This is a genomic window from Rodentibacter trehalosifermentans (genome assembly GCF_002000545.1).
In the GTDB taxonomy this organism is placed as follows: Bacteria; Pseudomonadota; Gammaproteobacteria; order Enterobacterales; family Pasteurellaceae; genus Rodentibacter; species Rodentibacter trehalosifermentans.
Genome location: NZ_MLHL01000002.1, coordinates 1 through 46,088, shown reverse-complemented (window position 1 = coordinate 46,088; position 46,088 = coordinate 1). Strand labels below are relative to the sequence as shown.

General features: G+C 41.6%; 46 protein-coding genes and 2 tRNA genes. 23 read left to right on the top strand and 25 right to left on the bottom strand.

The window, feature by feature from the left end; genetic code table 11:
* Positions 1–146 precede the first annotated feature (146 nt).
* The 9 genes from BKK52_RS00245 to ltnD all read right to left on the bottom strand — a co-directional run bounded on the left by BKK52_RS00245 (position 147) and on the right by ltnD (position 10,251).
* Positions 147–1,949, bottom strand: coding sequence for an alpha/beta hydrolase (locus tag BKK52_RS00245; protein WP_077477445.1), 1,803 nt, complete (start codon positions 1,947–1,949; stop codon positions 147–149).
* Positions 1,949–2,626: a cyclase family protein gene (locus BKK52_RS00240; RefSeq protein ID WP_244160198.1), complete on the bottom strand. Its 678-nt coding sequence runs from the start codon at positions 2,624–2,626 to the stop codon at positions 1,949–1,951. The genes BKK52_RS00245 and BKK52_RS00240 overlap by 1 nt, the downstream gene beginning before the upstream one ends.
* Before the next feature lie 12 nt (positions 2,627–2,638).
* A complete protein-coding gene (locus BKK52_RS00235; RefSeq protein WP_077477443.1) occupies positions 2,639–4,003 on the bottom strand; it encodes an alpha/beta hydrolase-fold protein in 1,365 nt (454 codons plus the stop codon).
* A 147-nt stretch (positions 4,004–4,150) separates the two neighbouring features.
* On the bottom strand, positions 4,151–5,617 hold the full coding sequence (locus BKK52_RS00230) for a GntT/GntP/DsdX family permease (protein WP_077420082.1): 1,467 nt from the start codon (positions 5,615–5,617) through the stop codon (positions 4,151–4,153).
* A gap of 23 nt (positions 5,618–5,640) precedes the next feature.
* Entirely contained in the window at positions 5,641–6,588 is a 948-nt protein-coding gene (denD, locus tag BKK52_RS00225; RefSeq protein WP_077420081.1) for a D-erythronate dehydrogenase, read from the bottom strand.
* A gap of 102 nt (positions 6,589–6,690) precedes the next feature.
* Positions 6,691–7,467 carry a 2-oxo-tetronate isomerase gene (gene otnI, locus BKK52_RS00220; RefSeq protein ID WP_077477442.1) on the bottom strand — a complete coding sequence of 259 codons (777 nt, stop codon included), beginning with the start codon at positions 7,465–7,467 and terminating at the stop codon, positions 6,691–6,693.
* 2 nt (positions 7,468–7,469) lie between these two features.
* Positions 7,470–8,102: a 3-oxo-tetronate 4-phosphate decarboxylase gene (gene otnC / locus BKK52_RS00215; protein WP_077420079.1), complete on the bottom strand. Its 633-nt coding sequence runs from the start codon at positions 8,100–8,102 to the stop codon at positions 7,470–7,472.
* A complete protein-coding gene (otnK, locus tag BKK52_RS00210) occupies positions 8,099–9,343 on the bottom strand; it encodes a 3-oxo-tetronate kinase (protein WP_077420078.1) in 1,245 nt (414 codons plus the stop codon). Before otnK ends, otnC begins: the two co-directional genes overlap by 4 nt.
* A gap of 2 nt (positions 9,344–9,345) precedes the next feature.
* Entirely contained in the window at positions 9,346–10,251 is a 906-nt protein-coding gene (gene ltnD / locus BKK52_RS00205) for an L-threonate dehydrogenase (RefSeq protein ID WP_077477441.1), read from the bottom strand.
* A 177-nt stretch (positions 10,252–10,428) separates the two neighbouring features.
* Between ltnD and BKK52_RS00200 the strand changes: the two genes are divergently transcribed.
* Entirely contained in the window at positions 10,429–11,187 is a 759-nt protein-coding gene (locus BKK52_RS00200; RefSeq protein WP_077414498.1) for a DeoR/GlpR family DNA-binding transcription regulator, read from the top strand.
* A gap of 68 nt (positions 11,188–11,255) precedes the next feature.
* On the opposite strand, the gene BKK52_RS00195 is transcribed toward BKK52_RS00200, so the two are convergent.
* The 7 genes from BKK52_RS00195 to epmB form a co-directional block, all read right to left on the bottom strand.
* Positions 11,256–11,612: a diacylglycerol kinase gene (locus BKK52_RS00195; RefSeq protein WP_077414500.1), complete on the bottom strand. Its 357-nt coding sequence runs from the start codon at positions 11,610–11,612 to the stop codon at positions 11,256–11,258.
* A gap of 8 nt (positions 11,613–11,620) precedes the next feature.
* Positions 11,621–13,852 carry a GTP diphosphokinase gene (relA, locus tag BKK52_RS00190; RefSeq protein ID WP_077477440.1) on the bottom strand — a complete coding sequence of 744 codons (2,232 nt, stop codon included), beginning with the start codon at positions 13,850–13,852 and terminating at the stop codon, positions 11,621–11,623.
* Positions 13,853–13,931: 79 nt separating this feature from the next.
* Positions 13,932–15,248: a 23S rRNA (uracil(1939)-C(5))-methyltransferase RlmD gene (rlmD, locus tag BKK52_RS00185; protein ID WP_077420075.1), complete on the bottom strand. Its 1,317-nt coding sequence runs from the start codon at positions 15,246–15,248 to the stop codon at positions 13,932–13,934.
* Positions 15,248–15,958 carry a DNA repair protein RecO gene (gene recO, locus BKK52_RS00180; protein ID WP_077420074.1) on the bottom strand — a complete coding sequence of 237 codons (711 nt, stop codon included), beginning with the start codon at positions 15,956–15,958 and terminating at the stop codon, positions 15,248–15,250. The genes rlmD and recO overlap by 1 nt, the downstream gene beginning before the upstream one ends.
* Positions 15,959–15,965: 7 nt before the next feature.
* On the bottom strand, positions 15,966–16,364 hold the full coding sequence (locus BKK52_RS00175) for an MliC family protein (protein ID WP_077420073.1): 399 nt from the start codon (positions 16,362–16,364) through the stop codon (positions 15,966–15,968).
* A gap of 48 nt (positions 16,365–16,412) precedes the next feature.
* Positions 16,413–17,756: an opacity-associated protein OapA gene (gene oapA / locus BKK52_RS00170; RefSeq protein WP_077477439.1), complete on the bottom strand. Its 1,344-nt coding sequence runs from the start codon at positions 17,754–17,756 to the stop codon at positions 16,413–16,415.
* 251 nt (positions 17,757–18,007) lie between these two features.
* Positions 18,008–19,024: an EF-P beta-lysylation protein EpmB gene (gene epmB / locus BKK52_RS00165; RefSeq protein WP_077477438.1), complete on the bottom strand. Its 1,017-nt coding sequence runs from the start codon at positions 19,022–19,024 to the stop codon at positions 18,008–18,010.
* Between the two features lie 34 nt (positions 19,025–19,058).
* On the opposite strand from epmB, the gene efp reads away from it, so the two are divergent.
* On the top strand, positions 19,059–19,625 hold the full coding sequence (gene efp, locus BKK52_RS00160) for an elongation factor P (RefSeq protein WP_077420070.1): 567 nt from the start codon (positions 19,059–19,061) through the stop codon (positions 19,623–19,625).
* A 168-nt stretch (positions 19,626–19,793) separates the two neighbouring features.
* Here the strand turns inward: efp and BKK52_RS00155 are convergent, their stop codons facing one another.
* Positions 19,794–20,870: an anaerobic sulfatase maturase gene (locus BKK52_RS00155; RefSeq protein ID WP_077477437.1), complete on the bottom strand. Its 1,077-nt coding sequence runs from the start codon at positions 20,868–20,870 to the stop codon at positions 19,794–19,796.
* 128 nt (positions 20,871–20,998) lie between these two features.
* Here BKK52_RS00155 and BKK52_RS00150 point away from each other — a divergent pair, with 128 nt between their 5' ends.
* A complete protein-coding gene (locus tag BKK52_RS00150; protein ID WP_077420068.1) occupies positions 20,999–21,802 on the top strand; it encodes a sulfite exporter TauE/SafE family protein in 804 nt (267 codons plus the stop codon).
* A 110-nt stretch (positions 21,803–21,912) separates the two neighbouring features.
* Here the strand turns inward: BKK52_RS00150 and BKK52_RS00145 are convergent.
* From BKK52_RS00145 to dnaQ, 3 genes are all read right to left on the bottom strand, one after another.
* Positions 21,913–21,989 (bottom strand) — tRNA-Asp (locus tag BKK52_RS00145).
* A 61-nt stretch (positions 21,990–22,050) separates the two neighbouring features.
* Positions 22,051–22,127 (bottom strand) — tRNA-Asp (locus tag BKK52_RS00140).
* Between the two features lie 76 nt (positions 22,128–22,203).
* Entirely contained in the window at positions 22,204–22,971 is a 768-nt protein-coding gene (dnaQ, locus tag BKK52_RS00135) for a DNA polymerase III subunit epsilon (protein WP_077420067.1), read from the bottom strand.
* A 59-nt stretch (positions 22,972–23,030) separates the two neighbouring features.
* Between dnaQ and rnhA the strand changes: the two genes are divergently transcribed.
* The 10 genes from rnhA (at position 23,031) to BKK52_RS00085 (ending at position 30,046) form a co-directional block, all read left to right on the top strand.
* Positions 23,031–23,495, top strand: a complete 465-nt coding sequence (gene rnhA, locus BKK52_RS00130; RefSeq protein WP_077420099.1) for a ribonuclease HI — start codon at positions 23,031–23,033, stop codon at positions 23,493–23,495.
* Positions 23,496–23,547: 52 nt separating this feature from the next.
* A complete protein-coding gene (locus tag BKK52_RS00125) occupies positions 23,548–24,060 on the top strand; it encodes a hemerythrin domain-containing protein (RefSeq protein WP_077420066.1) in 513 nt (170 codons plus the stop codon).
* A 3-nt stretch (positions 24,061–24,063) separates the two neighbouring features.
* Positions 24,064–24,291: a sulfurtransferase TusA family protein gene (locus tag BKK52_RS00120; protein ID WP_077420065.1), complete on the top strand. Its 228-nt coding sequence runs from the start codon at positions 24,064–24,066 to the stop codon at positions 24,289–24,291.
* A gap of 132 nt (positions 24,292–24,423) precedes the next feature.
* Positions 24,424–24,672, top strand: coding sequence for a hypothetical protein (locus BKK52_RS00115; RefSeq protein WP_242650012.1), 249 nt, complete (start codon positions 24,424–24,426; stop codon positions 24,670–24,672).
* A 307-nt stretch (positions 24,673–24,979) separates the two neighbouring features.
* Positions 24,980–25,987, top strand: coding sequence for a YeiH family protein (locus BKK52_RS00110; protein ID WP_077420063.1), 1,008 nt, complete (start codon positions 24,980–24,982; stop codon positions 25,985–25,987).
* Between the two features lie 164 nt (positions 25,988–26,151).
* Complete coding sequence (gene yajC, locus BKK52_RS00105) at positions 26,152–26,445, top strand: preprotein translocase subunit YajC (protein WP_077420062.1); 294 nt, start codon at positions 26,152–26,154, stop codon at positions 26,443–26,445.
* Positions 26,446–26,469: 24 nt separating this feature from the next.
* Positions 26,470–28,320 carry a protein translocase subunit SecD gene (gene secD, locus BKK52_RS00100; RefSeq protein ID WP_077473534.1) on the top strand — a complete coding sequence of 617 codons (1,851 nt, stop codon included), beginning with the start codon at positions 26,470–26,472 and terminating at the stop codon, positions 28,318–28,320.
* Positions 28,321–28,331: 11 nt separating this feature from the next.
* Complete coding sequence (gene secF / locus BKK52_RS00095) at positions 28,332–29,306, top strand: protein translocase subunit SecF (RefSeq protein ID WP_077473533.1); 975 nt, start codon at positions 28,332–28,334, stop codon at positions 29,304–29,306.
* A 158-nt stretch (positions 29,307–29,464) separates the two neighbouring features.
* A complete protein-coding gene (locus BKK52_RS00090; protein WP_077420059.1) occupies positions 29,465–29,752 on the top strand; it encodes a GNAT family N-acetyltransferase in 288 nt (95 codons plus the stop codon).
* Between the two features lie 9 nt (positions 29,753–29,761).
* Complete coding sequence (locus BKK52_RS00085; RefSeq protein WP_077420058.1) at positions 29,762–30,046, top strand: GNAT family N-acetyltransferase; 285 nt, start codon at positions 29,762–29,764, stop codon at positions 30,044–30,046.
* A gap of 49 nt (positions 30,047–30,095) precedes the next feature.
* Here BKK52_RS00085 and BKK52_RS00080 read toward each other — a convergent pair whose 3' ends face one another.
* A complete protein-coding gene (locus tag BKK52_RS00080; protein ID WP_077420057.1) occupies positions 30,096–31,001 on the bottom strand; it encodes a LysR substrate-binding domain-containing protein in 906 nt (301 codons plus the stop codon).
* A gap of 215 nt (positions 31,002–31,216) precedes the next feature.
* On the opposite strand from BKK52_RS00080, the gene ycaC reads away from it, so the two are divergent.
* The 5 genes from ycaC (at position 31,217) to BKK52_RS00055 (ending at position 35,715) form a co-directional block, all read left to right on the top strand.
* Positions 31,217–31,840, top strand: coding sequence for an isochorismate family cysteine hydrolase YcaC (gene ycaC / locus BKK52_RS00075; RefSeq protein ID WP_077473531.1), 624 nt, complete (start codon positions 31,217–31,219; stop codon positions 31,838–31,840).
* A gap of 55 nt (positions 31,841–31,895) precedes the next feature.
* Positions 31,896–32,261: a hypothetical protein gene (locus tag BKK52_RS00070; RefSeq protein WP_077420055.1), complete on the top strand. Its 366-nt coding sequence runs from the start codon at positions 31,896–31,898 to the stop codon at positions 32,259–32,261.
* A 47-nt stretch (positions 32,262–32,308) separates the two neighbouring features.
* Positions 32,309–32,824 (top strand): NADPH-dependent FMN reductase, encoded by a 516-nt coding sequence (locus BKK52_RS00065; protein WP_077420054.1) that lies wholly within the window; start codon positions 32,309–32,311, stop codon positions 32,822–32,824.
* Positions 32,825–32,834: 10 nt separating this feature from the next.
* A complete protein-coding gene (locus BKK52_RS00060; protein ID WP_077477436.1) occupies positions 32,835–33,737 on the top strand; it encodes a pirin family protein in 903 nt (300 codons plus the stop codon).
* 160 nt (positions 33,738–33,897) lie between these two features.
* Complete coding sequence (locus BKK52_RS00055; RefSeq protein ID WP_077477435.1) at positions 33,898–35,715, top strand: monovalent cation:proton antiporter-2 (CPA2) family protein; 1,818 nt, start codon at positions 33,898–33,900, stop codon at positions 35,713–35,715.
* Positions 35,716–35,861: 146 nt separating this feature from the next.
* Here the strand turns inward: BKK52_RS00055 and BKK52_RS00050 are convergent, their stop codons facing one another.
* Together BKK52_RS00050 and BKK52_RS00045 are read right to left on the bottom strand one after the other, a co-directional pair.
* Positions 35,862–36,455, bottom strand: a complete 594-nt coding sequence (locus BKK52_RS00050; RefSeq protein ID WP_077420051.1) for an XTP/dITP diphosphatase — start codon at positions 36,453–36,455, stop codon at positions 35,862–35,864.
* On the bottom strand, positions 36,452–37,201 hold the full coding sequence (locus tag BKK52_RS00045) for a 3-deoxy-D-manno-octulosonic acid kinase (protein WP_077477434.1): 750 nt from the start codon (positions 37,199–37,201) through the stop codon (positions 36,452–36,454). Before BKK52_RS00045 ends, BKK52_RS00050 begins: the two co-directional genes overlap by 4 nt.
* Before the next feature lie 77 nt (positions 37,202–37,278).
* On the opposite strand from BKK52_RS00045, the gene BKK52_RS00040 reads away from it, so the two are divergent.
* Positions 37,279–38,325, top strand: coding sequence for a glycosyltransferase family 9 protein (locus BKK52_RS00040; RefSeq protein WP_077420049.1), 1,047 nt, complete (start codon positions 37,279–37,281; stop codon positions 38,323–38,325).
* Between the two features lie 39 nt (positions 38,326–38,364).
* On the opposite strand, the gene BKK52_RS00035 is transcribed toward BKK52_RS00040, so the two are convergent.
* A complete protein-coding gene (locus BKK52_RS00035) occupies positions 38,365–38,709 on the bottom strand; it encodes a carboxymuconolactone decarboxylase family protein (protein ID WP_077420048.1) in 345 nt (114 codons plus the stop codon).
* Positions 38,710–38,882: 173 nt separating this feature from the next.
* Between BKK52_RS00035 and BKK52_RS00030 the strand changes: the two genes are divergently transcribed.
* A complete protein-coding gene (locus BKK52_RS00030) occupies positions 38,883–40,733 on the top strand; it encodes an ABC transporter ATP-binding protein (protein WP_077477433.1) in 1,851 nt (616 codons plus the stop codon).
* A gap of 72 nt (positions 40,734–40,805) precedes the next feature.
* On the opposite strand, the gene BKK52_RS00025 is transcribed toward BKK52_RS00030, so the two are convergent.
* Positions 40,806–42,191 (bottom strand): DASS family sodium-coupled anion symporter, encoded by a 1,386-nt coding sequence (locus tag BKK52_RS00025; RefSeq protein WP_077477432.1) that lies wholly within the window; start codon positions 42,189–42,191, stop codon positions 40,806–40,808.
* A 207-nt stretch (positions 42,192–42,398) separates the two neighbouring features.
* Here BKK52_RS00025 and BKK52_RS00020 point away from each other — a divergent pair, with 207 nt between their 5' ends.
* The 3 genes from BKK52_RS00020 to BKK52_RS00010 all read left to right on the top strand — a co-directional run bounded on the left by BKK52_RS00020 (position 42,399) and on the right by BKK52_RS00010 (position 46,033).
* A complete protein-coding gene (locus BKK52_RS00020) occupies positions 42,399–43,505 on the top strand; it encodes a CdaR family transcriptional regulator (protein WP_077477431.1) in 1,107 nt (368 codons plus the stop codon).
* A 120-nt stretch (positions 43,506–43,625) separates the two neighbouring features.
* Positions 43,626–44,888, top strand: a complete 1,263-nt coding sequence (locus tag BKK52_RS00015; RefSeq protein WP_077477430.1) for a GntP family permease — start codon at positions 43,626–43,628, stop codon at positions 44,886–44,888.
* A gap of 14 nt (positions 44,889–44,902) precedes the next feature.
* Positions 44,903–46,033, top strand: a complete 1,131-nt coding sequence (locus tag BKK52_RS00010; RefSeq protein ID WP_077477429.1) for a glycerate kinase — start codon at positions 44,903–44,905, stop codon at positions 46,031–46,033.
* Positions 46,034–46,088 lie beyond the last annotated feature (55 nt).

Below are 46,088 nucleotides of genomic sequence, written 5' to 3'. Positions count from 1 at the left end.
TGTTATCAGGTTGTACCCCTGTGGCACCTCCCGTAAACGGAGGGAGGGAAGAGATCCAATCGTTTTGTGCAAGTGCGACATGACACCGAAAAATTGTTTAATTTTTTGACCGCTCTTTTATTTTTGATTAAATCAAAGGAAGAGATTTATGCAAGGAAACGACCGATAACTTGCCCTCCGACCATAATCCATGTCATCAATATTGAAGTCAAAAACACGCCTAGATAAATATAACCTGTTTTTAAATAACACCAGTAATTAATAAAAATAAAGGCAATGATCTGCGGAATAATCACAACTAACATCATCATCCAGCGACCACCAAATTGTGGCAATCCAAGCACATCAAACATCGGTCCAATTTGCATAAATGCCGGAATGAAGTGAAAACACCATAGAATGATTAATCCACCTGCGGCAAAAATACTGCTCTTTAATGTCCACACAAACAACGTCTTAGTGAATGAAGTTTCAACCTTTTGCTTCATTTGCACAGAAATAATTAACCCGTAGAAAATAAAGAAAAAGAATAAAATAGGTAACCAATAAATTGGGAATAAATCGAAACGTTCAGCCGTTAACGGTTTTAAGAGTGGCCACAAGAAACGTAGTTCAACGCCCCAATAAACCTGTACAAAATTTGCAATAGAATATAACCAGAGAATCAGCAATGCGGCTAAAACTAATGAGCGAAAAATTAACGTCAATGTCGATATGTTTTGATGATTGCTATAAACCCCAAACTCCGCTAGAGAAATTTGTGTTGATTTTTTCCATACTAAGAAAAAGATTAAATTAATCAACGCACTCACGACTAACCAAGTTACAATTCCGTTGCCCATTTCTAATGGCATAAACGAGAAGGTTGCGGCAATAGGTTCATTCGCTCCTCCCCATTGTGTAAAAATCGGATATAACACAATAGTGGCAACAATATTGATCAGGGAAAATATCCGCCAGCGAGATGTCGTTACTGCCATTTTTGGGGTGATAGTTTGCGTAATTGATGAAAAATAATTGCACTTTAATAACCCGTTTGCCAAACATAACGCAGATCCTATCGCACAAATTAATGCAAACAATCCGGCAAATTCTTTATACCAATAAGTTTGTTCCTCCGGTTCAATCCAATCAGAATCCTGCTCCGCATTTTGCAATGTTTGATTAAACCACAGAATCGCTTCCTTATTACTGTGAGAAGAAATCATCACCCCAAGATGTGTTCCGTTGACTAATGCTGCTCTACGTGCCGAACCATCGTTAAAATTACCATAAGTGTGATCCCATTTTAACGTCTCGCTCGATGCCAACGAGAAGGCTTTTAAGCGATTTTCATTATGTACTAAGGATTTAACAGGGAAGGTTCTTTCTCGGTATCCGCCAATTTCCTCATACAGACCTTGAGTGAGCAAATAATTGTTTAGATCAGTATCCCCACCATTAGAACTTAGCCCATTAATCGCACGGTGATCCGGATTTAATTTTGCTACCCGAATCGCATTTAATGCACCGGTAGAATGACCAAAAATCCCCAAACGTTGAGAATCCACAAAGGGCAATTTTTTCAAATACTGATAGCCATTATTGGCACCGCTCATATTTTTATTCGATGCTGGTAATTTCGTTGAATAGCCATGTCCAAAATGATCAATTGCGAGTACCACAAAACCACGTTTTGCCAATTCTAAAGCACCAAAAGTTGTTGTTGCCTCTTTATCACTTTGATACCCGTGCAATGCAAGCAATCCCGGTTTGGGGGTTTCTGCCGTAGCAGAATGAGGATGATATAGTTTCGCCACCATAGGTTGGTTTTCTTCCGTGATAAAACTAACGGTACGCACATCTATGCGTCCAAAATCACTTTCAATTAAAGAAGAAAAATAGGCGCTGCATAAACTCAATATCAATAAAAAGAAAGTCCATAGAAATGATTTTTTCTCAATCTTCATCAGGCATCCTCCAATTCCGCTAACACCGTGACTTGCGCACTATCAATGCCCTTCACTCTGAGCGGTAAAGCAAAAATGCGTTTTACTTTTGTTTTATCCAAATGGGCGAGAGTCATATCTTCAATAATACAGATGAAATCATCACTGAACATTCCCAACAAAATTTGGTGGGCTTTCACGCCGTGATCAGGATGGGTTGGAGAAGCTAAAGAAATAAAATCAAAACCTACCGCTTTCAGATTTTTAGCGTGATCAATTAAATACTGTGCAGCTTGAATACTAAATGCGCCGCCATTCTTAGCATATTCCTGCGGGTTTTCTTTACGTGAGGTTTCTAATCCTGTACGAATAATCAAACAATCCGCCCGTTGAATACTCGCCAAATGCGGTTGAAAATCTTGAGGTTCTATCAGTTCTCCATTTTTCTTAGGAATATCAAGAACCAAAGGAGATTCATAAATAAATTGGCTCAAGGGCAATTCCGTAATCGTCACGCCCTTGGGATTAAAATGACGTGGCGCATCAAAATGTGTACCAAAATGGTTAAATAAATGAATTTTCGAACTGTTATACACATCGCCATGATCCGTGTTGGTACAGCATTCTAGTGTTAATGTCGGTTCCCCCGGAAACCCGGGATCATTCACATCAAGTGGGTATGATAAATAGACATACATAATTGCCCCCTATTAATTTTCATTTTTACTCATTACACGGCGTTGTTGTAATAACCACTGCATGACTTCCGGGCTGTTAAAAATAACATCCCAAGTGTTGTGCGGATTATTATTAATGATGCCATTATCGCCCGCTTTTTCTGTGGTAAACTCGGTATATCTCACGTAAGGGGCATCAAGTTGGTTGTGCAAAATCTCATAGTTAATACGAGATCCTTTAACCGGTGAGATTCGATCTTCCTTACTATGGAAAAACCACATAGGCACATTTTTAATTGGCGCTAAATTTTCTTTATTGGCATAACCATCAATCCATTCCGTTGTATAAGCCTCCCTTCCACTTGCTAATAATGCACCGGCAAAAAAGTGCGGTCGATTTAGTAAGAGATTTAACGCCCCTTCGGCACCACGAGATAATCCCACTAAATAAATACGATCTTTATCGATAGCTGGATTTTGCTGCACCACCTCATCGATCATCTTTAACACTAAATTCGCTCGATTCTGAGTTTGCCAATGAATACCGCCCTTTTGCCCTTTCGCTTTATCATCAAAAGGATCAAAAACCGTACTATATTGAGGAGCAAGTACAAATCCGTCTTCATATTGTAGTGTCGAAATTGCACCTTTATTTGAAACAATATGGGCTAAATTATCTGTACCGACTTGACCGGAGCCATGTAAGAAAATCGTGAGAGGATATTTTTTGTTTGCCATTAAATCGGGACGATAAAAACGATATTTCAAGAAATTATTTTCATTAAGCCTGACCACTTGTTCAGAAAAATCATCGATAAATAAAGTTTTAAGGTGATCTTTTTCGGCACTCAAAGACACTGAATTTCGTTCAATGGTTTTCCCATTGGAAAGTTTGATATAACCGGTTTGGTCAATTTGATAGACTAACTTCCCGCCATAATATTGCGGAATCTTTATTCCTTGAACTTTCTCAACCTCAACAATATTGCCTGAATTGTCTTTTGATTGAAATTTCATAGGCTGTTGATTATCCTCTTTCAACGAATATAAAGCCGCATTCACATCCCTATCATCTAGTTCAAGGATGACAAACTTACCTGATTTGGCTTGTATTGCTTTTTTCGGCAAATCATTGACATAAGCACGAATAATAGAACGGGGGAGCCTTTCTTTTTCTTCTAATTGGGTGAGTACTTGGTAGGAATATCTCAAATCACTGGTTGCCAGAACATTATCTTCGTATTCCAATGCAACGCCTGTTATCCTTTGACCTAATGGGGTAATTTCAGCCAGTAATGTAGCCTGTATCGGTTTTCCTGATTGAGGTCTATCCTCTTGAGCCCAAACATGAAATAGCGTAAAAAATAAAAAGATACCAACGAGTATTTTTTTGAACATGTAAATCTCTCCTTTTTATACAAAGCGAGCGACTTTTTACACAATAATGACAATTACAGGTGAATCACGCCCCTTCTCTTGTCATGGTAAAATTTTTAATCTTGAGTGGGAGGAAGGAAATCCCCCTCCCACTCAATAGATTAGCGGTTATAGCTTTTTACTCTGAATCTGAACATACCCCATGATTAACGCGAGGATGCCTAATGGGAAAATCAAATCCGTTATAGAACCGTCATTACCCCAAATTAGATTGGCGATAATCACCAAACTTCCCCCAATTGCCCATGCAATTGTGGTAGGGACGGACCAAACGATCATTTGTTTCTTCACATCATTGATTCCCATCATTCGGTTGACCACCCAGAATAAACTATCGTTAAAGTAACCAAAGAAAAGTGATCCCATTGTTGCAGCTTGAGCAGCGAGCAACATATTGACACCCGGAATTTGAGCCAGAATAGGCGCAGAAATTGATGCGGCAGTGATCATCGCCACCGTGCCGGAGCCCTGAATAAAACGGACCAGTGTAGAGACGATAAAAGGAATTAAAATAGGCGAAATTGGGAGGCTGGCAATTTGCTCCGCTAATTGTTTGCCTGCGCCACTATCGCGCAATACCGCACCTAATGCCCCACCGGCACCGGTTACCAATAAAATAATACCGGCTGTTTTTACCCCTTCTTCAAGGTGAAGTGCGGTCGTATTTTTATCGACTTTAGGCAACAAGGTATAAACAGAAATTAAAACACTTAGTGCTAATGCAATCATCGGATGACCAATAAAAGCAAAGAAATGGTAGATTTTCATCTCTGCAATTGCCGGGCTACTCTTAATCGCTAAATCAAGAATCGCTTTGATAAAAATAAGCAAAATTGGCAGTACAATTGGAAGTAACGATAACCCTAAGCTTGGAAGATTTTTCTTCTCGTGTTTTTCAATATAATCATCGTATTTTTGCTTTAATTCTTCCGTAGAAAAAGATTCTTGGTTGAAAGTCGGATATTTTTTATCTAACCATTTCGCATATAAAACCATACCAATCACCGGCAATACGGCAAATGACATACCAACCAGTAACATTGCACCAATATCCACACCGAATAGACCTGCAACGCCTAATGGACCCGGTGTTGGCGGCACAGTATGGTGAGTCACAACTAGACCACCGGCAAGTGCCACGCCTAAGGTTAGTAATGAACGTTTTCCGTTTTTCGCCAACGCTTTAGCAACGGGATATAAAATCACAAAGGCTGAATCCACAAAAATAGGAATACTCACAATATAACCGGTAATTGCGAGAGCCCATTCTTCTTTCTTTTTACCTAAGAATTTGATGAAGCTAAATGCCATTTTTTCAGCCGCACCAGACACTTCCAAAACGCTTCCCATCATGACACCAAGACCGATAACAATCCCGATTCCCCCCAATGTGCCACCAAAACCTTTAGTTATCGCACCAAGGGTATCATTAACGCTCATTCCCCCGATCAAACCGGCAATAGATGAGGCAATTAACATCGCAATAAAAGCGTGAACACGTGTTCTTAACACCAAAACAACAAGAACGAATACAGCAATAATTAAGCCAATAATTGGCGTAGGTAGTCCAAGCATAAGTACTCCTTATCGTTAATAGGTCACATATCAAATTGGATGAATTGATGAATCACATCTTTAAAATTCTGATCAACGGAAAATCCCAGTTCTAAAGCTTGTGAACAATTAATTTCAGCCGGCCAACTTGCCACGATATTGTTAATGTTTTGATCAAATTCAAATTTGACATTTGCCAAAATCTGATCACCTTTTATACTCGCCAAATCGGAAAGCATCTGTTTAACACTGACGGTAAAGCCAGGAAGATTAATAACATGCCAACTACGTAATGGTAACGACGGTAACGTTAATGTATGAATGAAGTTCTCAATAATTGTATTCGGGCTGGATAACCAAAGTCGCAAATCTTCCGATACCGGGCAGATGGCTTGCTCGCCGTGTAATGGTTCTCGAATAATACTACTCACAAAAGAAGAAGCGGCTTTATTAGGTTTGCCCGGGCGAATACAAATGGTCGGTAAACGAACACAAAAACCATCAACAAAACCTTTTCTTGTATAGTCATTAATGAGTAATTCACTCATTGCTTTTTGTGTGCCATAGGTAGATTGAGGGGTAACGGCGGTATCATTTTGAATGACCGCCGGTAATTCACCGCCAAATACGGCAAGTGAACTGGAAAAAACGAAACGTACTTTAGGGTTATTTTGGCGACAAACTTCAAGTAAGTTCTTGGTTGCCAAGAAATTAATTTCATAACCGAGATCAGGATCTTGTTCCGCATGACTACTTACAATCGCTGCAAGATGGAAAATGGCATCCGTTTCAGCCGTTATAATCTTTTCCAATCCTTTAGGATGGCGAAGATCCATTTCAAAACATTTTACGCGTGGATCATTATTCGGTGCGACAGGCTTCACCACATCAATTAAGGTAAGCTCATCAATATCAATTTTTGTTTGATTAAGTAATGTTTTTGCAAGGCGTTGACCGAGAAATCCTTGTCCGCCGGTAATCACAATTTTCATAAAAAACGCTCCTTGAACCTTTAAAAAGGCAAATTTAGGGTATAAAAAAGCGGCTATTTTCATATTTAAAAAACATGGCAAAAAACAACCGCACTTTATGACTTATTTATACTTCTCAAACCATCCCAAACCGCTTAATGTCTCCCCTCGCGGTTTATATTCGCAACCGACAAAACCTTGATAACCGATTTCATCAAGTTTATTGAAAATATAGTCGTAGTTAATTTCACCTTCATCCGGCTCATGACGATCCGGTACGGAAGCCATCTGTACATGGGCGAATTTGCCGTTTAATTTATCCGTTAAACGAGATAAATTACCGTCCACATTTTGCGCATGGTAATAATCCAACTGAACGAAGACATTATCCCGTTCAACCCGTTCCACGATTGCCAGCGTGTCGTATTGGCTTTTTAACAAATAATTCGGTTTGACTTCCGGACTTAGGGCTTCAAGTAAAATATTCACACCATGAGGTTTAAATTTCTCTGACGCATAACGAATATTGTTAATGAACGTTTGCTGATATTCCACTTTATCCGCACCTTCAGGGACAACCGCCGCCATGATATGCACATTGGGGCAACCTAGACCTAAGGCATAATCCAGTGCCATATCAATATGCGCATGACTTTCCGCTTCACGTCCCGGAATCGCTGAAACACCCCATTCACCTTTGGAAACATCACCGGCGGGTGTGTTAAATAGCACGACTTGTAAACCATGTTTATCCAGTTCTTGCTTGATGGTTTCAATGTCGTAATCATAAGGCCAAAGAAATTCAACATACTTAAAGCCCGCTTTTGCCGCCTCGGCAAAACGTTCAATAAAAGGAACTTCGTTGAACATCATGGTTAAATTCGCAGCAAATTTTGGCATGGCTATTTCCCCCTATTTTTTAATTCATTCACTTCGTCATCGGTGAGATAACGAATCGGTTTTCCTTGTAAAAGGAAGAAAAGTTTGGCGGTTTCCTCCAATTCTTCCGCATTATCAGCGGCATCTAACAAATCTTCTCCTGTTACCACCACGCCATGATTCGCCAGCAAAAAGGCTTTTCCGGATAATGCCCGGGCTTCTAACTCTTCGGCAATACGAGGGGAGCCGGGACGATAATAAGGAATGACCGGCAAGCCTCCGACCCGCATCACGTAATAAGGTGTAAAGGCTTTCATGGCATTTTGCGGATCAAGATTTTCCAAACAGGAAAGTGCCGTCAAATAGGTAGAATGAAGATGTACAATTGCCCGGCATTCAGGATTTTTACGGTACATCGCCAAATGAAATACGGATTCTTTTGAGGGTTTATCACCTTCAAGTACATGACCATCCATATCCAGCACGGAAAGTCGTTCCGCTTTCAAACGCCCTAGGGAAGAGCCTGTCGGGGTCACTAAAATACGATTTTCATCTAACCGAACGGAGAGATTCCCTGCTCCACCAACGGTATAACCCCGCTCATAGAAAGAACGACCAAGTTGCACCATAAGTGTTTTTAATTCTGAATCAGTCATAACATCATTCCCTGCGCATCAATAAAAAAGGTTTCTTTCCCGAAATTACCGGATTTCAAAGCAAGTGCGGTCGATTCTCCCAAGGCTTTTAACCAAGGCACACCCGGTGCAATTTGTTTACCGATTTGAAAACCGCTAAATCCGAGTTTTTGCACGACAATGCTGGACGTTTCACCGCCTGCGGTGATAAAGTTTTCCACATTGGCTTTTTCTTTTAATCGTTGTGCCAATTTCGCAAAAGTTTGCTCAATAGCTTGGCTTGCCTGCTCCGCACCAAATTGTGCCTGAATCCGTTTTAATTCATCGGGTGGCACTGTGGCATAAACCATTGGCGCAAGCGGTTCATCAATATGTGGTAAAATTTGTTCAAATAAGATGTCGGCATAATTGGCATCCGCTATCGCTTTTTCCACCTCTAAATAAATCGTGGTGGCTTTTTCTTTATAAACATTCACTTGTTTATTCGTCATCTCGGAACAAGAACCGGAAAGAATGATACTGCGTGCTTTTTTCGGTACAAACGCCTCTTCCGCTTTTTTACCGCCACTTAATCTCGCCGCCATATAAGCACCGAGTCCGGAACCGCCGGTCACTAATTTCAAATCACTCACCGCTTCCGCAAGTACCGCAAGCTGGCTATTATCTGCCGCATCCACCACCGCATAACGGAATCCCGTTTGCTTTAATTGGGCAAAACAAGATTTCACATGCTCGGCGCCTTGAATCACATCAGCATAGCTCACCAAGCCTGTTTTTCCTTTGGCTTGCGCATCCATTAAACGCATAAGATTGGCATCTTTCATCGGCGTAATCGGGTGATTACGCATACCGGATTCGTTCAGTAGCACATTGCCGACGAATAAATAACCGTTAAAAATCGTTCTTCCATTAATCGGTAATGCCGGTGTAATGACCGTAAAATCATCATTAAGTGCCTCTAATAAGGCATCCGTTACCGGACCGATATTACCTTTTTCAGTACTGTCAAATGTCGAACAATATTTAAAATAGAACTGAGAACAACCGCTCTTTTGTAGCCAATCAAGCGCCTGTAATGATTGTTCGATCGCTTCCTCCACCGGATTTGAACGAGATTTTAAACTGATGACAATGGCATCCACTTTTTCTGTTAATGTGGTATTGGGTACGCCATTCATTTGCACCGTATTCAAGCCATTTTCAACAAGGAAACTGGCGATATCACTTGCACCGGTAAAATCATCTGCAATAATACCTAGCATCGTTACACTCCTTTTTTCGGTAATTCAATACCACTAAAAATTTTAATCACTGCACTGTCATCTTCTTTTCCATAACCTGCATTGCTGGCTTCTGTGAACATCGAATAAGCGGTGCTGGCAAGGTGAAGCGGGAAACGTAAGGATTTTGCCGTATCGTTCACTAATCCTAAATCTTTCACAAAGATATCTACCATGGAAAGCGGTGAATAATCCCCTTCCACAACGTGTTTCATTCGGTTTTCAAACATCCATGAATTCCCTGCCGCATTGGTGACCACGTCATACATTAAATCAAGAGGAATACCTGCTTTAGCGGCGAGCGCCATCGCTTCTGCCCCAGCGGCAATGTGTACGCCGGCGAGTAATTGATGGATAATTTTCACCGTTGCCCCTAAACCAATTTCTTCGCCGATGTTGTACACCTTACCAGCCACAGCATCGAGTACAGGCTGTAATTTATCAAACGCCTGTTTTGAACCAGATGCCATGACGGTCATTTCTCCTGCGGCGGCTTTTGCTGCACCACCGGAAACAGGCGCATCTAACATAACCAATCCTAAACTTGTTAATTTTTGTGAAATTTCTTTCGCATCCTGCGCAGATATGGTTGAAGAAACCATCACGGCGGTACCTTTATTAAGTTTTTCCGCTAACCCATTTTCACCAAATAACACTGCATTGACTTGTGCCGCATTCACGACAAGTAATACAACAGCATCTAATTTATCGGCAAAATCGACCGAGCTTTGACTAACGGCATAAGCGCCTGCTTCCTTTAATTTTTCAAGTGATGTCGTATTAAGATCGACACCGTAAGTGGTTAAGCCGGCTTTCACGCAAGATTGCGCAGCCCCCATACCCATTGCACCTAAACCGATTACGGTAACTGAATAAGATTTGTTTGTCATCATTTTTCTCCTAGGTAAGGTTAATTGATCTATGTGGAGCATTCTGCCACAGCTAAAAATAAAAAAACGTGAACAAGATCACAGGTTTTAACATTTGTGTTATTTTTTGTTAAAAATAAAGAAAACAAACGTTGAGAGAAAAACGATATAATGAAGAAAATTTTAGAGGGGACTTTTATGATTCCTGCAGAACGCCAAAAATTATTACTCAATTTAATCAGTCAAAAAGGTATGGTAAGCATTATACAACTTGCCGAATCGCTGAATGTTTCCCATATGACTATTCGCCGGGATATTCAAAAATTAGAAGAAATGGGAAAAGTGGTTTCCATATCGGGTGGAGTAAAAATGCAAGAGCATTTATCTTTTGAGCCAACTCACCAAGATAAATCTCTTCTCTTTCGTGCTCAAAAAGAACAAATTGGCAAATTTGCCACACAACAAATTCCAACCAATACCACCATTTATCTTGATGCCGGCACTACCACATTAGAAATTGCTTACCGTTTAATTGAGCGTAATGATCTCTTAGTGGTGACAAACGATTTTTCTATTGCTCATTTTCTTATGACGAATGGGCAATGCGAATTGATTCATATCGGTGGGAGCGTGAATAAATTGAATCATTCTTCCGTTGGCGAACTTGCCGGTCAATTCCTCCGACAGCTTTCTATTGATATTGCCTTTGTTTCTACTTCATCGTGGACATTGAAAGGCTTAACCACCCCTGACGAAAACAAATTACCGGTAAAAAAAGCCTTGCTTGATGCCAGCAATCAAAGAATTTTAGTCTCGGACTCCTCAAAATATGGCAAAGTGGCAACCTTCCATATTTGCCCTTTGACAAGGTTTGATTGCATTATTTGTGACAAAAATCTGGTTGAATCGGTACAACACGCCATTAAAGAGCTCAATGTTGAATTAATCACTGTCTAGCATTGGCACAATAAAAAACGGCTTATGCCAACACATAAGCCGAAATCTTTTTAAAAATTGACCGCACTTTAGAAGAAGAGAATACTTCCCCATACTACGCCAACAATGCAAAGTGCGATAAATACAGCGGCGGAACCTTGATCTTTGGCTCTGCCTGAGAGCTCGTGGCGTTCGGTGCCGATGCGATCCACCACCGCTTCAACAGCACTGTTTAATAATTCCACTGCCATGACCAGTAAAACCGATGAAATCATTAAGGCGATTTCAAGTTTCGTTTCCCCAAGGAAGAAAGCGAGCGGAATTAAAATAGCCGCAAGAAAACACTCATGGCGAAAAGCTGTTTCATTTTTAAAGGCGCTTTTCAAACCTTGGAGGGAGTATTTTGTTGAATTGATTAAATGGGTTAATCCCGTTGTTTTGTACATAAATTTACCTATAAACGTTTTGCTTCAATCACATCATCTAATTTGGCAAGTCTTGCTAAGATCTTGCTTAAACTTTCTACATTGTGAAGTTCAATTTCCATATCAATGGTTGCTAGTTGTTTTTTGGTATCCGCCCGGCTCGCTACCCCTAACACGCTGATTTTTTCATTTGCCAGAACAGTAGTGATATCTCGCAATAATCCGTTTCTGTCACTGGCGATAATACGAATATTAATATGGAAGCCTCGGGCGTAGTTTTCTCCCCAAAGGGATTCCACCACCCGTTCCGGATGGGCAGCTTGCAATTCTAAAAATTGTTCACAATCACTACGATGAATAGAAATGCCTCGTCCCATTGTGATGTATCCCACAATGGCATCACCGGGAATAGGCTGGCAGCAACGGGCAATATGATGCATTAAATTGCCCACGCCTTCTACAATCACACTGCCGTTTTTTTCTGCATTTTTTTGCTGAGAATTGACCGCACTTTTATTGGCTACATGACGAAGAATTTCTTGGTCCGCCTGCTCGGCACTTACTTTAATCAGTTTACTTTGTAAAAAGTTTACCAAATGATTTAAACGAATATCACCACTGCCAATTCCCGCATAGAGATCCTCGAGGCTTTTGAGATTATAACGAGGCAGGGCATAAGGCTCGACTTGCTTGATATTCAGATTTAGACGGGCAAGTTCGTTATCCAGCAATTCCTTTCCTGCCGGCACATTTTTATCACGATCTTGTTTTTTAAACCAAGCTTGAATTTTTGAGCGGGATTTTGCGGTGTGGGTAAAACCTAAATTTGGGTTGAGCCAATCCCGACTTGGGTTCGGGTTTTTCTGGGTGATGATGTCGATTTGATCACCCATTTGCAGCTGATAAGTGAAAGGCACAATACGTCCGCCTACTTTTGCCCCAATGCAACGATGACCGATTTCACTGTGAATGGCATAAGCAAAATCAAGCGGTGTTGAACCTGCAGGTAAATCGACCACCTCACCTTTTGGGGTAAACACATAGACCCTGTCATCAAACACTTGGCTACGCAATTCCGCCATCACCTCACCGGAATCGGTAATATCATCTTGCCAAGCTAATAATTTACGCAACCAAGCGATTTTTTCTTCATAGGCGGATAAACTACCGGTGGTACCTTCTTTATATTTCCAATGGGCTGCCACCCCGAGTTCTGCATCATCGTGCATTTGCTGAGTGCGAATTTGCACTTCAATAGGCTTGCCGCCTTTTCCCAACACCACAGTGTGAATGGATTGATAGCCGTTTGGTTTTGGGTTAGCGACATAATCGTCAAATTCTTTGGGTAAATGTTTGAAATGGGTATGCACAATACCTAATGCGGTATAGCAATCCTGTAATTTTTGAACAATAATTCTCACCGCCCTCACATCATAGAGCCCACTAAATTCCAAATGTTTTTTCTGCATTTTACGCCAAATGCTGTAAATGTGTTTTGGTCGGCCATACACCTCAACCCGTTCTATATTTTCACGCAAATAACCGCTTAACTCTTGCACAAAATCAGCGATATATTGTTCACGATCGAGGCGGCGTTCTTGGAGTAATTTAGCAATGGTGCGATATTGCTCAGGGTGTAAATAACGGAAACAATAATCTTCCAGTTCCCATTTTAATTGACCAATGCCTAAACGGTTTGCCAACGGGGCGTAAATATTGGCACATTCCTTGGCGGCGAGCACTTTTTCTTCTTCGGAACAGCGATTTTCAGCATCTCTCAGAAAGGTAATGCGTTCGGCAAGTTTAATAATCACACAGCGGAAATCATCGACCATGGCAAGGAGCATACGGCGCACATTATCTACTTGTAAGGCATTGGCAGAATGGCTTGCGTTAAGTTGACGGATATTATCCATCTCTTCCACTCCCCGCAGTAATTTGGTGATTTCTGTGCCAAAATCTTCCTTCAAAACTTCCCAATCCACCAGCCAGTTTGCCACAATGGGGAAAAGCATTGCTGTAATCAGGCTTTCGGCATCCATATTCAGCTCATGCAAAATCTCTACCATTTCTACACCGGATTGGTGTGTCAATGTGGCATTTTTCATTTCATCAGGGTGAGCTTCCATCAAATTGCGGGCATAGTACCACGCCGCAATCAGACGTTTTTCCGTTTGCTCTGTCAGTTTTAACGCAGCACACCATTGTTCAATCACAAAATCTTTCGGGTTTAACAAATGTGATCCACGAACAGCAACCATAATCCCCCCTTGTTGATGAAGAAAAGAGCAACTTCCTGTCACTCCATTTTTGCTCTGCCATTGTAACAGAATAACCGACTTATTTTGTAGAAAATAAGGTGATGGATTCTAAATGCCCGGTATGCGGAAACATATCAATAACAGCACTTTTTTCGAGCTTATAACCAAATCCACGCAACATTTCCGCATCACGAACTAATGTCGCCGGATTACACGAAACATAAAGGATTTTCTCCGCCTTTAACTCACACAACGCATTCAATGCAAACGCCGCACCGCTACGTGGCGGATCAAGCAAAATTTTGTTGAAAAACCGGTTTGCCCAAGGCTGATCAATAAAAGATTGGTCAAGATTCGCTTGAAAAAATTCAATATTATTAATCTGATTTCGCGCTGCATTTTGCTTGGCTTTTTCCGCCATTTCAAAAACACCCTCAATTCCTACCGCACTTTTTACCCGTGTAGCAAGGGGAAGCGTAAAATTTCCCATTCCGCAAAACAAATCCAATACCCGATCAGTCGGCTGAAGATCAAGCCAATCCAGTGCCGTTTGCACCATGGTTTCATTTAACTGACGATTTACCTGAATAAAATCTTGAATATCAAAATGAAGTTTGATGCCCCCGGCAAATTGATAGTAAGGGGCCTCTCCACAAACCTGTTCGATACCTTCATCACTTTGTAAAAAAAGCATTAAATTTTCTTGCTCGGCAAAATTCAACAACAAAGAGCGGTCGGTTTTGGCAAGATTTCCCATATAACGTAACAACATTGCCACGCCATTGTCTGCGGCAACCAATTCGATATGCCCTAATTGTTTCGGCGTGGAATACTCCGCCAAAAGTGCGGTCAATTTTGGTAACAAAACATTGATGGTAGGCTCAATCACTTCACAATGTTCCACGGGGATCAAATCATGAGAATTTTTTTGGCGGAAACCCATTTCAATTTTTTTGCTTTTTCCATTAAACCACAAACCGAGCCGAACCCGGCGACGATATTGCCAAGGTTCACCACAAATCATCGGTTGAAAATCAATGGGTTCTTGCTGAAGCTTTGCCAAGCGTTTAAATAGTGCAGCCTGTTTGGCTTCACGCTGCATTTCAATGGGGATATGCTGTGCTTGGCAACCTCCACAGCGTTCATAATAAGCGCATTGCGGCAAGACCCGATTTGGGCTTTTCTCAAGCCATTTTCCAGCCACCGCCCGTCCATATTGGCGTTTTTCTTCCAATACGCGACATTCCACTTTTTCTTGTGGCAGTGCATTTTCGATAAACCAGGTTTTACCGTTAATTTTCGCCACACCTAAGCCTTGATAATCAAGCTCGATAATCTCTGCGGTGAGAGTTGATAATTTTTTTACTTTTTTCTGCGGAGTATAAAGAAGTGCCATTATTTTAAAAATAAACTATTTTGTGAGAATAACTCCCGGCTTTTTAAGGGTTTATCGCCGAGATAGGGTTTGAGTGCCACACGTGTAAAACGCTTAGCCGCTTGACGTACCGCTTCATCGGAAAAATCAAGATTGGCAAAAGCAATCAGATCCCGCCCGTAAAAGGTAAGATTATCTTTTACCAAAGAGGCGATAAAACCTTTTTCCTCTCGGTAGCGATAAGTCATTGTGGGATCGACAGGCTGACCGGAACCGGCACAATGCAAAAAATCCACGCCATACCCAAGAATTTGAAGCAGGTGAAATTCAAATAGCCGCAAGCAAGGTTCCACATTGGGCTCTGTCGCCAAGCTTGTTAAGCATTTTAAGTAATGCTGAAATAATGGAGGATTCGCCGTTTCAGGCTCCATCACACGGCTAAGTAATTCATTCACATAAAAACCGCTATAAAGTGCAGTTTGTTGTAAAGGTAAAGTGATCGCGGCAGACTCCGCTTTGGTGAGGGTTTTCAAGCCGCTTTTTCCCGTCCAGCGTAATAATAAGGGGGTAAAAGGTTGTAAAACGGATTTCCACGTTGAACGTTTTGCCCGTGCGCCTTTTGCGATCACCATCAGACGACCGCTTTCTTCCGTGAATAAATCCACCAATAAACTGGTTTCGCTATAAGGACGGCGGTGTAATACAAAACCACGCTGAAGTTCAATTTGCACGTATTATTTACTCAATGATGCGGGAAGATTTCAGAACGCATTGCTCCGCCAAAATTTCGCCGACACTGGTTTTCAGGGAACTAAAATCACTGCGTTCCAGCCACGTCCAACGGATATTTCCGTAGTTATTGCCCCGCTCGGAAATCATTAGTGTGAGTTTTTCCGTCACTTGGTTAAAGGTGATGGAAACTTGTTTTAACATTTTTTTATTTCGTTTCTGTGTGCTATGCACCACACGAACTTCCTTGCCATCTTTACAGAAATACAATTTTGCCGAGCCGATTTGCGAGGTTTTATCCACTTTTTGCACCACCATCTTTTGTGGAGGCGGCTCATTTAATAAGCTGTTTTGGGTACAACCGCCAAGCAAAAGTGCGGTCGAAATCAACAATATTTTCTTTAGCATAAGCCTTCACCAAAAAGAAACAAAAAGGGCGAATATTCGCCCTTAACATTATTTTTTGAATTGATACGAACCATCAGCCTGACGCACAAATTTCGCACCGTTAGATAAGCGCAGCTCACTGACACGTCCTTGCCCATTCAGGGAAACTTGAACTTTATCGCCCGGTTTAAAACTGCTCAACGCATTACCTGCACCATTCGCTTTGGTCATTGCATTCACATCGGAAATATTTAAATTGTTATCACGGAAGACTTGCATTAAAGACACGCCTTTCGGTACGGTTAAGGTTTTGCTTGCACCGCTTGATACCGCTTTTGTTGCTGACGTATTCGTCGTAGCAGGTTTTGCTTCCACAATTTGAACTTTGCGCTCGTTCTTCGGTGCCGCTTTTGTTTCTTGAACCGACGCTTTTCTTACTGTTTCAGTTTTGGTTTGAACCGGTTTTACCGTTGTTTTTTCTACGGTTTTACGGTCTTGAGCAACAGATTTAACTGCTTCACGGGCAACGGTTTCACGACGTGGCTCAACAGGTTTTGCCGGTTGTGGACGAACCGGTGCAACAGGGGTGAGATCAGGCTGTACAGAAGGGGTTGCAACAACGGTTTCCTGCGGTTTTGGCGCTTCTTTTGATGTATCACCTAAGTATTCCATTTTGCCCGGCTCTACCGGTGTATTGGATTCAGACTGCATTTGTGGCTCGGCAACCGGGGAGGTTTCTTGTGGTGCAGGAATACTATCCAAAACCGTGGTTTCTATCGGTTGAGACTGATCTAACGACTGAAATTGCACCGGAATCTCATTGCTGTTTTGTAGCTCAAAAGACTCCACCGTATCGGAACTCGGTTTTAATGCGAAAAATACAATTAAGAGTAACACCAAAGCCAAAATCGCAATAAAAAGACGGCGGTGTTTTTCCGGTAAAATTTGCAAGATTTTCCATTTTTCAGGGCGTTTTAACGCCGTTGCCGCAGCACTCGCACCAGCAGCTAAGTTTTCTTTCGCCTGTTCTACGGTTGAAACTACGCTTTCTTGGGTTTCTTCAACTTTGTTTTCAACGGTTTCGATGATCGGCTCAACCACTGATTCCACTTGGGCTTCTACGCCTTGTTCTGCATTTTCAGCGGTGCTTTTCAGCGTTTCGAGATCTGCGGTAAAAGTTGTAGGTTGGTTGGGTTGAGGCGTTTCTTGTGGAGAACTTTCTCCGAAAGTCGGCTCTTTGCGTATATGAAATTGGGTCTCTGATTGAGTTTTACGTCCAAATAAGCCTTTTGCTTTGCCAAATAATGATTCGTTTGATTGAACCGGTTTTCTTGGTGTGATTGAATCGGCTTGGTTTAAGCCAAGATCGAGTTCGTTTTGGGATTTGTTATCGTTCGGTTGATTGTTATTCATAGAATTCACAGATTGCCTCGTTTAATAATTATTTTGGTATAGCATAACAAACGTCATTTCAAAGAAATAATGTAGGGACACACTGCGTGTGTCCGTTTATAACATATTGAAATAATTTAATAATGGACACACGCAGTGTATCCCTACAAATAAATCCAAAATAAAGTTTGTGCCACAGCATAATACCGAATCATTTTTTGATTTCACCGATAAAAAGTGCGGTGAAAAAAACTTGCGTATTTTATCGGATCTTATTCTGCGTATAAAGTCTTATTTGGTTCACCGGCAATTTCCCGTGCCAATTTCGGTACAAGATAACCCGAAGTAAGCGATTGTAAAGTTTTATAAATGGCGTGGGCTTCTGCATCGCTAATGAGAAAATGGCTCGCTCCCTGCACTTTGTCCAACAAATGAAGGTAGTAAGGCAAAATGCCGATGTGAAATAATTTATCGCTTAGGCTTTTCAAAATGTGTGCATTATCATTAATGCCTTTCAATAAAACCGATTGATTAAGCAGCACAATCCCAGCATGATGCAGCTTCTGCATTGCTTCGCCTAACCGATCATCGATTTCGTTGGGGTGATTAATGTGACTAACCATCACCGTTTGCAAACGGCTTTCCGCCAACATCTCACAAAATTCATTGGTAATACGTTGCGGAATCACCACAGGCAAGCGGGTATGAATGCGCAAACGCTGTAAGTGCGGTAGATTTTCAAGGCGTTTTATCAGCCACGCCAGTTCATCATCTTTTGCCATCAACGGATCGCCGCCGGAGAAAATCACTTCTTCAATTTCAGTATGTTCGGCAATGTAATCCAATGCCTGTTGCCAACTTTTTTTGTTGCCCGGATTTTCATCATAGGGAAAATGACGGCGGAAACAATAACGACAATTCACCGCACAACCGCCTTTTACCATAAACAAAAGGCGGTTTTGATATTTATGCAAAATATTAGGTACGGCATTCGCCTCTTGTTCTTCAAGAGGATCCGATGAAAATCCTTCTGCCTGCACAAATTCCAAATCAGCACACATCACTTGTAAAAAAAGCGGATCTCTCGGATTGCCCTTTTCCATTTTATCCACAAAAGGTTGCGGCACACGGAGGGCAAAAAGTTTACGGGCATTGAATGAAGCCGCAAAATCTTGCTCGGACAAATTCAGGATATTGAGTAATACACGGGAATCGGAAATCGAATTTTTTAAAATATGACACCAATTTTGCTCTTCTCTAATGGCGGGTTCTTGAGTTAAAATATGCACCTTTCAAACCATTTCTATTTTTAGGATATTTAATATGGCTACATATACTACCAGTGATTTCAAACCGGGTCTAAAATTTATGCAAGATGGCGAACCTTGCGTGATCATCGAAAACGAGTTCGTTAAACCGGGGAAAGGTCAAGCGTTTACCCGCACCCGTATTCGCAAATTAATTTCCGGCAAAGTGTTGGATGTGAACTTTAAATCCGGTACTTCCGTTGAAGCCGCTGATGTGATGGATCTCAACCTAACCTATTCATACAAAGACGATGCGTTTTGGTATTTTATGCATCCGGAAACTTTCGAGCAATATTCTGCCGATGCCAAAGCCGTGGGTGATGCGGAAAAATGGTTATTAGACCAAGCAGATTGTATCGTTACCTTGTGGAATGGTGCGCCAATCACTGTGACCCCGCCAAACTTTGTTGAATTAGAAATTGTGGATACCGACCCGGGCTTAAAAGGCGACACAGCAGGAACCGGCGGCAAACCGGCAACGCTTAGCACCGGTGCAGTGGTGAAAGTGCCGTTATTCGTGCAAATCGGTGAAGTCATCCGTGTGGATACCCGCTCCGGTGAATATGTTTCCCGTGTGAAATAATATCTTCCATGTCATAAAAGTGCGGTCAAAAATCCCGCTATTATGCAGCAATGCACAAAAACTGTCATTTCAACGAAACGCAGTGTATCCCTACAAATAAACCCCAAATAAAATTTGTGCAAATGCTACGTAATACCGAAAAATCTTGTGGGTTTTGACCGCACTTTTTTATCGCCTTTTAAAATCAGCCGCAAATTGATGCAGATAGGGATCCATATAGCAAAGCGCACGGTAATAAGCTTCACAAAGTTGATTGTGGGGTGCACCAAAACCGTTAATGGTTCGATGTTTAGGACAACCGCCATGACAGGCAAAATGAAATTTGCACCTTTGGCAACGTTCGGAGAGAAAAGATTTCATAGAGCCAAAATGAATTTGCGTTGGCGATTCCGCTATGGTACGTAATGGCGTTTCAATCAAATTTCCCAATTTATATTCAGGATAAACGTAGTGATCGCAGCTATAAATATCACCGTTTTGTTCAATGACGAGCTGATCGCCACAGGTTTCACGAAAAATACATAAATCGGGTTGTAATCCTAAATACGCCATAAACCATTGTTCAATAAATTGAACACCGATTTTTCCCACATCATTGGCATACCATTCATCAAAAATATCAACCAAAAATTGCCCGTAATCACTTGCTGTAGCTTGGTGTACTTCATCCCCCATCAAGGGAATGAATTGCATATAGGGTGAACCCACCCGTTTGAGAAAGCGATAAATCTCTTTACCCTGTCGAACATTCAAATTATGCACGACCGTCAATGTATTAAACTGCACACGATAATTAATGAGCAAATCAAGGGCATCCATAACTTGCCGGAAAGTACCTTTACCGCTTTTACTTAAACGGTAAGTATCATGCAAATGTTGCGGACCATCAACGGACAATCCCACAAGAAAACGGTTGTCATACAAGAACCGACACCAATCCGCATCCAGTAAAACACCGTTGGTTTGTAGGGCATTTTCCACTTGCTTACCGTTCGCATATTGACGTTGAAAATCGACCGCTCTTTGATAAAAATCCAACCCGGCCATAGTCGGTTCTCCGCCTTGCCAAAGAAAGGTCACACGCTGTTGGGGAGCATTTTCAAGATAGGACTGAATATAACGGGCCAACACCTCATCACTCATTGCTCGTTGATTCTGATGCGGCTTTTCTAAGTAAAAGCAATATTGGCAATCCAAATTGCACATTGAACCTGTTGGTTTTGCCATAAGTTGAAATGGGTTCATACCTTATCCCTGTGTAATACAAATCGCATCATATAAATAAAATTTTTCCTTGTATATGACAAAGATCATAAGCCTTACAACCACATTACACCAAAATGCTGCCAAGTCCTTGATTAGAGCAAAACACTATGACACTCAGCGAAATTGGCATTCTACTCATTTGTGGCGTATTGACGAATATGGTCTCTGCCGTTTTTGGCATTGGCGGCGGCGTTTTAATGGTACCGATTCTACGCACATTATTTCCCGATCTGCCACTCCAAATCATTGCCGCCACCTCATTAACTATCGTGATGTGCACGGCGGGTATTAATTTACTTTTTTTCCGCCGACAGCATATTGAAATTGATTACACAAATCTATTGCTGTGGTCCGTTGCAATGATTATTGGCGTGCAAATTGGTTTTGAACTCAGTTTCTATTTTTCCAATTTTATGATTAGCCTAATTTTTACATTGAGCCTCACCGCACTTGCATTAAAAACCTTGTTTACCTCCGGTCGGATTGAAAATTCAAGTGAAAAAATCACCACACTTGAACGCTTTAAAGGCGGTTTTAGCTGCTGTATCGGCGGATTAATCGCAGGAATCACAGGCATTGGCGGCGGTTCAATTCTCGCCCCTTTGGTTGGGCAATTAAAAAGCGTAAAAGCACCGCAAATCGCCGTTTATGCGAATGCGATGATGATCATAGGCGGGATGGGAAATTTATACGGCTACCTTACACGAGAAGTGTTATTTCAAGTCAATCTCAGCGGACAATTCGGCTATGTCAATTTCTACATTGTGGGAACCGTCACCCTGGGATCTTTTGCGATGAGTTTTTTTTCTATGCGATTACGGGGATTAATCAACCCCACATTAACCGGAAAATTACTCGCAAGTATTTTATTATTGATTGCGGCTTATATGTTCGGGTTGGCTTTTTTGTAGGACAAATGAGTTCAATTCATCACCCGCTTATTAGACAAAATCCGACTATAATAAAAATCTCGGGCATAAAAAAAGCACCTTTAAGGTGCTATTTTGATTTTCGAAAAAATTGGCGGAATGGACGGGACTCGAACCCGCGACCCCCTGCGTGACAGGCAGGTATTCTAACCAGCTGAACTACCACTCCGCTGTTTTATTTCGTATTGATCTATCTTCACAAACACATCAACGAGGAATAAATGAAAAATTGGCGGAATGGACGGGACTCGAACCCGCGACCCCCTGCGTGACAGGCAGGTATTCTAACCAGCTGAACTACCACTCCGCTAAGTGGTGCGTATCATAATGATCCACTGTTATCTCGTCAATCTTTTTTTTGCATTTTACGTTTGGCTGTTCATTTAATGCACTGATTTATCACCGACACGCAAATCCCACAAACATTTTCCATCACTTTTTTTATTAATCATTTTCAACAATTCCAAATGGGCTTGCAATTCTTCATCATTTGGTTGTAAGCGTTTTAAATTATTAGAAAAAATCACCGCACTTTCTATTGATTCCGCCACATTGCCTTCCGGTGTGGCAATAATGGGAATATCTTCCTCCCCTTCATCAAACAGACTGGTTTGCCCGCCTGTCATGGAAAGATAAACATCCGCTAAAATTTCCGCATCCAACAACGCCCCGTGCAAGGTTCGTTTACTGTTATCAATCCCTAACCGATCACACAAGGCATCTAAACTGTTCCGTTTGCCCGGATACATTTGACGCGCCATTTGCAAGGTATCCGTCACCACACAAATATCCTCGGTTTTCACCGAAAGCCCAAGCTTACGAAATTCATAGTCCATAAAGCCCACATCGAAGGGGGCGTTGTGAATCAAAAGCTCCGCACCTTTTATATAATCTAAAAATTCCTGCGCAATAGCTTTAAATTCCGGTTTATCCGCCAACATTTCATCGGTAATGCCGTGAACCTTAATCGCCTCCGGATCCACCGGACGGTTAGGATTAATATAAATGTGAAAATTATTGCCGGTATAACGGCGGTTTATCAATTCCACCGCGCCAATTTCAATAATACCGTGTCCTTCGTAATGCGCACCAAGTTGGTTCATCCCCGTGGTTTCCGTGTCCAGCACAATTTGACGATTTGGATTAATCATTGTTCAACCTATTCCTTTCCATTAAAATGTCCGCCATTTTACACAACAAAGATTTTGTTATGCAAAAACAGATTGAAATTTTTACCGACGGATCCTGCCTCGGCAACCCCGGTGCGGGCGGAATCGGTATTTTACTACGTTATAAAAATCACGAAAAAACCTTGTCCAAAGGCTATTTCAACACCACCAATAACCGCATGGAATTACGTGCCGTCATCGAAGCGCTTAACACATTGAAAGAGCCTTGCCAAATCACGCTCTATAGCGACAGCCAATATATGAAAAACGGCATCACTCAATGGATTGCCAATTGGAAAAAAAATAATTGGAAAACCAGCAACGGTAAACCGGTAAAAAATCAAGATTTGTGGTTAGCACTGGATGATGCCATTCAACGGCATAAATTAGACTGGAAATGGGTGAAAGGGCATAGAGGGCATCGTGAAAATGAACTTTGCGATGCCTTGGCAAAAGAAGGTGCCACCAATCCAACGCTTAACGATGAAGGCTACCAACCGGAATAGAATAAAAGTGCGGTGAATTTGACCGCACTTTTCACTCGAAACAAGGAAAATTATGCAAATTCTTGAACCTCAGCAATTCGCCAGTTGGAATGAACCTATTGAAATGCTTTATGCCTGCCATAGCAAAGTCAAACGATTTTGCCATCAACTTAGCATTTTACCGGGCTATTTAGAGAAAAATGGTGTAACCCAAGCCGTACTGAATGATGTAAAAATCATTTTGCAATATTTTAATCAAGCCGCACCACTTCATCACGATGATGAAGAAAAGGATTTCTTTCCGGCTTTAATTCGAAAACTACCTGAAATTCAATCACAGGTGGAGGAATTAGAACGTCAGCATATTGATTTACACGAAAACTGGCGTTTGCTTTCAGCACAATTGGAAGCCTTAATTACACAAGAAAGTATTTCTGTCGATCCTGCGTTAATCCAACGTTTCGTGTTGGGTTACGACAAACACATTCTGATTGAAGAACCGCTTTTTGAATTAGGTAAACAGCATTTGACCGAAGCGGAATTGAACTCTATTGGTCAAGTTATGTCAAATCGGCGTCATCCTTGAGTGATGGATTATCAACTTGATACGCAAAATTATCGCTGCCCTTTGCCGTTGCTGATGATAAAAAAAGCGCTGGCAACCCTCGAGGAAGACGATAGGTTATTGGTACTCATTTCAACGGAAAGCAGTGTGAAGGAAATCGAACAGCTGTGTGAAACCTTAAACTGTATTTGCCAACAAAATGAGGATCGTTCATTTATTCTTCGCAAGCGTTCAAAGCACGCTTGCCCGTAGTAGGATTTTTTATGAAAAAAAACATTGACCGCCACTTTTTTAGCAACAGTTATCGGTTTGACTTCTACCTCAGTATTTGCAGCTTCTGCACCTCGTGATATTTATCAACCAAGTAATGCTAAATTAATCAAAATGGATAAACAAGGAAATGGTGAGTATGAGGTCGAGTATCGCTTACAGGGTAATGATGTTCGCCCATTGGCAAAACGTGTGATTCAACACGCAAAAAACCGAGGTTTCCATCTTGTCGAATCTGAAATTGAACGTGATGATGCCGATTTAAAATTTAAACGCGGTGATCACGAATTGGATGTATCTATTGAACAAAAAGGAAATGGACGTATTGAATATAAAGCGGATTTAGATTTGGATAAAAATTAAAAAAACACACCTAAAAATGACCGCACTTTGAGCTATATTCTTTTGAGCTATATTCTAAAGGTTGAATGAGAATCTTCAGCTGATTAGGTACAGCTCTACTTTTCCATCATATAATTTTATATACCAAAAAACTCTAATCCATAATTGCTAGGCAACCTAAAGGGTTTCCATATTCAACGCATTGATTTATTTCCTTCAATCCCTCTTAATTGGATAACATCCGGCAATTAAAATAACTATAATGAATTTTACTTATCAATTAAATTCGTTATTGTAGTGTGGTTTTAACCTAAAGAGATGAAGTGTAATGAAAAATTTAAACTTAATTTTGGGATTGGTTTTGGTATTCGTGATTACTGCCATTGCCTTTTTAATAAGCCATAGTGAATGGCTAATGACACTAAATATCAGTGCATTAACCTTAGCGATTGTCATTGGGATTTTGTGTGGCAATACGTTCTATCATAAAATCGAAAATTTTACACATCTTGGCGTGACCTTCGCAAAAGGAAAATTGCTCCGCCTTGGTATCATTTTGTATGGTTTTAGAATTACCCTACAAGATATCGGACAAGTCGGCGTAAATGCCGTATTAGCGGATGCCGTAATGTTGATATTGACGTTTTTTATCACCTGCTGGATTGGTATTAAGATCTTGAAAATTGATAAACAAATCGTTTTGCTTACCGGTGCAGGATGCAGTATTTGTGGTGCGGCTGCGATTATTGCGAGCGAACCGGTAGTAAAAGCCCCTTCTTATAAGGTTTCTGTCGCCGTGGCGTTAATTGTTATTTTCGGCACGATTTCTATGTTTTTATATCCTGTTCTTTACCCGATTTTGATTGATTTTATTAATCCGCATCAATTTGGTATTTACATTGGTTCTTCCGTGCATGAAGTCGCCCAAGTCTATGCGGCAGGGAGCAATATCAACCCGGTCGTCGCAGATATTGCAGTGGTGTCAAAAATGATACGGGTGATGATGCTTGCCCCTTTTTTGCTTGCCTTATCTTATTTTCTACACAAAGATGAAAGACAAAAGCACGCTATTTCAATTCCTTATTTTGCACTGATGTTTATCCTTGTTGCCGTGTTTAATTCGTTTAACTTATTACCTACCGAATGGGTGAGTATATTGGTTCAAATTGATACCTTTTTGTTAATGGCTGCCATGGCAGGACTAGGACTGACAACGAATATAAGTACGGTAAAACAGGCTGGATTTAAACCACTTTTATTAGGTGCGTTCGTCTTTATATGGCTGGTTGTCGGTGGATTTGGTGTGAATTTACTGCTTTATCATTTATTAGGTTGATACGGTAGCAAAAGCGATAGGATTTGAAATAACAAGAATAAGGCGATTGAGAAGAGGGATTACCGTAAATTATGTAATTAACTTAATATGCTTTTCACATTTTGTGCGATTTATGGTATTTTATCGCCCAATTTTCAACTTAAATTTTATAAGGAAAACATCAAATGGAAGCTCAAAGTCCAATGTCAACGTTAATGATTTTCGTGATTTTTGGTTTAATTTTTTACTTTATGATTTATCGCCCGCAAGCGAAACGTAATAAAGAACACAAAAAATTAATGTCTGAATTAGCCAAAGGCAGTGAGGTATTAACCGCCGGTGGTTTAATGGGAAAAATCACTAAAGTGGTTGAAGACAATAACAGTGTAGTGATCGCATTAAATGAAACGACAGAGATCACAATCAACCGCAACTATATTGTTACAATCCTTCCAAAAGGTTCGGTAAAAACGCTTTAATTTTTTATTCCTAAAGGGACAGCTATGCTAAATCGTTACCCGTTATGGAAGAATCTAATGGTGATCCTCGTGGTCGCCATTGGTGTTTTATACTCTCTTCCAAATATTTATGGCGAAGATCCTGCGGTGCAAATTTCAGGCACGCGCGGACAACAAGCTACCACCGCAACATTAGGGCAAGTTCAAGAGGTTTTAAAAACCAATAATCTTCCAACTAAATCCATCATTCTTGAGCAGGGTTCTATTTTAGCCCGTTTCAATAATACGGATGATCAGTTGCTTGCGAAAGATAAAATTGCTGAAAAACTCGGTAATAACTATACCACTGCATTAAATTTGGCGCCGGCAACACCGGCTTGGTTAAGCAGTATTGGCGCAAACCCGATGAAATGGGGCTTGGATTTACGTGGCGGCGTGCGTTTTTTAATGGAAGTGGATATGAATTCCGCACTGGCAAAACGTCAAGAGCAACTACAAGACACCTTACGCAATGAACTTCGCAAGGAAAAAATCCAATATACAGGGATTAAAAATGCCGAGAATTTTGGTACGACAGTTACCCTTGCAAATCCGGATCAGCTTTCAAAAGCCGCACGCATTATCCGCCAATCTCATCCGACTTTAGATGTGACAGATTCGGCTAACGATACATTAAATTTATCTCTTTCAACGACCGCACTTAATGAAGCTCGCGATTTAGCCATTGAACAGAACTTAACAATTTTGCGTAAACGTGTTTCGGAATTAGGGGTCGCTGAAGCGGTAATTCAACGCCAAGGGGCTGAACGTATCGTGATTGAATTACCGGGTGTGCAAGATACCGCTCGTGCGAAAGAAATTCTTGGTGCCACGGCAACCCTTGAGTTCCGTATGGTAAATCAAAATGTGAATGCGGAAGCCGCTACACGGGGGATTTTGCCAGCAGATTCCGAGGTGAAATATAACCGTCATGGTCAGCCGGTGGTGTTATTAAAACGCCCTTCTTTAGGCGGCGAACACATTATTAATTCCAGTGCCGCATTGGATCAGCAATCGGGCACACCACAAGTGAGCGTAACATTAGATAGTGAAGGTGGGGAACAGATGTTGCAACTCACCAAAAAATACTATAAAAAACCGATGGCAACCCTTTATGTTGAATACAAAGACAACGGTAAAAAAGACGAAAACGGGAAAACCATTCTTGAAAAAAGTGAAGAAGTGATTAATGTCGCAACTATTCAAGGACGCTTTGGTGCAAATTTCCAAATTACCGGGGTGGATAGCATGGCGGAGGCCAATAATCTTTCCACGTTATTAAAAGCCGGGGCGTTAATTGCACCAATACAAATTGTGGAAGAGCGTACAATCGGCCCATCATTAGGGGCGCAAAATGTGGAACAAGGGCTAAATGCCAGCTTCTGGGGGCTGATTGCCGTCATCGTATTTATGCTGTTTTATTATAAATTGTTTGGTGTTATCGCAAGCCTTGCAATGGTGATTAACATTGTATTGTTGGTCGGATTAATGTCTATTCTTCCGGGGGCAACTTTATCTATGCCGGGGATTGCCGGTATCGTTCTCACATTAGGGATGTCTGTGGATGCTAACGTACTCATTTTTGAGCGTATTAAAGAAGAAATCCGTAATGGTCGTCCGGTTCAGCAGGCGATTAACGAAGGTTATAACGGTGCGTTTACCTCGATTTTTGATGCGAATTTAACCACCATTCTAACGGCAATCATTCTTTATGCGGTGGGAACGGGGCCAATTCAAGGCTTTGCTATCACCCTTTCTTTAGGGGTAGCAATTTCAATGTTTACCGCAATTACCGGAACGCGTGCGCTTGTAAATCTCATTTATGGCGGTAAACGTGTTGAAAAACTTTCAATTTAATTGAGGTGACTATGGCACTTTTTGCAAGAGATAAAAACGGACATCTCATCAAAGAAATTAATGGTATTAAACTCCCTTTTCCCTTAACGGAATTTATGAAAGTTCGCAAATGGGGATATCTTGTTTCCGCTTTGCTGATGGCCGTTTCCCTGTTTTTTATTGTTACAAAAGGGTTTAACTGGGGGTTAGATTTTACCGGCGGGGTGGTATTTGATACGCATTTTTCACAACCTGCCAACCTTGAACAAATCCGCGGTAAGTTAAAAGAAAATGGCATTGAAAGCCCGATAGTACAAACAACCGGATCGGTTCAAGATGTGATGATCCGTTTACCGGCAACAGATAATGATGCCGGTATCGGTGATCGTATCAAAGCCATGTTGGTTGAATTGGATTCAGCAATTCAGATTAAAAGTATTGAATTTGTCGGGCCTAATGTCGGTGAAGAGCTGGCTCAAGGTGCGGTGTATGCCACCCTTGCCACCCTTGCGATGATGCTCATTTACATCGGCTCCCGTTTTGAGTGGCGTTTGGGTTTTGGAGGCATTGTGTCTCTTGCCCACGATGTGGTGATTACCCTTGGGGTGTTCTCCGCATTACAGGTGGAAATGGATCTCACCTTTGTTGCCGCAATTCTTTCAGTGGTGGGGTATTCCATTAACGATAGTATCGTGGTATTCGACCGTGTGCGTGAAAATTTCCGTAAAATCAGACGATTAGATACCCTTGATATTATTGATATCTCTCTCACACAAACCTTATCAAGAACCATTATGACCTCTGCGACCACATTAATTGTTGTCGTGGCACTTTTTTTCTTTGGTGGGCCTTCTATTCATAACTTTTCCCTAGCCTTATTGGTTGGGATTGGTTTTGGTACTTATTCCTCAATTTTCGTTGCCATTGCCGTTGCTTATGATGTGGGGTTAAGACGTGAACATATGATCCCTCCTAAAGTGGATAAGGAAGTCGATGAACTGCCTTAAAAGTGCGGTCGAAAATGGGTGAGTTTTCTCACGCAATGGAATAAATCCACAAAAGAAGGGACGGGACACACTGTGTCCTCTATAAAAATCAAGTAATTTCAATATGTTATTATGGATGCACGCAGTGCATCCCTCGCTATTTTAGATGAGGAGCAATTATGTTTACAGTTGAACAAAAAGATGATGGCAAACATGGTGCATTTATTGCCAAAGAAGGCAATGTTCAAGCAGGTGAGATGACTTACACTTGGGCGGGATCGACAATGTTTATTATCGATCACACCGGTGTAGAAGAAGGTTTTAATGGCAGAGGTGTTGGACGGACAATGTTAGATCAAGCCGTTAAATTTGCCCGTGAAAAACAGGTGAAAATCCTTCCATTATGCCCTTATGCGAAATCTGTTTTTGTCAAAGATGAATCAATCCGTGATGTATTACACAGCTAAGGATAACCTATGACAAAGCACTATAATGTTATTGATAATTCGGCTTTAAACCGTTTTGAAATTCACGAAGAAGGGCATATTGCTTACGAAAAATACGAGCGATTTGAAGGAGGGATTGCTTATGTCAGTACCTTTGTTCCTGAAGCACTAGGCGGAAGAGGAATCGCGAGTTTCTTGGTGAAATATGTCTTAGACGATGCCATTGCCAAGGGTTTAAAAATTAAGCCTGTTTGCCCGGTGGTGAAAGGCTATATTGAAAAACACCCTGAATATCAACAATATGTTGTTGAATAAAATGGCTATTAACCATTCAACGATCCCCTTAATATCATTAAGGGGATTTTTATATCACAATATCTGATTCTGCAAATTTGACAGATAGGAAATCAATTAATAACCTTGCAGAAGGGGGTAAACTGTTTCTTGAGCTATAGGCAACGTGAACCATCCATTTGGGTATATGCCAGCCTTCCGGTGAAATAATTTGTAACCTTTCTTGATTCAAATCTTTTCTTACTAATACTTCCGGTAATACGGCTATCCCAACGCCTTTAAGTACCGTTTTATAAATAAGATAAATGTTCTCGCTGACTAATTTAGGCGTATAAGTAATACGCTGTATCCCCTCTTGTTGATGTTCAAAAGGCCAAAAATGCTCTTGTTTTACCCAAGTTAAAACCGGATAGTGATGAATTTGTTTCAAGGTTTTAAAAGGGGCGTTGATAAGTTTAGGGCTTGCGACTAAATAATGTTGGGATAAACAAAATGTTTTTGTGACCACTTCACTGTCTTCAAAAGGATAGGGACGTACTCTTAAGGCAAAATCCAATCGTTCTTTGATTAAATCGACTTTTCTATTTGTACTGTCGACGAACAGTTCAATATCCGGGTAGGTCGCCATAAATTCAGCAAGCATATCATTGACATACAAATCCAATAATTCTTTAGGACAACTTAACCTAATTTGCCCTTTGGATTCGGATTGCTGCTCAATAAAACGTTGCGCCTGTTTCACTTGCTCAACCAAACTGAGGCAATATTGGTAATATTGCTCACCTAAATGTGTCACTTCAAATTGATGGGTATTTCGCTGAATGAGTGCAACACCAAGTGTTTTTTCTAATTTTGTAATACGACGGCTAATGGTTGTTTTAGGAATGCACAAGCGACGACTGGCTTCACTAAAACTTCCTGCATCCACCACCTGTACAAATAAATAGAGATCATTTAAGTCTAAATTGTGTTTCATGTTATTGTTCCAAATATGCAACAGGGAAGCTCATTTGTAGATCTACAAACCGAGTAATATTCCTTCTATATTATGCGGGCCACAACGTGGCAACTTGAAACAATGTGAGAGTTGTTTTAAGCAATAAACGACGTACATCTTAGACTTAACCGAGATGTACGTCAACCGACCGCAAAAGTGCGGTTTGTTTTGAAATACTTTTTCGGAGAAAGAAAATGACTAAACCTTATGTTCGTTTAGACAAAAACAATGCAGCAATGCTTTTAGTGGATCACCAAACCGGCTTACTTTCTTTAGTGCGTGATATTGATCCGGATAAATTCAAAAATAATGTTTTGGCGACTGCTGATTTAGCGAAATACTTTAATCTCCCAACTATTTTAACCACCTCTTTTGAAACCGGCCCGAATGGTCCGTTAGTGCCTGAATTAAAAGAAATGTTCCCGGATGCCCCTTATATTGCCCGCCCGGGTAATATCAATGCGTGGGATAATGAAGATTTCGTGAAAGCAGTGAAAGCAGCGGGTAAAAAACAACTTATCATCGCCGGTGTGGTCACTGAAGTTTGTGTGGCTTTCCCTGCACTTTCTGCCATTGAAGAAGGCTTTGATGTTTTCGTCATCACCGATGCCTCAGGTACATTTAACGAAATGACCCGTGATGCCGCATGGCGTCGTATGGAAGCAGCCGGTGTTCAACTGATGACTTGGTTTGGTGCAGCTTGTGAATTACACCGTGACTGGCGTAATGATATTGAAGGGTTGGGGACATTGTTCTCTAATCATATTCCTGATTACCGTAATTTAATCACCAGCTTTAATACATTGACACAAAAATAATGGATTCTGATTTAAAGGACGCAGTAATGCGTCCTTTTTCTGTTTGAGGAATATCATGGCAAATCGACAAAAAGCGATAAGCTATTTTGAAAATTTCGCTATCTCATTGGAGAATATTGAGCAAAAAATCCGCTTACTTTTAACACTTGATATGGAAAGCGAGCTTTATCAATACCAGCATCGAAAATTTATCAAAATGCTGACAAGGGCTTCCACCAACTTGCGTCTTTTTCAGGAAAGCCTTAAGCAAAATCACAATATTCCTGATGAGTATTGTCAATGTATCACATCATTTACCCATCAATTTACCCGGTTGTTTTTGATGACAAAACACCTACCCGATAACGCATTAGTGCAGTTCAATCGTTTAGCCTTTAGCCCGTTAAAAGAAACGGTTACACACATCATTGATTTATCATAAAATAGCGGGCCTAAGAATTTGAATAAAAATGAAACAGAGGAAAACTTATGACTAAAATTGCTTTTGTTGTTGGCAGTTTAAGCCAACAGTCCATTAACCGAAATGTGGCGAATGAAATTTTGAAAAATGCGCCACAAGGTGTTGAAATTGAAGAAATTCGGATTGATGATTTACCTCTTTATACACAAGATTTGGATAGTCAATCTATTGAGGCTTATGAGCGTGTTCGCCAACAAATTCAAGCGGCAGATGCGGTATTGATTGTTTCCCCGGAGCATAATCGCAGTGTACCGGCAGCACTGAAAAATCTCATTGATATTGCGACACGTCCTTTTGGCCAAAATGTTTGGAGCAACAAAAAAGTAGCGATTGTCACGGCCTCACCGGGGGCTTATGGTGGGATCAATGCCGGTGTGGATTTGCGTAAAATTATGCATGCGGTCGGCGCAAATGTATTAAATCAACCTGAGGTTTACTTAAGCCGTGCAGGTTCAGAGATTGATGAGCGTACTGCCGGTTTCTTAGCGAAGTTTGCAAACGCATTTTTTCAATGGGCAGAATAAGGAATAAACGATGAGTGTAGATAAAATTTTAGCAAAAACCAAAGATGTAGGCGGTATTCCTGTTGCCCGCCTACTTCCACAGGCACAACGTAAAACCGTGGGGGCTTGGTGTTTTTTAGATCATGCAGGGCCTGCTGAATTTGAAGAAGATTCACTCGGTTTACAGGTAGGATTACACCCTCATACCAATCTACAAACCTTTACTTGGATGTTACAAGGGGAAGTGTGGCATCAAGATAGCCTTGGTAATCGCCAGCTCATTCGTCCAAAACAAGTGAATTTAATGACGGCAGGAACAGGCGCAAATTACGGGATTAGCCATACGGAACAAACGCCCGAAGGTGTACATGATTTACATGCGGTGCAACTTTGGATTGCTTTACCGATGAACCAAGAAATCAAACCGAATTTTGAGCATTATCCTACATTACCGGAATGGCACGAAAACGGCATTGATTATGTGCTGACGACGGGAAGTTATTTAGGTCGCACTGCCCCAACCACTCAATTTAGTCCATTGGTCGGTGTGGATATGCAATTTAAACAGGCGCAAGCCTTTGACATTGATCGTATTCCTACTTTTGAATACGGTATTTTGGTTTTAAAAGGTGAAGTGAAAGTCAATGGTGTCAGCTATGAAGCCGATGAGCTTGCGGTTTTATTTGATTGTGAAAAGGCTGAGGGGGAATTGTCACTTTGGGCGGAAGCCGGTTCCCATATTATGCTGCTAGGCGGAGAACCCTTGCCACATCCAACGGTGATTTGGTGGAACTTTGTGGCAAACAGCAAAGAAGCATTGGAACAAGCCGTTGAAGATTGGAATAACGGACACCCTCGTTTTGGTGACATTAACCTTGAAGGGACAGTATTAAAACGTTTACCGGCACCGGCAGTTCCGGATGGATTGCGTTAATCTTTTATTTATCATCAACAACGTTGTGCTTATATTGGTTGATGATATAAGTGCAACGTTGAATTTATTGTGTTCGTTTTAATCGCTATAAATTTATATTAAAACCAAGTAGAATAGCCCGATTTTTTTATTGTTTTTATCTTTTTAGTTAGGAGTGACTATGGCAGCGGAAAGTGCAGGTGATTTAGTTCGAGTCGTGGCATTGCTGGGCGCCGCAGTGGTGGCTGTGCCCTTATTTAAACGTATTGGCTTAGGCTCGGTACTCGGCTACCTTGCCGCAGGCTTGGCGATTGGCCCTTATGGTTTGAAAGTCATTGGTGATCCCCATGCAATTATTCACCTTGCCGAATTTGGCGTGGTGATGTTCTTGTTTGTAATTGGGCTTGAAATGAAACCTTCACATCTTTGGGGATTACGTCGCCAAATTTTTGGTCTGGGCAGTATGCAGGTCATTATTTCTGCTATTTTAATGACCATTGTCAGCACACAATTTGGTGTTTCGTGGGAAGTGGCCTTTGTCTCTTCCGCCGGTTTCGTTCTGACCTCCACGGCAATTGTGATGCAGGTATTAGGCGAACGCAAAGAACTTTCCACAAAGCGCGGTCAAAAAATGGTATCAATTTTATTATTTGAAGATTTATTGATCGTGCCGTTACTTGCCGTGGTGACATTCCTTTCACCATTTGAAAGTTCACAAAACAGTATGCCTTGGTGGCAATCTGCCGGCATTGCTATGTTTGCCTTAGCTGTGTTGGTCGTTATCGGGCGTTTTATTTTAAATCCGGTTTTCCGTCTTTTAGCCAATGCCAAAGCTCGTGAAGTTATGACCGCAGCCGCCCTTTTTGTGGTATTGGGCTCGGCATTATTAATGGAAGAAGCAGGCTTATCCATGGCGATGGGGGCTTTTGTTGCGGGCGTCATGCTTTCCGAATCCGCCTTCCGTCATCAATTAGAAGCAGATATCGAACCTTTCCGTGGATTATTACTCGGACTTTTCTTCCTTGGTGTGGGAATGGCATTAGATCTAAAAGTGGTCGCGGAAAATTGGCAATTAATTTTGCTTGGCGTGTTGTTTATGCTTACCAAAGGCTGCTGTATTTACCTTGTAGCACGTTTAGCGAGAAGCAATCATAAAACCGCTTTAGAGCGTGCACTTTTAATGGCTCAAGGGGGGGAATTTGCCTTTGTACTTTTCTCAGCAGCCCTTTCAAAAGGCGTCATTGATGAAACGGTAAACGCTAATATGACGGCAATTGTGGTGCTTTCCATGGTTTTGACACCGCTTATTTTAGTCATTTATGAAAAATACGGTGCAAAAGAAATTGCCGAAGAAATCTCACCGGACGAAATTGATGAGCAGCATCCGATTTTGATTGTCGGAATGGGACGTTTTGGACAAATTGTGAATGATTTGCTCCGTTTAAGCGGTTATGCCACCACCATCATCGACCTTAATCCAAAAATGATTAAAGGTTTCAATGAATATGGCATTAAATCTTATTTTGGGGATGCCTCACGCCGTGAATTTTTAATTGCAGCAGGCTTAGAGCATGCGGAAATGTTGGTGGTTGCCATTGATAATAAAGAACAAACATCCGCCATCGTGCATTTTGCCCGTGAAGTGAACCCAAATATAAAAATTATTGTGCGTGCCTATGATCGCTTCCATACCTTTGAGCTATACGATGCGGGTGCGAATGAAGTGATTCGTGAAACCTTCGATTCCGCTGTACGTACCGGTCGCACCGCCCTAGAAAATTTAGGTATGGAACCGGAAGTGGCAAAAGAAATTGCGGACTATTATTTCCATGGTGATCGTCACGAAGTGAGATTGATGTCGCAGGTTTATGAGCCAAATACAGAGTTCTTTAAAAATCCAGCATTGCAGGATATTGCACGAGAGTGTGATCAAAAAATGGCGGCGGATATTCAAGAAATTTTAATTCGAACCAAAGAAAGCGACGCTGAAGAAAGCTAAAAACATTAACGAAATCGACCGCACTTTTAAAAGTGCGGTCGTTTTTTTCGATATTATGTAGCCAATGTAGAAAAGGAAAAATGTAGGGACAGGGTGTATGTATCCTACTTTCGTTGAAATGCCTGTTTCTGTATGTCAGTGTTTTACTAAAGGCTTAATTTTGCTTTTAATTCCTGCAAGGCACGGGCTCGGTGAGAGATCTTTTTCTTTTCTGCCGTGTCCAGTTGTGCAAACGTGCAGTTTTGTTCCGGACTGAAGAAGAGGCTGTCATAACCAAATCCGTTTTCTCCTTTTTCCTCAAAACCGATATAGCCGTGGCATTCACCTTCTGCAATGATTGGGGAAGGATCGGTAGGGTGGTTTAATAACACAATGCAACTGACAAATTTTGCTTGGCGTTTTTCCTTCGGTATCTCGGCAAGTTCGGCTAGCAATTTTTGGCGGTTTTTCACATCGTTTCCCTCCTCGCCGGCATAGCGGGCAGAATAAAGCCCCGGCGCACCATTGAGAGCGTTGACGACTAAACCGGAATCGTCTGCTATGGCAGGTAACCCCGATTTTTCTGCGGCATAACGGGCCTTCAATAAGGCATTTTCCACAAAGGTTAATCCCGTTTCCTCAGGGCTTTCAATGCCTAAATCCGTTTGGGCGATCACTTCAAATCCGAATGTTGCCAATACATCCGCCATTTCTTTTACTTTGCCTTGGTTGCCGGTGGCAAGTACAATTTTTTGCATTATGCTTTATCCTTATTATTGACGTTTTGATGATAACCTAAGATGAGTTCCGCCCAGTTTTGTTCTGTGAAGAGGATATTCATTTTTTCCTTTTCTTTCATAAAAGAACGATGTAAACGGTTTAAATTTTCCGTTTTCCAAAAATCCCCGGATTTTTCACCGCACTTATCAAAATCCAATAACCAACATTTTTGTTCTTCTCCTAAATTTCGAACAAGAATATTGTGAGCATTGAGATCCGTATGGCAGATTTGCAAATCGTGTAGTCTGCGAATGAGCCCACCGATTTGTTGCCAGCTTTCATCGGCAAGAGGTCGCTGTTGTAAAAGTGCGGTCAAATCCTGTGCGTGTTCAATTTTTTCCGTGAGAATATCGGCTTGATAGCAAATACCTAATCTGCCTTTTTGCACCCTTGCACCAATGGGCTTGGGAACGGGGAGCCCTGCTTCATACAACTGTTGTAATAAATGAAACTCCGCAAAACTGCGTGTTTGGGAAAGGCTTGAAAAAGCGTAACGATCTTTATTGAATTTGCCCAATAAGCCGCCCCGATAATAATGACGAAGTGCACAATTTACGCCAAACCAATCTTGGGTTGCTAAAAAATAGGTGGTTCCCCGACCTTTTGCCGAACCCAAAATCCGTTGTTGGATTTGCCAAAATTGTGGGTTAAAGAATTGAGATTGTTGTTCAAAAGTGCGGTCAAAATTGAAGATGAAAAATTGGTTATCTTGTTGGAACTCAAGCATCTTAGGGTGATTGAATGATAGAAAATGCCCTCATTCTACTTTAAAATAACGTGAATTTAAATGAGAAAGGAATAGCTATGCCGCTTTTTATCAATGCGCCAACCCATCTTTGTATTCTTCGCCTTTCAGCAGTGGGGGATGTGTGCCATGCCCTTGCGGTGGTACAACATATTCAGGCGTATTACCCGCAGACAAAAATCACTTGGATTGTGGGAAAAACCGAAGCCGCTTTATTAGAAGGAATACCCAATGTTAGGTTACTTCCTTATGATAAGAAAAGCGGTTGGCGGGGTATTTTTTCCTTATGGCAACAACTTAAAGATACGCATTTTGATGCCCTTTTGAATATGCAAACCGCATTGCGCGCCTCTATCCTTTCTTTAGGGATTAAAGCTACCTATAAAATTGGCTTTGGTCAAAAACGCTCTCGTGAGGGGCAACGGTTTTTTGTGAATCGTCGTGTTAATGATCCGCGCTCTCCCCATGTTTTAGATGGCTTTATGGCATTTGCCGAATACCTTGGTGTGCCGAATGGAAAGCCTGCTTGGTATCTTCCGATTTCAGAACAGGATCAACAGGTTGCCGAACAATTTATCGATCCAAATCGTAAAAATTTATTAATTTCCCCTTGTTCCAGTAAAGCAGAAAAAGATTGGTTAGTTGAACGTTATGCGGAAGTGGCCAATATTGCCAATCAACATAATGTGAATGTGATTTTTTGCAGCTCTCCAGCGAAAAGAGAGTTGGAAATGGTGGAAAAAATAACCGCACTTTGCGATTTTACGCCGACCAACGTTGCAGGGAAAACGAGCCTAAAACAACTCACTGCCTTAATTGCAAAAGTGGATCTTGTTCTTTCACCGGATTCCGGCCCCGCCCATATAGCCACTACACAAGGCACACCGGTGATAGGGTTGTATGCCTACCACAATCCATTGCGTACCGCTCCTTATAATAATAGGGAAAATGTCGTATCGGTTTATGAAGAAAATGTACAAAAAGAATTTGGTAAACCTTCTTCCCAATTGCCTTGGGCAACCAAATTGAAAGGGAAGAATTTGATGGCGGAAATTCAAGTGCAAGAGGTGGTGGCGCAGATGGAAAAATTGAATTTGTGGAAATAAAAAAGGCGTTCATTGAACGCCAATAGGGATTGAGAAAAATTATTCCCCTTTTTGCACATTAAAGGCTTCTAATGCCCGTAAAGAATAGGTATAGGCGGCACCGGTATTAAGTGCAATCGACATTGCTAAGGCCGCAGAGACTTCTTCTTCCGTTGCTCCGGCTTTTACCGCTTCTTCGGCATGAACGCTAATACAACTTTCGCAGCGGGTTGTCACTGCCACGGCAAGGGCGATTAATTCACGGGTTTTGGCATCAAGCACATTGCCTTCCGCAGCCGCTGCCCCCAAGGCTTGATAGGCTTGCAACATTTTCGGGTGTTTTTTGCCAAGCTCACCAAATGATTTTTTAACGTGTGAAGTGTGTTCTTTCCAGTCTGTAAACATTGTTTTTCCCCTAAAGTCCTAAATATTTTTGATACAAATGAGGTGTCATTTGTCCCGCTACAATAATAGGGATGATTTAACAAAATTATGCAATGTAAATTGCCGTTTTTTTACGCTATAATACGCGGGTTTTGAAGGCAACCTATGTTGCCTTTTGTTTTTAAGGAAATCTTATGTTTGATAAAATTTTTTCATGGTTTGAAAACCGTTTAAATCCTTATCCGGAAAGCAATCCTACCACGCCGGAAAAAGGTTTATTTCGCTTTATTTGGTCGAGTATCGACGGAATGAAAGGCTGGATTTTCTTGCTAGCGATTTTAACGGTGGGCACCGGCGTGATGGAGGCGTTACTCTTCCAATTTATGGGCTTGCTGGTAGATTGGCTTGGGGCTTATTCCCCTGCGACTTTATGGCAAGAAAAAGGGCATTTACTGATTGGAATGGCGGCAGTGCTTTTACTCAGCATTGTGTGGTCTTTTATTGGCGTGAATGTTCGATTGCAAACCTTACAAGGGGTATTTCCAATGCGCTTGCGTTGGAATTTCCACCGTCTCATGCTGGGGCAAAGTTTGAGTTTTTATCAAGATGAGTTTGCCGGACGTGTTTCGGCAAAAGTGATGCAAACGGCCTTGGCGGTGCGTGATACAGTGATGACCATTGCCGATATGTTGGTTTATGTGGCGGTCTATTTTATCACCTCAGGGCTGGTTTTAGCGGCGTTGGATATGTGGTTCTTATTGCCTTTTGCAATTTGGATTGTCTTGTTTGTTACTATCTTAAAATTGCTTATTCCCCGTTTGGCAAAAACCGCCGAGCGTCAAGCGGATGCCCGCTCTTTGATGACAGGACGTGTCACCGATGCCTATTCCAACATTGCCACGGTAAAATTATTCTCTCATGGTTCACGCGAAGCCGCCTATGCCAAACGTTCTATGGAAGAGTTTATGGTGACGGTGCATGCGCAAATGCGTCTTGCCAGTTCTCTTGATACCTTAACTTATGCCAGCAATATTTTCTTAACCCTTACTACGGCCGTATTAGGGGTGATTTTATGGCAACAGGGACAGGTGGGCGTGGGCGCAATTGCCACCGCCACCGCCATGGCATTGCGGGTAAATGGTCTGTCCCGTTGGATTATGTGGGAATCGGCTCGCTTATTTGAAAATATCGGGACAGTGAATGACGGTATGGCAACCTTAACCAAACCACACACCATTGTGGATAAACCGAATTGTCCGCCACTGCAGGTTAAACAGGGGGAAATCAAATTTAATGATATTACCTTTGCTTATGATCCGACAAAGCCTTTATTAAACCATTTCAATCTCACTATTAAACCGGGGGAAAAAGTGGGGCTAATTGGGCGTTCCGGTGCAGGAAAATCCACTATTGTGAACCTCTTACTGCGTTTTTACGAAGCTCAGCAAGGGAGTATCACCATTGACGGACAAAATATACTGGATGTTCAACAAGAAAGTTTGCGCAGTCAAATTGGTTTGGTCACACAAGATACTTCGTTACTCCACCGTTCTGTGCGTGACAATATTATTTATGGTCGCCCAAGTGCAACGGATGAAGAAATGAAATGGGCGGCAGAGCGGGCAGAAGCTGCGGATTTCATTCCGTTTTTGACTGATGCACAAGGCAGAACCGGCTATGATGCCCATGTGGGGGAACGGGGGGTGAAACTCTCCGGTGGTCAACGTCAGCGTATTGCCATTGCCCGTGTGATGTTAAAAGATGCGCCGATTTTATTGCTTGATGAGGCAACCAGTGCATTGGATTCAGAAGTAGAAGTGGCAATCCAAGAAAGCCTCGATAAAATGATGGAAAATAAAACGGTGATTGCCATTGCCCATCGTTTATCTACCATTGCTGCAATGGACCGTCTCATTGTGTTAGACAAAGGGCAAATTGTAGAGCAAGGCACACACAGTGAATTGCTTGAACAAAATGGCTTGTATGTCAAACTTTGGAAACACCAAAGTGGCGGCTTTTTAAGTAGCCATGAACATTTAGATTAAGGGCTAAAACAAAAAGAAAAACGACCGCACTTGGAGCAAAGTGCGGTCGTTTTTTTATCGTGTTTTTTCTGGTTAGTTCAGCCAGAAGAAATAGCCGAATGTAGCAATCACAAAGACACAGATGACATTTAATACGACACCGGCTCGTACCATCTCACTTTGTTTAACTTGACCGCTGCCAAATACAATTGCATTAGGTGGGGTTGCCACCGGCAACATAAATGCACAAGAAGCTCCTAAACCGATAATTAATGCAAGACCAATTTCAGGTATACCGAGGGATTGGGCGATAGAAATAAAGATCGGAACAAGCAAGGCTGCACTGGCGGTATTGGAAGTAAATTCTGTTAAGAAAATAATAAATGTGGCGACCAATAAACCAATTAAATAGTAATGTTGCCCTTGAACGAGGAAAACAATACCGTCTGCGAGAATTTTACTGGCACCGGAATCTTTTAATACGGCACTTAATGTTAAACCACCACCAAAGAGCATTAATACGCCCCAGTCGGTATTGTCTTGAATTTGTTTCCAACTTGCCACACCGGTTGCACAGATAACAATCGCAGCAAGTAAAGCGACAACACTGTCAAAACTGGCAATTTTTTTAGGCAGACCTAATAATTCGGAAATGAGTGGATTAATTTTACCGCTAAATACCCAACATAAAGCGATAAATACGAAAATTACCAAGGTTAAAATCCGCTGTGAATTCATTTCAATTTTTTCAAAAGATTGTTCAAAACGGTAGTTAAGTTTCGGTTTGAATACAATGAAAAGCGTGCCGATCATTAAAGGTAGTGAGATCAACACTATGGGTAAGCCGTACCAAAGCCAATCTGAGAAAGTGAGATGTAAATTACTGGCGACAATCGCATTTGGCGGGCTACCTACCAAGGTTCCCATTCCACCAATACTCGCACTATAGGCAATCCCTAATAAAACGAAAACATAAGTATTATGTTCTTTTTCACGATCCATATTACTTAAAATCCCCATAGCAAGCGGTAACATCATCGCAGCAGTTGCGGTATTACTCATCCACATTGAAAGGAAGGCGGTGATGAGAAAAAGGTAAATCACTGCAATAAAAAGATTTCCTTTCGCAAGCGCCATAATTTTATTGGCAATCATTCTATCCAGTTTTTGCATATGTAATGCTGTTGCCAATGCAAATCCACCAAAGAACAAGAATATTGTCGGGTCAGAAAAAGCGGCAAGGGCTTGTTTTGTCGTGACCAAACCGAGTGAAATGGCAAGCAGTGGCACAAGCAGTGCGGTGATCGTCACATGTAATGCTTCGCTTAACCAAAGCACGGCAATAAAACCTAATAGAGCAAGCCCTGCATTTTCTTTCGGAGTAAAAGGTAAGCATTTCAATAAAATAAAAAAAAGCACAATATCGGCAAGAAATATCATCCCGTTTTTGTGATTTTTAAGTGAAGACGTTGCGTTCATAAAACCCTCTACATTTTTAATTAGTGGAGAGTCTTAATGTTAACGGAATGTTATTAACTTGCAATGGGTAAAATGCAAAAGTGTGATCAAGTGCAAAAATTCTGATAAAAAAAGTGAGACTAAAACGAATACAACTAAAACTTTATTGACGATATTCTCTTCTACCCGATACTGTATAACCTTTTCCATCCTATTGAGAAAACCAACATGCAACTTGATACAGCAATAGCCCAAAAAATCGTCAAACGTGCGATGCAAATTATCCATTATTCCGTGAACGTGATGAATGATGATGGCGTGATTATTGCCTCAGGCAATCCCGAACGTTTATCGCTACGACATACCGGTGCGGTATTGGCATTGCGGGAAAATCGGGTCGTAGAAGTGGATCAGATCTTGGCACAAAAATGGAATTTTGAAGCCCAGCCAGGGATTAATCTGCCCATTCATTATTTGGGAAAACCAATTGGTGTAGTGGGGATTTCCGGTGAGCCTATGCAGGTGAAACAATATGCGGAATTGGTAAAAATGACAGCGGAATTGATTGTGGAACAGCACGCATTATTGGAGCAAGAAAGATGGCGACATCGCTATAAAGAAGAGTTTATTTTACAGTTGTTGCATGGCAATTTGAGTTGGCAGGAAATTGAACAACAAGCCAAATTTTTTTCTTTTGATTTAACCCAATCCCGCGTGGTGATTTTGATCAAATTGCTGCACTCAAATCCTGATTTATTACAGAATTTGATCAATTATTTAGAACAGCCTGAATTTGCACAAGATGTGGCGATTTTATCCCTTGATCAGGTTGTCGTGTTAAAAACGCAGTCAATTTCAACCGCACTTTCTCAACAAATCAAAACCCTACTCCCCAAAGATTACCCAAAGCAGGACTACAAAATTACCGTAGGTGCAAGTTTGAATATGCCTTTGTCCGAACAGCTACCCCTTTCTTTTCAAAGTGCGCAAAGTACGTTGGCGTACGGTATGAAACACCATCCGAGGAAAAATCTTTATCAATTTGAGGAATATCGTTTGCCGGTATTGCTGACCGATTTATCCTCTTCTTGGCAAGGTAAAGAGTTGCTAAAACCACTTGCTCCCTTATTTGCAAAGGAAAATGTCACGCTGTATAAAACGTTGCAACAATATTTTTTTGCAAATTGTGATCTCCATCTCACTGCCGAAAAATTGTTTATTCACCCCAACACCCTACGTTATCGACTTACTAAACTTGAACAGCTCACTGGGTTATCTTTCAATAGGATAGATGATGTGTTGAGTCTTTATTTAGGGACATTGTTGGAACATTGATTTGTTTAAAATCACAAAGTGCGGCAGATTTGACCGCACTTTTTTGTTGATATGAATAAAGCAATTTTTTGTTAAACAAGAAATAATTTCTCTGATCTTAGGATTTAGAGGAGAGAAATTATGACAACAGTATCCGCTTTTGGCGCATTGGTGGCATTAGTCGTTGCCATTTTTCTGATTTTGAAAAAAGTCTCCCCCGCTTATGGGATGTTAGTGGGTGCATTGGTGGGAGGTTTGGTTGGTGGTGTGGATTTATCACAAACTGTGACCTTAATGATCGGTGGCGCACAAGGGATCACTACGGCGGTGATGCGTATTTTGGCTGCCGGTGTGTTAGCCGGTGTGTTGATTGAATCCGGTGCGGCAAATAGCATTGCAGAGAGCATTACCAATAAACTCGGAGAAACCCGTGCCTTATTGGCGTTGGCATTAGCCACCATGATTTTGACGGTAGTCGGGGTATTTGTGGATGTAGCGGTGATTACCGTATCACCGATCGCCCTAGCTTTGGCTCGTCGTACCGATTTATCCAAAGCCGCGATTTTATTAGCGATGATTGGTGGAGGGAAAGCGGGCAATATTATGTCGCCAAACCCCAATGCCATTGCCGCATCGGATACCTTTCATTTACCCCTGACATCGGTGATGATGGCAGGCATTATTCCCGCAATTTTTGGTTTGATTCTCACTTATTTCTTAGCAAAACGGCTGATTAATAAAGGCTCGAAAGTGACAGATAAAGAAGTGGTGAGCGTTGAAAGTCAGCATCTTCCTTCATTTTCCACTGCACTTGTGGCACCGCTTGTGGCGATTTTATTGCTTGCGCTTCGACCTTTGTTTGATATTAAAGTCGATCCGCTGATTGCTTTACCATTAGGCGGCTTAATCGGTGCGCTTTGTATGGGAAAATTACGTCAAGCGAACAGTTATGCTATCAGCGGCTTGGGCAAAATGGCACCGGTTGCCATTATGTTACTGGGCACAGGGGCATTGGCAGGTATTATCGCCAATTCCGGTTTAAAAGACGTGTTGATTCAAGGCTTAGAACATTCCGGCCTGCCTTCTTACATTCTTGCACCGATTTCAGGGGCGTTAATGTCGCTTGCCACGGCTTCCACCACCGCAGGCACAGCGGTTGCCTCTAATGTCTTCAGCAGTACTTTGTTGGAATTGGGTGTGAGCAGCCTTGCCGGTGCAGCGATGATTCATGCTGGGGCAACGGTGTTTGATCACATGCCTCACGGTTCTTTCTTCCACGCCACAGGCGGAAGTGTGAATATGGAAATGAAAGAGCGTTTAAAACTCATTCCTTACGAAAGTGAGGTAGGTTTAATTATGACTATCGTTTCAACCTTAATTTTCGGTGTCTTTAACTTATTCTAATCAAGGAGTTCAAAATGAAAATTGTGATTGCCCCCGATTCTTTTAAAGAAAGTTTAACTGCACTTGAAGTGGCAACTGCCATTGAAACCGGCTTTAAACGGGTTTTTCCTGATGCGGAATATGTGAAATTGCCTATGGCAGATGGGGGAGAGGGAACCGTCCAATCTTTAGTAGATGCCACTAAAGGCAAAATGATCGAAGTGGAAGTCACCGCCCCATTAGGGGAAAAAATTAAAAGTTTTTTTGGTTTATCCGGTGATGGTAAAACCGCCATTATTGAAATGGCGGCGGCTTCCGGGTTGCATTTAGTGCCGCCGGAAAAGCGTAACCCGTTAATTACCACCAGTTACGGTACAGGAGAACTGATTAAACATGCCCTCGATCTCGGCGTAGAAAAATTTATTCTTGGTATTGGCGGCAGTGCCACCAATGATGGAGGTGTAGGAATGTTGCAAGCCTTGGGTATGCAGTTTTTAGATGCACAAGGCAAGCAAATTGGTTCTGGAGGGGCACAACTAGCCAATCTTGCTAAAATTGATACAAAAGGGCTAGATCCACGTTTGCAAAATGTGTATATCGACGTCGCTTGTGATGTGAACAATCCTCTTTGTGGGGAGCGGGGGGCTTCTGCAATTTTTGGCCCACAAAAAGGTGCAACCCCTGAGATGGTTCAACAGCTTGATCATGCCTTAGCTCATTTTGCAAAGATTGCCAAACGGGATTGCGATAAGGATATTGCTGAACAAGCAGGTGCAGGGGCTGCCGGCGGAATGGGGGGCGGTTTGCTATTATTGCCAAATGTACAACTCAAAGCAGGTGTCCAAATTGTGTTAGACACACTCAATCTCGCTCACTATGTGCAAGATGCGGATTATGTGATTACCGGTGAAGGGCGAATGGACGCTCAAAGTATTATGGGCAAAACCCCAATTGGTGTGGCTCGTACCGCAAAACAATTTAACAAGCCTGTTATTGCGATTGTTGGCTGTTTACGTGAAGACTATGAGGTGGTCTTCGCCCATGGTATTGATGCCGTATTCCCGATTATTCGTCAATTAGGGGCAATAGAAGATATTCTCAAACAAGGCGAACAAAACTTAATTTCCGCCGCACAGAATGTGGCAAGGGTGTTGACGTTGAGATAATGCGCTAAATAAAGAGCGGTTCAAAATAAATGAGATTTTGTACAACCCAAACATC

Coding starts and splice junctions, on each gene's coding strand:
- BKK52_RS00245 (WP_077477445.1), bottom strand. CDS start 1,949: ATGAAGATTGAGAAAAAATCATTTCTATGGACTTTCTTTTTATTGATA.
- BKK52_RS00240 (WP_244160198.1), bottom strand. CDS start 2,626: ATGTATGTCTATTTATCATACCCACTTGATGTGAATGATCCCGGGTTT.
- BKK52_RS00235 (WP_077477443.1), bottom strand. CDS start 4,003: ATGTTCAAAAAAATACTCGTTGGTATCTTTTTATTTTTTACGCTATTT.
- BKK52_RS00230 (WP_077420082.1), bottom strand. CDS start 5,617: ATGCTTGGACTACCTACGCCAATTATTGGCTTAATTATTGCTGTATTC.
- denD (WP_077420081.1), bottom strand. CDS start 6,588: ATGAAAATTGTGATTACCGGCGGACAAGGATTTCTCGGTCAACGCCTT.
- otnI (WP_077477442.1), bottom strand. CDS start 7,467: ATGCCAAAATTTGCTGCGAATTTAACCATGATGTTCAACGAAGTTCCT.
- otnC (WP_077420079.1), bottom strand. CDS start 8,102: ATGACTGATTCAGAATTAAAAACACTTATGGTGCAACTTGGTCGTTCT.
- otnK (WP_077420078.1), bottom strand. CDS start 9,343: ATGCTAGGTATTATTGCAGATGATTTTACCGGTGCAAGTGATATCGCC.
- ltnD (WP_077477441.1), bottom strand. CDS start 10,251: ATGACAAACAAATCTTATTCAGTTACCGTAATCGGTTTAGGTGCAATG.
- BKK52_RS00200 (WP_077414498.1), top strand. CDS start 10,429: ATGATTCCTGCAGAACGCCAAAAATTATTACTCAATTTAATCAGTCAA.
- BKK52_RS00195 (WP_077414500.1), bottom strand. CDS start 11,612: ATGTACAAAACAACGGGATTAACCCATTTAATCAATTCAACAAAATAC.
- relA (WP_077477440.1), bottom strand. CDS start 13,852: ATGGTTGCTGTTCGTGGATCACATTTGTTAAACCCGAAAGATTTTGTG.
- rlmD (WP_077420075.1), bottom strand. CDS start 15,248: ATGGCACTTCTTTATACTCCGCAGAAAAAAGTAAAAAAATTATCAACT.
- BKK52_RS00175 (WP_077420073.1), bottom strand. CDS start 16,364: ATGCTAAAGAAAATATTGTTGATTTCGACCGCACTTTTGCTTGGCGGT.
- oapA (WP_077477439.1), bottom strand. CDS start 17,756: ATGAATAACAATCAACCGAACGATAACAAATCCCAAAACGAACTCGAT.
- efp (WP_077420070.1), top strand. CDS start 19,059: ATGGCTACATATACTACCAGTGATTTCAAACCGGGTCTAAAATTTATG.
- BKK52_RS00155 (WP_077477437.1), bottom strand. CDS start 20,870: ATGAACCCATTTCAACTTATGGCAAAACCAACAGGTTCAATGTGCAAT.
- BKK52_RS00150 (WP_077420068.1), top strand. CDS start 20,999: ATGACACTCAGCGAAATTGGCATTCTACTCATTTGTGGCGTATTGACG.
- dnaQ (WP_077420067.1), bottom strand. CDS start 22,971: ATGATTAATCCAAATCGTCAAATTGTGCTGGACACGGAAACCACGGGG.
- rnhA (WP_077420099.1), top strand. CDS start 23,031: ATGCAAAAACAGATTGAAATTTTTACCGACGGATCCTGCCTCGGCAAC.
- BKK52_RS00125 (WP_077420066.1), top strand. CDS start 23,548: ATGCAAATTCTTGAACCTCAGCAATTCGCCAGTTGGAATGAACCTATT.
- BKK52_RS00120 (WP_077420065.1), top strand. CDS start 24,064: ATGGATTATCAACTTGATACGCAAAATTATCGCTGCCCTTTGCCGTTG.
- BKK52_RS00115 (WP_242650012.1), top strand. CDS start 24,424: ATGGATAAACAAGGAAATGGTGAGTATGAGGTCGAGTATCGCTTACAG.
- BKK52_RS00110 (WP_077420063.1), top strand. CDS start 24,980: ATGAAAAATTTAAACTTAATTTTGGGATTGGTTTTGGTATTCGTGATT.
- yajC (WP_077420062.1), top strand. CDS start 26,152: ATGGAAGCTCAAAGTCCAATGTCAACGTTAATGATTTTCGTGATTTTT.
- secD (WP_077473534.1), top strand. CDS start 26,470: ATGCTAAATCGTTACCCGTTATGGAAGAATCTAATGGTGATCCTCGTG.
- secF (WP_077473533.1), top strand. CDS start 28,332: ATGGCACTTTTTGCAAGAGATAAAAACGGACATCTCATCAAAGAAATT.
- BKK52_RS00090 (WP_077420059.1), top strand. CDS start 29,465: ATGTTTACAGTTGAACAAAAAGATGATGGCAAACATGGTGCATTTATT.
- BKK52_RS00085 (WP_077420058.1), top strand. CDS start 29,762: ATGACAAAGCACTATAATGTTATTGATAATTCGGCTTTAAACCGTTTT.
- BKK52_RS00080 (WP_077420057.1), bottom strand. CDS start 31,001: ATGAAACACAATTTAGACTTAAATGATCTCTATTTATTTGTACAGGTG.
- ycaC (WP_077473531.1), top strand. CDS start 31,217: ATGACTAAACCTTATGTTCGTTTAGACAAAAACAATGCAGCAATGCTT.
- BKK52_RS00070 (WP_077420055.1), top strand. CDS start 31,896: ATGGCAAATCGACAAAAAGCGATAAGCTATTTTGAAAATTTCGCTATC.
- BKK52_RS00065 (WP_077420054.1), top strand. CDS start 32,309: ATGACTAAAATTGCTTTTGTTGTTGGCAGTTTAAGCCAACAGTCCATT.
- BKK52_RS00060 (WP_077477436.1), top strand. CDS start 32,835: ATGAGTGTAGATAAAATTTTAGCAAAAACCAAAGATGTAGGCGGTATT.
- BKK52_RS00055 (WP_077477435.1), top strand. CDS start 33,898: ATGGCAGCGGAAAGTGCAGGTGATTTAGTTCGAGTCGTGGCATTGCTG.
- BKK52_RS00045 (WP_077477434.1), bottom strand. CDS start 37,201: ATGCTTGAGTTCCAACAAGATAACCAATTTTTCATCTTCAATTTTGAC.
- BKK52_RS00040 (WP_077420049.1), top strand. CDS start 37,279: ATGCCGCTTTTTATCAATGCGCCAACCCATCTTTGTATTCTTCGCCTT.
- BKK52_RS00035 (WP_077420048.1), bottom strand. CDS start 38,709: ATGTTTACAGACTGGAAAGAACACACTTCACACGTTAAAAAATCATTT.
- BKK52_RS00030 (WP_077477433.1), top strand. CDS start 38,883: ATGTTTGATAAAATTTTTTCATGGTTTGAAAACCGTTTAAATCCTTAT.
- BKK52_RS00025 (WP_077477432.1), bottom strand. CDS start 42,191: ATGAACGCAACGTCTTCACTTAAAAATCACAAAAACGGGATGATATTT.
- BKK52_RS00020 (WP_077477431.1), top strand. CDS start 42,399: ATGCAACTTGATACAGCAATAGCCCAAAAAATCGTCAAACGTGCGATG.
- BKK52_RS00015 (WP_077477430.1), top strand. CDS start 43,626: ATGACAACAGTATCCGCTTTTGGCGCATTGGTGGCATTAGTCGTTGCC.
- BKK52_RS00010 (WP_077477429.1), top strand. CDS start 44,903: ATGAAAATTGTGATTGCCCCCGATTCTTTTAAAGAAAGTTTAACTGCA.